This is a genomic window from Acetobacterium bakii, from assembly GCF_001263355.1.
Classification (GTDB): domain Bacteria; phylum Bacillota; class Clostridia; order Eubacteriales; family Eubacteriaceae; genus Acetobacterium; species Acetobacterium bakii.
Window position 1 is genome coordinate 113,291 of the sequence record NZ_LGYO01000008.1, and the last position, 57,671, is coordinate 170,961.

Below are 57,671 nucleotides of genomic sequence, written 5' to 3' on the forward strand. Positions count from 1 at the left end.
TAAGGCTTCAGTAACAACACCACTTTGGGTAGCCCAAATTTCCATGGCATCATGTTCAACCCAGCCAGCTTTTGGATAGATTTGCGTAAATTCTCTTTGTGCAACACTAACGATTTCGCTGTCATGGTTAAATAAAATCGCTCTTGAACTTGTGGTTCCTGCATCCAGTGATAAGATATACTTCTTCATAAGTATAACCCCCTATTTATTTTTTTATTTAATTATGTAAAACATAATAAAATCGTAGGAAAATGGTAATGAAAACAAAAAAGCACATACTAACAAATTTACATATTCACTTAATGTAAAAAGGTGTAGTACGGCTCTCCAAAACTCCTGCCAATATATGAAATTAGTGTTAATGATCTTATGAAAAAATGTAAATGTCTATGGCGTTATACTAACATAAATTAGAATAAATGTAAAGGATTAACAAGAAAAATTAATGATACTATTTTAACAAATAGGAATAAAAAATTCTCTTCATTAAGTATAAGGAAAAACCGAACAGTAATTTAATTAGAAAAATAGAGGTTGCATTAAGAAAACAAGTTGCTCAAATTTTTAATATACGATATAATAAAAACAGAAGTTTATTATTTAAAAATAGATTAATATAATAAGGTTAAGGAGAGAGGGATATTTATGGAAGAAATCAGTTTACAGGAAATACTTGAACTATTGAGTGAAAATTGGAAAATGATTATAATTGTCATCACGCTATTTATGGTACTGGCTACGGTCTTTACCATTTTTTTTATCAACAAGGAGTATAGCAGCAGCACCACACTTATTGTTGGAAAACCGGAGGGTTATACCAGTTCGGTTTCGGATACGGCTAATGAGCTGAGAATTAACCAGCAATTGGTTGGCACTTACAGTGAAATTGCAAAGAGTAAATCTGTTATGTCCGAAGTCAATTCAGGCTTGGGGTTGGATATGAGTGATAGTGCATTATCAAAGATGGTTTCAGTCTCAACCGTCAATGAAACAGAATTGATTCAAATCACGGTTACATCAAAAGATCCGGTTTTAGCGGCAACTATTGCCAATAAAACAGCGGCTGTCTTTATGACTAATATATCAGAATTAATGAAAATTAATAATTTACAGGTTGTTGACATTGCCGAGGTGAATAAAACCCCGGTTTCACCTAATGTGAAGTTGAATATTGCCATTGCTCTATTGCTTGGACTGGTCGTTAGTGTGTTTATAATTTTCATTCGGGAAACATTAAACACAACTATTAAAACCGTTGATGAACTTAAAAAACTTATAGAAGATATCCCTCTTGTGGCAATTATCCCGGAAACTTCTGAATTAGATACAAATGGAGGAAAATAATGCAAGATACAATTATCACGTTCCGGTTGCCGAAGTCCCCAATTTCTGAGGCTTTCCGAAATATGCGAACCAATATTACATTTTCGGATATTGATAATGAATTACAGGTGTTGGCCATTACGAGTACCAATAAAAGCAGTGGAAAAACCACCATCCTTTCCAATTACGCTGTGGCTCTAGCCCAAAGCGGAAAGCGTACACTGCTATTGGATTGCGATTTAAGACGACCCAAAATTCACAAGAAGTTTGAATTGAGCAATAATAAAGGTTTAACTAATATTTTGCTCAAAGAGATTGAAGTCATCAATGGGATTCAGGAAACTGAAGTACCAAACCTTTTTGTTATTTCATCAGGTCCTATTCCCCCTAATCCTTCGGAAATTTTGGCAAGTCGGCGGATGGGTGAACTGGTAGCAGAACTCAAAAACAATTTTGATTATATTCTTCTGGATGCCCCTCCGGTGGGGATGGTAACCGATGCTGCAGTTCTTAGTTCTGTTGCCGAAGGTTATATTCTTGTGGTGGCAATTGGAAACTGTGACCGTGATGGCGTCCGGTACTCCCTAGAAAGTCTCGCAAAAGTCAATGCCAATGTTATTGGCATCGTGGCAAACAAGGTGCCGATTAACAAACGAAGCGGATATTATGCCTATTATAGTGCCTATGAAGAGGATCGGGTACTCAACGAAAAAACGAAAAAAAAGCAGTTGAAGAAAGAACCTATTTGAGGCTATAAATGTAGTAAATTTCTTGACAATAATTTAAATAATGTAGTACAATCAGAGTATAAAAATTCAGCCTTAAGAAGGAGAAATAAAATGGGACATTCAAAAGTAAAGATTTTCGGTATTTTAGTTGCATTAATGATTTTCGCATCAGGTTCAGCGGTAATGGCAGCAACCCCCAATGAACAGGTAGTCAGTGCAATTGGAAATTCTGGACTTTCAGGAACTTATTCTGGTATTACCGGAAGTTTTTTAAGAGATACCGGCAAGGTTCTCACCCAAACCCAGGCCGATGCAATTATTATAAACATTAATAGTGCTGTTGCGACACGCAATGCTATTTCCGGTACACCAAGCGAAGCTCAGGCTTGGGAAATAGAAAAACAGTTTGAAGCTGCTTGCACCACCGCTGGATTTACAGTAAGCGATGTAAGTCGCTTATCGGATGGCGGCTTTGCTTTTACAGTTTCTGACCCGGTATCCGGAAAATCTTTTACTGCCCAGGCGAATGCTGTACGTGTTACCTGGACTGCATCAGGAGCAACCTCAACAAGCACAACCATGGTTGCAAAAACTGGCGTTGATAACAGCCTATTTGCAGTGACAGCTGTTTTAGCCTTAATAACACTTGGGGCAGGGATGTTTGTTTATCGAAAAAATGCAATTAATTAAATATACTTATTGAAATTATAAACAAGGGAATTAATTTATGAAAAATGAGAAGACGAACAGTTACAACGAGTCCTCTCCAAAGAAGAAAAAACGAAGAGTAGGGGCATTATGGATTGCTCCTATTTTTCTTTTATGTGCGACCTTAATTGTTTTTACTGTGGCTTGTCGTCCTTACATTGATTTTGCTTTTTCGATGGCTAGAATGTTTTTAGTGGATGAACGTATCGAATATAATGGTGAAACAATAACTACCGCACAGGGAGAATTTCCTTCTTTTGGTGAGGAGTTTGGAAAAATTACAATTGATAAAATTGGGGTAGTCTCACCCATTTTCCAGGGAGATGTTGAAGCAATACTGAGTAAAGGTGCTGGCCATTTTTATGGCTCCGCACTGCCGGGAGAAGGCTCCAACGTGGTGATCAGTGCCCATCGAAACACTCAGTTTACACGTTTAGGAGAGTTGGTGCCGGGAGATGTTGTTACCCTCGATACCACTGCCGGAAAATTTGTCTACGAAATGCAGGATTCCGTTATTTTTCCGGATTATGATGAACAATATATTTTATCAACACCCGGCGAGGTATTAACGCTTCTAACCTGTTATCCTTTTGATTTTATCGGGGCAGCTCCTGACCGATATATTGTCCGCTGTCAATTAATTAGCGGACCAGAAAATGCGTGGGGTGGGGTGTAAGATGATCGATATAAAAGATGTTTTTCGAATAATCATTTCGTTTTTTCTGGGGATTGTATTGATATTTTTCCAGGCTGTTTTGTTTTTGGATTTTATCCTTTTGAATCCAATTTCTTATTACGAGTATGTAAACATACCAGCATATTATGAAAAACTAAGGGATCAAATTGATTTTGGTTTAGAAGAAGTTGGCCGTTTTACCAATCTTCCTGGCGATGTGATTACTGCATCGGTTAAGGATGTGGAAATAAAAGACTTTACTCAAACAGCAGTATCGGAAATGATTGCCTTTCTGCGAGGCGATATTAATGATTACACATTGAGATATGATACTACAGCGATTAAAAATAATCTTGAAAGCTATACCCAAAATTATGCAGCTCAAAGAAATCAACCCTATACCCAGGAACTGGCGAAGCAGGTTGATGAAATTGCAAAAATGTCGGGAGAACGCATTGAAACGTATACGATGATCATTGATCCGGCATTGCTGAAACAAGTTGGTATGGATAAAAAGATTCAAAGCGTTTTTAGTAAAATGAGATTTATGGAAATGACGTTGGCTGGATTAATGCTTCTTTTAGTGTTCATTCTTTGGCTGATGAACAAACATCATCGGATGAGAACGCTCTGGTGGACAGGATCGTCATTGATGGTTAGCTCAATTGTTTTATTGATTCCGGGTATTACGATTGAACTTATGAATATCTCAGAACGCATTGGTCTAACAGACAACTATATTACATGGGTTTTAGAACGATCCATTGATTCAACAATTATCAAATGGAATTTAATGCAACTTATTTTTCTAGCATTTGGAGTGTTATTGATGATAAGTTATTTTATGTATCGGCGCAGAAAAATACTCTTGCAAAGAAACAGAGAAGCAATGAAAGAAGTATATTGAAAACAAAAATTCATCGTTAATATTTCGATAATGTTTTATCCAGGAAATGACTTCCGAATCACACGGAAGTCATTTCTTTTTTTATTTTAAAGCATGGGTTGGAATCTCAAGTGCTGGGATCAATATTAACCGACTGGGACAAAGATACTATTCATTTAATAAATATTATGATATAATAAAAAAAAATCTTTTAAAGAAGAGAATCAATTTAAAACTTCAGAATGGTAGATGAATGAAAAAAAAGTTTGCACACTTGCATGTACATAGTGAATATAGTTTGTTGGATGGCTTTGGTCGAATTAATAGTCTTGCAAAAGGGGCTGCAGAACAGGGAATGGATAGTTTAGCATTAACTGATCACGGTGTTCTTTTTGGTGCAATCGATTTTTATAAAGCCTGTCTTAAAGAAAAAATTCATCCTGTTATCGGCTGCGAAGTCTATATTTCACCTCGAGGTCTGGATCAAAAAGATGCTCAGCTTGATAAAAGCCGTGCTCATCTTATTTTGTTGGCAGAAAATAATATTGGGTATAAAAATCTTATGAAAATAGTATCCAAAGGCTTTATTGATGGATTCTATTATAAACCAAGGGTCGATCATGCTTATCTTAGGGAAAACAGCGAAGGTATTATCTGCCTGTCGGCATGTATTGCCGGAGAGATTCCCAAGCTGATTTTAAAAAATGATATGGAAGCGGCTGCTCTTTTATGTCAGGAATATCAGGAAATATTTGGTAAAGATAACTTCTATTTAGAGATTCAGGATCATCGCCTTCGGGAAGAGGCTTTGGTGAATGAACGCATGATTCAAATTTCTAAGAAATATAATATTCCTTTGGTGGCAACCAATGATGTTCATTATATAAAAAAAGAAGATTCTGAAAATCATGATATTCTATTATGTATACAAACAGCGGCAACCGTCCATGAAGAGAAGCGGATGCGTTTTCCGAACAATGAATTTTATCTTAAAAGCCCGGAAGAAATGTCAAAGCTGTTTGTGGATGTTCCCGAAGCTATTGAAAACACCAATCGAATTGCGAACCGGTGTCAGGTAACCTTTGATCTTGAAAAAAATCACATGCCTATATTTGAATTGCCGATGGGAGAAAACGCTAAAGATTATTTAAGAATGCTTTGTCTGCAGGGCATTGAAAAAAAATATCCGAAAGCATTGCCTGAGATAATGGCGCGACTGGAATATGAGCTGGAAGTCATCCACTCCATGGGATTTGATGATTATTTCCTGATTGTTTGGGATTTTATTAAATATGCCAAGGATCATCATATTATGGTGGGACCTGGCAGAGGTAGTGCCGCCGGAAGCATCGTAGCTTATGGTTTGGATATTACCACCGTGGATCCGTTAAAATATCAACTTATTTTTGAGCGGTTTCTCAATCCCGAGCGTGTCACAATGCCGGATATTGATGTCGATTTTTGCTATGAACGTCGTCAGGAAGTTATTGATTATGTGGTGAATAAATACGGTGATGATCGGGTTGCTCAGATTATTACGTTTGGAACCATGGCGGCTCGAGGGGCCATCCGGGATGTGGGTCGAGCCCTTGACATGCCCTATAATGCGGTGGATCGGGTGGCCAAAGAAATACCCATTCATCCGGGCGCAAATGTGACCATTGCCGGTGCCATGGAAGAAAACCCGGAACTGAAAAAAATGGCGGAAACTGATGATAATGTAGCACGGCTGTTAAAAACCGCTCAATCCATAGAAGGATTATCACGCCATGCTTCCACTCATGCGGCAGGGGTTGTTATTTCGGATCTACCGTTGGTGGAATACATCCCGCTTTATCGTAATAATGACATTATTACTACTCAATTTCCCATGGGCCTGCTAGAAGATCTTGGCCTTTTGAAAATGGATTTCCTGGGTTTACGAACCCTCACAGTCATTCGCGATGCATTGGAAAATATCGAGATTTCAAGCGGCAAAAATATCAATCTGGACGATCTGGAAATGAATGATGTCAACGTTTTTGAAATGTTGTCAAAAGGAGATACCCTGGGGGTGTTTCAACTAGAAAGTCGGGGGATGCAGCAATTTATCAAGGAGCTTCAGCCGGAGAATTTTGAGGATATTATTGCGGGAATTTCCTTATACCGTCCGGGACCAATGGAGCAAATTCCCCGATACATTGAAAATAAAAAAAATCCAACATCGATTCCCTACCACCATCCGATCTTAGAACCAATTCTTGATGTAACCTATGGCTGCATGGTTTATCAGGAACAGGTTATGCAAATATTTAGGGATGTAGCTGGATTTTCCATGGGACGAAGCGATTTAGTCCGTCGTGCCATGTCAAAGAAAAAAGGCGATGTGATGGCGGCTGAAGGATATGTATTTGTCCATGGGGAAGTGGATGAACATGGAAATATTCTGGTGGAGGGCGCGATTCGCCGGGGTGTTTCTGAAGCAGTGGCAGAAAAAATTTACGAAGAAATGAAGGATTTTGCAAAATACGCCTTTAATAAATCTCATGCTGCGGCCTACGCTGTTATTGCTTATCAAACAGCCTGGTTAAAATGTCATTATCCCACCGAATTTATGGCAGCCCTCATGTCCAGTATTATGGATGATGAAAAAAAGGTAGCGAAATACATAGAGGATTGTCGAAAAATCGGCATCCATGTGTTGCCGCCAAGTGTGAATGCCAGCTATGAAAAATTCAGTGTTTCCGGGACTTCGATTTGTTTTGGATTAGGTGCGGTCAAGGGGCTCGGAAAAAATGCTATTGCTGCAATCATTGATGCCAGAAAAAAACAGGGGAATTTCAAAAGTCTTCGGGATTTTTGTGAAGGCGTTGATCTGAAGTCTCTGAATAGACGAGGAATTGAAAGCCTTATTAAAGGTGGAGCCTTTGATTTTATCGGCACCAGCCGAGCACAAATGCTGGCTAATGCAGAAATGACAGTGGATCAGGTTCAACGGGAGAAAAAGGATCGCATCGCCGGACAGATGTCACTTCTTGATATGAGCGGCCTTGGAAATTCTCAGGCAATGACCATACTGAAAGAAGAGCATTTCCCCAAAAGAGAACCTTTTTCAAAGGAAGAACGCTTAGCTTTGGAAAAAGAGGTGTTGGGTCTTTATGTTACCGGACATCCCCTTGAAAAATTTGAAGAGCTTCTGAAAAATACGGTGACTCTTTTTTCAAATACCATGGACAGTTATCAAGATCTCAAAGATGCCGGCATCAAAGACGGGCAACAGGTAAGCATTGGCGGATTGATTTTAGAATTAAAAACCATGATGACCAAAAAAGGTCAGATGATGTGCTTTGTGACTCTTGAGGACTTATACGGCCGAATTGAAGTGGTAGTTTTTCCAAAAACCTATGATGACTATCGGCGGTATCTCAAGCAGGATCAACCAGTCATCATTAAAGGGCGAATCAATTATAATGAGGAATCCAATACCTCGGTGATTGCCTCGCAAATTTATCCGATCGGTCAGCCAACCGAGAAATCTCAAAGATTTCAGGTTGAAGAAGCCAAAGGAAAGTATAATAATGATGAAATAAAAAAAAACGAAAAGAAAATAATCCTGACATTTGCAGATTTAACCGAGAAGCCCTTGATAAAATTGGTGAAAACTGTTTTAATAAAATACCCGGGTAAAGTTCCGGTGGTATTGTTTTTTAAAAAAGAGAATAATCGCTTTGGTGCCAGTAAAGAATTATGGGTAACAATAAATGATGCACTTATCTTAGAATTAAGCCAAATATTAGGAAAACAAAACGTGGAGGTAACATAAAAATGCGTATTGGAGTATTAACCAGCGGAGGCGATGCACCGGGAATGAATGCGGCTATTCGCGCTGTTGTTCGAACGGCGATTTTCAATAAAATTGAAGTCTATGGAATTAATCGTGGGTATGCCGGTTTATTGGAAAAAGATATCTCACCACTTAATGTTTATTCAGTAGCTGATATTTTGCAGCGAGGCGGTACTATTCTCAGAACCTCACGCAGTGATTTTTTTGCAACCGAGGCAGGAGTCAAGCAGGGCGCCGCAGTGCTGGAAGAATATGGTATTGAGCACCTTATTATTATTGGCGGTGATGGGAGCCTAATGGGTGCTTTAGCTCTGCAGAAATTGGGGGTTAGTGTCATCGGAATTCCCGGAACCATTGATAACGATTTGGGTTGCAGTGATTATACCATAGGCTTTGATACCGCAGTGACTACGGCATTGGATGCCATAAGCAAGATCAGAGATACTACCTACTCCCATAATCGGATCAATGTGGTTCAGGTTATGGGTCGAAAATGCGGGGATATTGCTCTATTTTCAGGGTTGGCCGGCGGAGCTGAAGCCTTGATTCTGCCAGAGGTTGAAACAGACCTCGATGGGATTTGCCGGCGACTCCTGATTGGAAAAGACCGCGGGAAACTCCATAGTATTGTGATGTTGGCAGAAGGCTGTGGCAATTATCGCGATTATTGTGTAAAAATAGAAGAACTTACCCAGGTGACTACAAAGGGAACGAATTTGGGTTACATTCAAAGAGGCGGATCACCCTCGAACATGGACCGGAATTTGGCATGTTTTATGGGATATAATGCCATCCAAGCCATCGTTAAAAAAGAAACCGGAAGTGTGATGGTGCAACGATTAGGTGGATATTTAGGGATACCCCTTGAAGAAGCTATTCAAATGAAGAAAATATTCCGTCAGGACATTTACGATATCGCAATGGTCTTGTCCATTTAATTTAGAGATAAAATTTTAAATATAGAAAAGAGGTAGAAAATGAAAAAAACAAAGATTGTCTGCACACTGGGACCGGCAGCAGATACTAAGGAAATATTAAGAGAACTTATTCTCAATGGAATGAATGTTGCCCGGCTGAATTTTTCCCACGGAAGTCACGAAGAGCATGCGGCAAGAATTCAGCGTATAAAAGAAGTGCGTAAAGAATTGGGAATTCCGGTGGCTATTATGTTGGATACCAAAGGACCGGAAATTAGAACCGGAGAATTAGCCCAGGGTAAGGTTAACCTGGAGGCAGGAAAAAATGTTGTTCTGACAACGGAAACGATTTCTGGTGATGAAAATCGTTTTAGTATTTCTTATGATAAGCTTCCCGGTGAAGTTTCTGTGGGAAGTCGAATTCTCATTGATGACGGTCTCATTCAGCTGGAAGTTGAGGAGACTAAAGGAACTGAAATTAATTGTAAAATTTTAAACGGAGGAAGCCTTGGAAGCCGGAAAAGCATTAACCTTCCTGGTGTGAAGATTGAACTGCCTGCTTTAACAGAAAAAGATCGATCAGATATTATTTTTGGAATTAAGCAAAAGGTCGACTTTGTTGCCGCGTCTTTCGTCAGAAAACCTCAGGATGTGCTGGAAATAAGAAAAGTGTTGGAGCGCAATGGCGGTGACCGAATTCATATTATCTCAAAAATAGAAAACCGCGAAGGGGTTCAAAAAATTGATCGGATTCTTGCTGTATCCGATGGGATTATGGTTGCCCGCGGTGATTTGGGGGTAGAAATACCGGCTGAAGAAGTACCCCTGGTCCAAAAAAGCATAATCAGAAAATGCAATCTTATTGGGAAACCTGTTATAACCGCAACCCAGATGTTGGACTCGATGATGCGTAATCCCCGTCCAACCCGGGCCGAGGTTGGCGACGTTGCCAATGCGGTATTTGATGGTACCGATGCGGTGATGCTTTCCGGAGAAACAGCGGCAGGGTCTTATCCCATTGAATCCGTAAAAACCATGTGTAATATTGTTGTTAAAAGTGAAAATTCAGAGGAATATGAACGTCGAAAAAAACCAGAGCATGGAGAATTGACCATTACCAATGCGGTGAGTGAAGGTGCCTGCCAGATTGCGGACCAGCTGAATGCTAAAACGATTATTGCTGCCACATCATCAGGCCACACACCACGGATGATTTCTAAGTATCGTCCCGATTGCAGCATTATAGCCGTAACCGATAAGGTATCAACGGTTCGTCGGCTTGCCTTGGTTTGGGGTGTCCACTGTATCTATACTCCTGCGTTTGGGGATACCGATAGTATGATTTTAGATGCTGTTAAAAAAGCGGTTGAACAGAAATATGTTGAAAGCGGAGATATTGCCATTGTCTGTGCAGGTGTGCCACTGGGTGTTCAGGGAAATACCAATATTATTAAAGTGCATACCGTTGGTAATGCGATTATCTATGGTGTGGGGATTGGGAAGAGGCCGGTCACCAGTTATGCAAAAATTATCACAGCTGCCAATACCAATGAATTTAAGGATGGTGATATTCTAGTCGTTAAGTCACTGACAAATGATATCAGTCACATCCTTCATTTGGCAGCGGCTATTATTACCGAGGAAAGTGGTTTAAGTTCTGAAGGCGCCATTGCCGGACTTCATTATGATATCCCTGTCATTGTTGCTGTTGATAAGGCTCTTGAAATCATTGAACATGGCAAGTTGATCTCAGTGGATCCCAAGCGTGGGGTTGTGTATCAGGGGCGGGTGCAAATGGTTTAATCATCTTCAATGGATAAACCCGTTAACCAATGGATTAAGGTGAAAACTATGATACACAAAAGGAGCTGGTCATTAATGATCAGCTCCTTTTGTGCGGTATTATTCAATAGTATAGTTTACTTGATAAGTCTGTGAAAGGATGCTGTCATTTCCAGAGATGATATCAGCGGCATTTTTTTCAACTGAAAAATAAAGATTCGGTTTGAAAGGATGACACATCACCCGGGAATTAAGTTTCAATGGTGCCGTGATCTGTAATGGGTTTTCTCCATCTGAATTCATAATCCAGATGGATTGATATTGGGAATTAAAACTGGGAGAATATTTGGTAAAAATTATTTTTTCACCGTTGGGCGTAAAGCTTCCCGTTCCAAAATTACCTGTTGCGACTATTTTCGAGGTAGCAGTTTCAGCTGTCCAAATGCTTATATTCTGATTGTTCATCGCATTCTCGACAAAAATAATTTGATTGTTGATATCATTAACATCGAAATTGGTGACGTTCTCCGCTAAAAGATTGGGGATAAGTTCAAGAGTGCCAGTTTTTATTTCAGCGTAATAAAGGTTCGTTTTTTCTTCATTTGCCGGATCATAAGCGATGAATGCAACGGCATTATTCTCTTTCATAAAGTCCACTGAAAGAATATTGTAATTCCGGAAGGTAGAGTAAACTTGACGGTCGCCTTGATTGTCGGCAATAACAATATTGTTATTGTTGTTGATATAAACCACTTGATCGGATTCTCCAATTCCAAAATACTTGACAACATTTTCTTCGGGAAGCGAAATAATTCGAGTGCTGTCTTTATTGATATCTGCCCACAAGAGTTGGCTTCCAGATTTTCCCGATAGGGGATCATTCATTTTTTCAACATAGTAAATACCGGTGTCGGAAGTATCAAAAAGTGCTGTTAGGTCACGCTTTTCAGAACTTATAAAAGGAGACAGCTCTTGGGTATCGGTATTGTAGAAATCAATACTAAATGGGGCTTTAGAGTTCTTGTCATTCAGAACAATTAGAGAATTACCATTTGAAGTAATGTCCTGAACAATCCCGGGACAGAGGATGCGATAGGAATCAATCGTTATTTTAGGGGTGGATTGTGATTTTGATGGAACCCCTTCCTGAAGCACCACCGGTACATTCCTGGGAATAAACAAACTTTGGCAACCGCTGAGAAACAATGCAATCAGCATAACAAAGACGAGTGAAATGCATTTAGTCAATAACTTTTTCATCAGCTTCACCTCCGTAAATAAGAACAGAAAGAATGGGAATTGTTACAATAATATTGGTACCCTCGCCAACCTGACTGACAATTTCAATTTTTCCATCATGCTTTTCAACAATTTGTTTAACAATATAAAGACCCAGTCCTGAACCCCCTTCATCAGATCCCCGGGAGCGATCTTCTTCAACCCGGTAAAAAGCATTGAAAATACGCTTTTGCTCAATTTCAGAAATTCCCGGTCCGTAATCTCGAATGGAAACAACAATATGGTCATCTTCAATGGCTGAGATAACATCAATAATGTCACCGCTGTTGGAATATTTAATGGCATTATGAATGATATTAATAAAGACCTGTTGGAGGCGGTCATAATCACCGAGAACTTCAGGCAACTCATCAGAGCGGTAGTTAATCATTACATCGGACTGGCTGGCTTTAATTTGCATTTGTTCAACCACCTCAGAAAGCAGCAGAACAATATTCAGATTTGTTTTCTTAAAATCAAATTCGGCCTTATCAAATTTATTAACGCTGAGCAAATCATCCACCAGACGCAAAAGCCGGTGGCCTTCCCGGTTGATGGTGTTGAGTGAGCGGTTCACAATTTCAGGATCATCCACCTTTCTTCGTGTCAGCATATCCGTATAGCCAATAATGGTGGTTAAGGGAGTTCTTAATTCATGGGAGACACTGCTGATGAACTTCCGCTGCTCCTCTTGAATATGACGGGCAGAGGTCATATTTCGAATAATGATCATGTAGTTTTCTTCAAAACCCTTTTCTCTGATCGGACTGCCAATAAGCAGTAAGTTCCGGTCATTGCAGTCTATTTCTTCAGAAATGTGGGCTTTCCCGTTTTTCAGGCTATCAAAGATATCCCGCAGGAAGGATTGATATTCAAAGTCATAAATGGTTTTAGGATTGCTGACATTAAAGTATGTCTTGATATAACTGTTGGAGGTAATGATATTACCGTTTTTATCAATGGCCAAAAGACCATCATCAATGGAAGCCAATACCCCGGCTAAACGCTTGCGTTCAGATTCCAATTGAAGAATAACATTATTAATATTGGTGATCATCCCATTAAATGCCTGGGTCAATTCCCCAATTTCATCCATGTGTTTGTAGTGGATGGTAAGATTATAATTTCCATTATTTATTTCTCCAGATATTTTTGTTAAATCCTTGATGGGCTGAATAAAGTGTTTTGAGTAGGATACGGTCACTAAAATAACCATTGAAAGCCCAAGTAGTCCGCCAATGGAAAGTAAGATGCTGGCAATACGTAGAAAGATATCCATTTCGACCAAAGGATAAACAAATCCGATGTACCCTAGAATGCGATCATCGATATTTATTGGTGCCACATAATAAACGATACTGGCATCGTTTATGGATTTCAATGTAAAAATTGGCGCTGCCTGAGCCTGGGAAAGACTGAGCTCAGTGACAAGAGTGTTAGTGTCACTGAGCTCAACAGAATCTCCTAGAATCAAGCCGTTTGAATCAAAAATCAAAACTCGATTATCTTCTGTTTGGGAAATGCTTTTACTGAAAAAAAGGCCATCGGAAATCAATTGATTTTCCAGTGAGTCAGTATTTTCCGGGTTTTTCAGCTCCTGCTCCATATATAGGGTGGCATTCTGGGTCATTTCCAGCAGCTTGTCTTTTGATTGATTGATATAGTAGTAGGAGGTTCCTTGAAACATGCAAAATACAATAATCAAAAATGCAAAAGCAAAAAGAACGATGTTGTAAATGATCATTCGATTTCGATAGCTTAGTTGCATTAGAGTTTCCTCATTTTATATCCAATTCCGAAAACAGTTTGTATGTACTTGTTGCCAAGGGTATCAATTTTCCGTCGAATCCTTTGAACATGCATATCAACGGTTCGGGTGTCGCCATAATAATCATAACCCCAAATTTTTTCTAAAAGTACATCCCGTGGAAAAACCTGTTCCAAATTTGAGGCCAGAAGGAAAAGCAGTTCAAATTCTTTTGGGGTTAAGTGAATTTCCTGATCGTTGAGCATAACCATTCGTTCGTCTGAATAAATGCTCAGTTCCCCATTTTTAAGCAGTGTTTCCTGTTTTTTTGGTTCAATCGTAATGCTTGAACGTCTTAAATGGGCTTTAACGCGGGCTAATAGTTCCCGATTATCAAAAGGCTTTGTGATAAAATCATCGGCGCCCAGCTCTAAACCCAATACTTTGTCAATAATGTCGGTTTTGGCAGTGAGAAGGATAATCGGAACGCCTAATAAAGGGGCGAGCTCCCGACAGACATCATAGCCATTTTTCTTGGGCAGCATAATATCTAAAATAATCAGATCCGGCTGAGTGGCCATGGCCTTTTCCATGGCTTCCATGCCATCATAGGCTGTTTCAACTTGATAACCTTCAAATTCCAGTTCCAATTTTATTAAATCTACAATGGCCGCTTCATCATCAACCACAAGAATTTTTTCGTTCATTTTTAATACCTGCTTTCTAATTTTGATTGCATATTTGGATAATTATTATTTAAAACCAGAGATTGAGCTGTTCTTTGTTTTGAATGGCGCCTAAAACACGGTCATCCATATCCGGCATGGTTTTACGAAGTTCCTTAATCATGTTTTTTATATCCTCGCGTTTGGTAAAACCGTTGGCCGGACAAGTGCTTTGGATTACAGGAAGCTCTTTTATAATGGGGTTATTTAGGATATCCCGTTCCTTAACAAAAATTAAGGGGCGGATCACAGTGATATCCTTTCGATCAAGATAGGTCACCGGGGAAAAGGTATTAATCCGCCCTTCATAAAAGAGGCTGAGAAAAAAGGTTTCAATGGCATCATCAGCATGATGACCCAGTGCAATGGTCCGGCAGCCCCGCTCAATGGCCAGGTTATGGAGTGCACCACGCTTCATTCGGGCACACAGGGAACACGGGCTTTTTTCCTGTCGTTCTTCAAAAACAATGGGACCAATGGTTGTTTTTTTTATCGTGTAAGGGACATCAAGCTTTGCGCACAAATCCACTAATGGGCTGAAATCCATTCCCCCGAAGCCCATATCCAGGGTAATTCCTTCAAGTTCAAAAGGAACCGGGGAGAAGCTCTGGAAGCGTTTCATGGCAACTAAAAGTGCGGTGCTGTCTTTACCGCCGGAAAGACCAACGGCAATACAATCGCCGGGTTTTATCATGTCGTATTTTTCAATGCCCCGTCGCAGGGAGCCGAGAATTTTTTTCATAGTGATTTCTCCTGTGTCATCATTATCAGACACAATACTTGCCAAAAATACCCCAGAAGGATACAATATAAACTTGAGTAATGAGTCATCATTATTTTAACATTTAAATTGGAAGAATAAAAGGAGATTATCTTTATATGAAGGAAGCAATTATCAATTTATTAGCTTTTTTGCCAGATTGGCTTGAAATTATGATTATTTCAGCCATTCCCATTGTTGAATTACGAGGGGCGATTCCTTTGGCAATTCTGGGTTACCAGATGCCCTATTTTCAAGCATATCTGTTAGGTGTCATTGGAAGCCTTATTCCGGCTCCTTTCATTTTAATCTTTATTCCGGCGATCCTGAGATGGATGTCAGGTACCAGGGTCTTTGGAAAAATGGCGCGATGGATCATTGCCAAGGGCATGAAAAAATCAGAGAAACTGACCAAATACGAATTCTGGGGGCTCTTTCTCTTTGTCGCCATTCCCCTGCCGGGAACCGGAGTGTGGACCGGCTGTCTGGCCGCCTCCCTGATTGGTCTTGATTTCCGACGCAGTATGATTTCAGTGGCACTGGGTTCTGCGACTGCCGGGATTATTGTCACCGGTCTAGTGGCCGGAGGTATATTTCTGATTTAACCGGTTTGGTTTGAATTTAAATAGGATAAGGAGAAAATTATGGCGTTATCACAAGCGTTTTATATTAATAATCGAATAAAATTAGGCGAGACCCTGGATAACAATAGCATGGCCATTATTTATTCAGGAAGAGAAATCGCCATGTCGGCGGATGCGAATTATCCGTTTTTTACCAATAATAATTTCTACTATCTTACCGGAATTACCGAACCGGAAGTGGTCCTAGTGATGATAAAAAACAGTCAGGGAATAATTACGGAAAAATTGTTTATCGAAGAGGCTGACCTGGAAAAAGAAAAATGGGTGGGTAAAAAAATAAATATGGCAGAGGCAATGCTGCTTTCCGGGATTAATGAAATACACTATAGCAAAAAGATGTCTAAAGAAATAGGGCCTCTGGAAATGCTCGAAACGGTTTATTTTGATTTTAAAGTTCCCCAACACCAAAGCTTTAAAACCGACGATGAAGCATTGAAAGTATTTTTAAGAAAAAGTGAACTGAAGGATCTGGATCCCATTTTTTCAAAAATGAGAATCATTAAAACTTCGGAAGAGGTTGGAATGATCAAAAAAGCCAGTACTATTACAAAAAAAGCTTTTGAGGAAGTAGCACTGGCTTTAAAACCAGGGTTGTATGAATACGAGTTGGCAGCTTATTTTGAATACTTAGTAAAAAAGGAAGGTGCCGATGGACTGGCCTTTGAAACCATTGCAGCCACCGGAGAAAATGCAACCATCTTGCATTATGTATCCAACCAGTCAAAAACGAAATCGGGAGAACTGATTCTCTTTGATCTGGGGGCACGATTCAACGGTTATTGTGGCGATATCAGTCGGACATTGGCGGTGGATGGGGTAATGTCACCAACTCAGGAAAAAGCCTTCAACATTGTGGCAGTGGTTCAAAAAGAATTAATAAAAGCCTATAAGCCCGGAGCAGTGATGAAAGAACTTCAGGAATTAACCAAAACACTGTTTTTAGAGAAATGTTCGGAGTCAGGATTTTTGCCAAAAGATAATGATATCAGTGAGTTTTACTACCATGGGATTGGTCATCCATTAGGTTTGGATACCCATGATCTCAGACCCGAGGGAGATTTGGTGCTGTTACCGGGAATGGTGATGACGGTGGAACCCGGACTTTATATGAAAGCGCTTGGGTTTGGCATTCGCATTGAAGATGATGTGGTTATCACATCCGCAGGCTGTGATGTTTTATAAAATCAACTTAAGAAAAATTAGAGCCCTTGACAAACCCAGTAGTCAAGTGTATGATAAAAAAAAGTAATTGAATATTTACCTATCCAGAGTGGTGGAGGGACAGGCCCGATGAAACCCGGCAACCAGCGAAAGCATGGTGCCAATACCTGCGAATTTTTTTCGCAATGATGGGATTTAATGTAGATCATTAACCTCGTCGATCGACGAGGTTTTCTTTATTATCAGGTAAATAGACATTACAGAGATTACAGAAGGAGAAAAAATTATGAAAAAATTATTTACGTCGGAATCAGTAACCGAAGGGCATCCTGATAAAATTTGTGATCAGATTTCCGATGCCATCCTGGATGCTATTTTCTATCAGGATCCAATGGCACGGGTTGCCTGTGAAACCATGGTAACAACGGGTCTGGTTCTTATTGGTGGAGAAATTACCACGAATTGTTATGTTGATATTCCCAGGCTGGTCCGGGAAACCATTCGCGAAATAGGTTATGATCGCGCAAAGTACGGCTTTGATTGTGATACCTGTGCAGTTCTTACCGCCATTGACGAACAATCCTCTGATATTGCAATGGGTGTTAATGAAGCGCTGGAGTCAAAAGAAGGTCAGTTAAAAGAAATTGAGTTGGCGACCGGGGCAGGTGACCAGGGAATGATGTTTGGGTATGCCTGCAACGAAACCCCAGAGTTTATGCCGCTTCCCATATCATTGGCTCACAAGCTGGCAAAACGCCTGACGGACATTCGGAAAGAGGGTTTAGTTGATTATTTGCGGCCTGATGGGAAAACCCAGGTGACGGTTGAGTACAATAACGATATACCCACACGGATTGACACCGTGGTTATTTCGACCCAACACAGTGCAGCTGTAACAATGGAAACCATTCGCAAGGATATGATCGAAAAGGTTATTGAGGCTGTGATTGATCCGAAATTATTGGATGAGAATACAAAATACTTCATAAATCCTACGGGTCGTTTTGTTATTGGCGGCCCTCAGGGTGATGCCGGTCTTACCGGACGAAAAATCATTGTGGATACTTACGGTGGGTACAGCCGTCACGGCGGCGGCGCTTTTTCCGGAAAAGATCCAACAAAGGTGGATCGTTCCGGTGCTTATGCTGCACGACATGTTGCTAAAAATATTGTGGCCGCAGGATTGGCGGATAAATGCGAGGTTGAACTTGCATATGCCATTGGGGTTGCGAAACCTGTTTCGATCTATGTAGAAACCTTTGGCACCGGGAAAATCGCTGAGGATAAAATTGTCGAACTTATTGAAAAGAACTTTGATCTACGTCCCGCCGCAATTATAAAAAACCTGGGACTCCGGGCACCTATTTATAAACAAACCGCTGCATACGGTCATTTTGGACGCACGGACATTGATCTTCCCTGGGAACATCTTGATATGGTTGAAACGTTAAAGAGTCAAATTTAATATAACCAGAACCATTAAGAAGCAGCTGTGGGAATTCACTGACTGCTTCTTAATTTTTTATATAAAATGTAAAGAAAAAGCAACATATTTTTGATATTTTTACAATAAAATTTTGATTTACCGGATTTATTATGCTATAATACAATTGTTACAAAAATAATGTAGTAATTCATCCTAAATTTTATAAATTAAGGGGATAATAGAGGAAAAATGAAAAAGCAGAATATAATTTCAGGAATCGTTGCAGGAACGTTGGTTTTTTCTTTGGCGATGGTACCAGTAAGCGCCACAACTCTCTCTGAGCAATTAGCACAAAGCAATGCCCGCCAGACAGAGGCTAAGTATCAGGTTGACATGACCCAGAATACCATCAATGGAATTGAAACAGAAATTACCAAAGTTAACGATGAGGTTAACAGAATCAGTGGAGTCATTGATTCGATTAATGTAGAGGTTTCAGCTTTAGAAGCAAAGATTGCAAAAACCCAGGAAGAATTGGGTATAGCAGAGGCAAAACGACTTGAGCAGGAAGGGGCAATGAGTGATCGTGTCCGGACCATGTATATGTATGGCAACGGCAGCATCATGGAATTCTTATTCTCATCCACTGATTTCTCAGACTTTGCTACAAAGCTTGATATGTCCCGATACATTATTGAAGCAGACAAGGATTCCTTGAAAGCTTTGGAAGAAACAAAAAAAGTTATTGATGAGAAAAAACAAAGCATTGAATCCGATCGCATAAAAACGGTTGCTAAAATAGCAGAGCAGGAAAAAGCATTAAGTGATCAGGAAGCGGTTAAAGCTCAAAAAGATCAGCTGCTTGCCCAGAATCAAACAGTTCTCACCGAATATAAAGCAATAGAAGATGCTGAAAGTCAAACCTCAGCAAACATTGAAGCGCAGCTGCAGGCGTATTATGCAGAGCAGGCCGCCGCCGCAGAACAGGCTGCCGCTCAGCAAGCTGCAGCAGAGCAACAAGCTGTCAATAATGATACAAGCGGTGGCAGCACGGACAACACTAATAACAATGGTACAGCAGACACCGGCGGCAGTGATAATACGCCGGCACCAGCAACTCCAAGTAATTCAAGCGGTTATACATGGCCTTGTTACGGTGAGATTACCAGTCCATTTGGATGGCGGATTCATCCCATTTGGGGTGATAGCCGATTCCACTCAGGCGTTGATATTGGTGCTTCTTCCGGAACACCGGTTGCGGCAACTGGGAATGGAACAGTCATCTCTGCTGGTTGGAACGGCGGTTACGGAAATTGTGTAATCATCGACCTTGGCAATGGTGTTTCAGCCCTTTACGGTCACTTAAGCAGTATTAACGTATCCAGCGGACAAACTGTGGGTTCAGGTCAAACAGTTGGTGCCGTCGGAAGTACCGGGGATTCCACCGGAGCACATTTGCATTTTGAAATGCGTCTTTACGGTTCGCCAGTCAGTCCATACAATTATTTTTAAATAAAGATATTAAAGAGAAAAAGCTATATTCGCTGAGAATATAGCTTTTTCTCTTTTTAATGAGTGTTTGAAATAAAGTTACATTTGTTACAAATATTTAATTTATTTAATGAAATTATTAATAAAGTATGTTAAAATAAATTCAGTAGGTTACAGAATGTTAGAATAGCTGAAGATAGGGCTTAATAAGGTCCATAAGAAGCTTAATACATCCAAAAAACTTAAATTAAAATTAAAATAATAGTGATGTATCAGTAAAATGTAAAAAAGATGTAACAAAAACCGATTGATTAGGATGTTATAATCGTTTTTACCAAAACTGGTATGAGTCTCAGGAGTGAAGGTAGAGTATGATAGAATTTAAAAATGTAACCAAAGGTTACGAAAAGAATGCGAGTGATGCACTCAAGGATGTCAGTTTATTCATTGACAAGGGCGAATTTGTTTTCCTTGTCGGTCGAAGCGGTGCCGGAAAGTCCACTTTTATTAAGCTTCTTTTAAGAGAAATTGAAGCCACAAAAGGATCAATTTATATTAACAATTATAATGTGGCGAATCTTTCAAAAAAAGAAATCCCATATTTGCGGCGTAAAATGGGGATTGTTTTTCAGGATTTCCGACTTTTAGAAAATAAAAGCGTTTACGAAAATGTAGCATATGCTATGGAAATCATCGGAAAACCAGAGAAACAGATTCAGAAACGGGTGCCATTGGCATTGGATATGGTCGGCCTTTCCCATCGAATTAATCATTATCCTCATGAACTTTCCGGTGGCGAACAGCAGCGGGTGGTTATTGCCCGGGCGATTATCAATAATCCAACAATTCTCATATGTGATGAACCTACCGGAAACCTTGACCCGGAAACTTCTTATGAAATCATTTGTATTTTAGAAGAAATTAATCGCCGAGGAACAACGGTGGTGGTGGTAACCCATGATCGTGAAATTGTGGATAAGATGAAAAAAAGAGTGATTACTCTTGAAGATGGCATGCTGACGGTTGATGATGCGACAGGGAGGTATGGTTATGAAGTTTAGTTCGCTAAAGACCATGCCTCGTAATGTTGTCCGGGATACACTAAAAAGTATTGAACGAAATAATCTTATGAGTGCAGCATCCGTACTATCGGTTATTGCCGCCCTCATAATTTTAGGAATCTTTTTAATTCTCACCATCAACGTTGCAGAAGTTACAAAGGATGTTGAATCCAAGCTGGAACTGAAAGTTTTCCTGCAGTCGGATTACACCGAAGAGCAAAAGACAACCATCGAAGATTCACTCAATGAAAGCGCATTGATTGAATCGGTGAGTTTTGAAAGCTCCCAGGAAGCTCTGGATAAATTTACGGTGAGCCTGGAAGATTATGCCCCATTATTAAGCGGTTATAATTCAGAGAATAACCCCATGCCGGCATCTTTTATAATAAGGGTGACCGATCCTGATGATCTTGAGGCGATTCAAACTCTGGCGATGACATTTAAGGATGAAGGCGTCGAATATGTCCGCTACGGACAAGAGTATGTAGAAGCGCTGGTGACGTTTAATAAATTTACAAATACCTTAAGCATAGTGGTGCTGATTGTACTGTCAGTAATTTCTATTTTTATTATTTATAATACGATCAAATTAACTGTTTTTGCCAGACGTAAAGAAATTGGAATTATGAAATATGTTGGTGCAACCAACGGTTATATTCGGGCACCATTTATTTTGGAAGGAACACTATTAGGTCTTATCGGTGCCGTGGTGGCATTTCTTATTATTCGAATTGCCTACTATTATATACTAGGCCTTGTTGGAGGGAATTTATTTCTACCAGTGGATGCTTCTTTGGCATCCCCAAGTGTTGTTATGGGACAGTTGGCATTTTTCTTCCTGTTGTATGGGGGATTTATTGGGGCTGTTGGCAGTGTCTTTGCAATACGTAAATTTTTAGACGTATAATAAAGAAAACTGCCAGGTGTTTAAAGAAATAAAGGGAGAAATTAAAAATGTTTAAAAGAAAAATGGTATTAACACTACTGACGGGGGTCATTGTTTTAAGTGTTGTGATCGCACCAGTTCAGGCGGCATCACTTTCAGAGCAGCTTGCACAAAGCAATGCAAAGCAGGCGGCGGCCCAATATCAAGTTGATATGACCCAAAATACCATCGCTGGAATTGAAACCGAAATTGGAAAAGCAAATGAAGAAATGAACCGTATTAATGGGGTTATTACTGCCATTAACAGTGAAATTGCCGTTCTGGAAGCAAACATTGCCAAGACCCAACAGGAATTGGATGTGGCGGAAGCAAAGCGTCTTGAACAGGAAGCAGCAATGAACGAGCGTGTTCGAACGATGTATATGTATGGGAATGGCAGCATGCTGGAATTCTTATTTACCTCAACAGATTTTTCGGACTTTGTAACAAAGGTCGATATGTCCCGATATATTATTGAATCGGATAAAGAATCCTTAACTGCTCTGGAAGAAACGAAAAAAGTCATCGATGAAAAAAAGCAGAGCATTGAATCGGATCGTTTAACAACGGTTAGTAAAAAAGCGGAGCAGGAAACAGCCTTGTCACAGCAGCAACAGGTTAAGGCACAGAAGGATGAACTCCTGGCCCAGAACCAGGCTATTGTTGCCCAATACCAGGCGGTTATTGATGCTGAAACAGCAGATTCAGCCAATATTAAATCCCAGATTCAGGCATTAATGGCCCAACAGAATGCAGCAAGTGCGGCAGCTTCAGGTGGATCAAGTACCGGAGGGAGCACCTCCTTTGTCCCCTCTGGAACGTATACATGGCCTTGTGGTGGTGAAATTACAAGTGAATTTGGACCACGGACAGATCCGTATACGGGATACCATGAAGGCGTAGATATTGGCGCATCCACGGGCACACCAGTTTCAGCCATGGGAAATGGACAGGTATTGTCTGCCGGCTGGAACGGCGGCTATGGTAACTGCGTTATCCTTGACTTGGGTAATGGTCTTCAGGTTTATTACGGCCACCTCAGCTCAATTGCAGTATCCGCTGGCCAAACTGTTAATCAGGGCGATACACTTGGCGGAGTTGGTTCGACAGGTAATTCTACTGGACCGCATTTGCATTTCGGTGTATACTCAGGCGGAGGCTTTGTTGATCCTTTTGGTTATTTTTAAGAGTTTGAGCGTATAATAAGAACCTAAAGAACAGGAGAAAAGAATCGTGATTCTTTTCTCCTGTTTTATTTTACAAAAATAATAAAATTTAAAATATTGGAGAACTATGGAAGATAATAATAAAAAACGAAAGATTATGCTTATAATTGTATTGCTTTTGGCGACGAATATCATTACCTTTATTTTCACCAATGCCGGGGGGCTGATTCTTGGAAACAAGGCAATTATTAGTGTCGACAGTCAGGATACGGTTGATGGAATCAATAAGCTAGTCCAATTGAAAGAGCAAATTGGAGTAGAGTATTATAAAGATGTGGACGACGAAACCTTAATGGAAGGTGCCATTAAAGGGATGTTTGAAAGTCTTGATGATCCTTACAGCATTTATTTTACCAACGAAGAGTTCAAGACTTATATGGAATCTGCCACCGGTGTCTATGAAGGTGTCGGTATTGTGGTGTCAGAGGATGAAAATGGATATACCATTGTTATAGCACCTCAAAAGGGAACACCTGCTGAAGAAGCTGGGATAAAAACCGGGGATAAAATTATTAAAGTCAATGGCGAGGACGTGAGTACCATTGGATCTGAAGAAGTGGTAATGCGGGTTCGTGGACCAGCCGATACCACAGTGGATGTTACCATTGCCAGAGGTGAGGAGACCATTGATCTTACGCTCACCCGCAAATCCATTGAAGTTCAAACTGTGGATTCCCGGGTCATTGGCAATACCGGGTACATCCAAATCACTGAATTCACGAATAATACAGCCACTGATTTTGCCACACAGCTTAATGAATTATTGGCTCAAAATATTTCCGGGCTGGTTGTTGATTTAAGAGGAAATCCCGGCGGAGGCGTTGCCGAAGCGGTTGCCATCGCGGACCGATTATTGGGGAAAACAACCGTTGTGTATACAGTGGATAAACAAGGCCAACGCACTGATTACAACTCGGATGACAATGAAAGCCTGGCACTGCCCATGGCCATTTTAGTGGACGGCGGTTCGGCCAGTTCCTCGGAAATATTAGCAGGAGCTCTCCAGGATACCGGAGCAGCAACTCTGGTGGGAGTAAAGACTTTTGGCAAAGGAATTGTTCAGGAAGTTGTGGGATTAAAAGATGGTGGCGGATTTAAGGTCACGAATTCAGAATATTTCACACCGAACGGGAACAATATCCATGAAAAAGGACTTGAGCCAAACGTTGTGATTGAAGCTACTGACTTTATGAAGAATAACTTTTTCACAGATGAAGAGGATGTTCAGCTTCAAAAGGCATTGGAAACAATAAACAGCATGAAATAACTAAATCGTCCTGGGGATAATCGTAAATCGTGGTCTGCTGCATGCTCGTATAGGATATCAACCGTACGCCATGATGCAGATCGCTGATGTTACGATAGTCTTTAGGACTTGCTTTTTTACTTTAGCTACAGTTTAAAGCCATCTCCAGGGAGCATGAATTTCTTGAAAGAGGTTGGTCCATACTTTGAAAATACCTTAATGGCGTGCTTTTTAGAATAGATTTTGGTGATTTCTTAAGTTGTTGTTTAGAAACGTTCTATTCTATTGTCAAAAGAAATAACCTGTGTTAAAATAATAGAACTGATGTTTAATCGTGTTATGGAGGTGCATGTTGGAAAAACAAATGATAAAACCATTTAAGGTCGTGTCTGAATATGAACCCAAGGGTGATCAGGGACAAGCCATAAAAAAAATAAGCCAGGGAATAGAGGCTGGATTGAAGTTTCAAACGCTTTTAGGGGTGACGGGCTCAGGCAAGACTTATACCATGGCCAAGGTCATCGAAGCGATTCAAAAACCAACCCTGGTCATTGCTCATAATAAAACCCTGGCAGCCCAGCTTACCAACGAATTTCGGAGTTTTTTTCCGGACAATGCGGTGGAGTATTTTGTGAGTTATTATGATTATTATCAACCTGAGGCCTATGTGCCCCATTCAGATTTATTTATTGAAAAAGATTCATCCATCAATGATGAAATTGATAAGCTACGTCATTCAGCTACGGCCTCGTTATTTGAACGCAGGGACGTGATTGTTGTGGCCAGCGTTTCCTGCATTTACGGTCTTGGCAGCCCCATTGATTATGAAAATCTGGTCCTTTCGCTGCGTCCGGGAATGGAAAAAGATCGGGATGAGATTATAAAAAAATTAGTGGATATTCAATATACCCGAAATGATATTGCCTTTGAGAGAAATAATTTTCGGGTGCGAGGGGATATTCTGGAAATATTTCCAGCATCATCCTCGGAAAAAGCGGTACGCTTAGAATTCTTTGGTGATGAAATCGAACGCATCACCGAAATCAATACGCTTACCGGAGAAATATATGGAGAACTGAACCATGTTTCTATATTCCCAGCATCGCATTATACCACCACCCCGGAAAACATTGAGCGGGCGATTAGTGGCATCCAAAAAGAATTGAGACTCCGCTATGATGAATACACCAAAAATAACCAGTTGGTGGAAGCTCAAAGGATTCTCCAAAGAACAAATTATGACATCGAAATGCTCAGGGAAATGGGTTATTGCAACGGCATCGAAAATTATACCCGCTATATAAATGGACTCCCTCCGGGATCTCCACCCTATACCCTCATTGATTACTTTCCCAAAGATTTTTTGATGATTGTGGATGAGTCTCATGTTTCCATCCCGCAAATTGGCGGCATGTTCGCAGGAGACAAGGCGCGAAAAAAAAATTTAGTGGATTATGGTTTTCGAATGCCCTCGGCTTATGATAACCGGCCCCTGAACTTCCAGGAATTTGAAGGAAAAATCAATCAGATTGTGTTTACAACGGCAACTCCCCGGGCCTATGAAAATGAACATAGTCAGCAGACGGTTGAACAGATTATCCGTCCTACCGGTCTCATTGACCCGGAAATTACCATTCGTCCCATTACTGGGCAAATTGATGATCTTTTAGGCGAAATTCACCGAACCATTGATCAGAAGAATAGGGTTTTAATCACTACTTTAACAAAAAAGATGGCTGAAGATCTCACTGACTATCTTAAGGAAAATGGTGTTAAGGTTAATTATTTGCATTCGGATGTGGATACCATTGAGCGGATGAAAATTCTCAGAGATTTACGTCTGGGAATTTATGATGTTTTAGTGGGAATAAACCTTCTCCGGGAAGGTCTTGACCTGCCTGAGGTAGGATTGGTTGCTATTCTGGACGCTGATAAAGAAGGCTTTCTGCGGTCTGAAACTTCTTTAATTCAAACCATCGGCCGGGCGGCACGTAACCTTGAAGGTCATGTTATTATGTACGCTGATAAGATTACTCCTTCAATGGATCGGGCTATTGGGGAAACCAACCGTCGTCGTGCCATCCAGACCGCCTACAACGTCGAACATGATATTACCCCCACATCCGTTAAAAAAGGAATCCGGGATATTATCGAGGCTACCAAGGTCGCCGATGGTCAGGAAGACTATGTTGTCGAAGATCAAACCATGGATTTCGAAGCCCGCATTATGTCACTGGAAGTTGAGATGCTGGCAGCAGCCCAGGCGCTTGAATTTGAGCGCGCCGCAAAAATTCGTGATGAGATTCTGCATATAAAAAAATTAGAATTTAAAATGTAAAGCCTAAGGAGAATAATGAAATACATCGATATTAAGGGTGCCAAAGAGCACAATTTAAAAAATATAAGTCTCAAAATACCACGGGAGCAGCTGGTGGTATTAACCGGACTCAGCGGGTCCGGTAAATCATCCCTGGCTTTTGACACCATCTATGCCGAAGGACAGCGCCGTTATGTGGAATCTCTTTCGTCATATGCCCGACAGTTTTTGGGCCAGACACAAAAACCCAACGTGGAAAGTATTGACGGGTTGTCCCCGGCGATTTCCATTGATCAGAAAACAACCAATCGCAATCCCAGATCTACCGTGGGAACCGTAACAGAAATCTATGATTATCTGCGTCTGCTTTATGCCCGGATTGGGATTCCCCATTGCCCAAAGTGCGGGAAGCTGGTGCAATCCCAAACAGTGGATCAGATCGTCGATGTGGTATTGGCACTTCCGGAAAAAACCAAGTTTCAGATTTTATCTCCGGTGGTGAGAAGCGAAAAAGGTCAACATAAAAAGACCATTGATTTTATCAAAAAAGAAGGTTTTGTCCGGATCGTTGTGGATGGTGAACCCATGGAAGTTACCGATGACATCGAACTCGATAAAAATAAAAAGCACACCATTGATGTTGTTGTCGATCGGTTAGTCGCAAAGGCAGGGATTGGAAAGCGATTGACCGATTCACTGGAAACTGCCCTGAAGATTTCAGGAGGAATGGTCATTACTGAAATCATCGGTGGAGAACGACAGCTGTTCAGCGAAAAGTTATCCTGTCCCGACTGTGGCATTGCCATGGATGTATTGGAACCCCGAACATTTTCCTTTAATAACCCTTATGGAATGTGCCAGGAATGCCATGGGCTGGGTTTTCATCGTGAGATTGACCCGGATCTGCTGATTCCTGATAAAAGCGTATCCATAACCGATGGTGCCATTAAATTCTTCGGATTAAAAAATGATTCCAAATATTATGTAAATCTGGTTCGGGCATTGGCCCAAGAGTATCGGTTTTCAATGAATGAGCCCCTTGAAAATGCCCCCCCGGAGTTTTTGAATGCACTTCTCTACGGTAGTGACAAGGTTCTGGAGATCGCTTATGAGGGTAAATTCTCGGGAACTTATTCCTCTACCTTTGAAGGTTTGATTAAGAACATGGAACGTCGTTACATCGAAACGGTGTCAGAACGGATGCGCAGCCTGATCGAGCGGTATATGTCCGAAATTCCATGTCCGAAATGCAAAGGCAAACGACTGAATCCAACAAGTCTGGCAGTGACTGTTCATGATAAGAATATCATTGAATTAACCGATCTGTCAGTGACTAACCTGACGGCTTTTTTTGCAGGATTAAAGCTTACACCCCGGGAAAAAACCATCGGTGAGGCTATTTTTATTGAAATTAATGCACGGCTTAATTTTTTACATAATGTGGGTCTGGATTATCTCACCCTGTCACGAAATTCCGGAACCTTGTCTGGCGGGGAATCTCAGCGTATTCGCCTGGCAACTCAAATTGGTTCAGGGTTAGTTGGGGTTTTATATGTTCTCGATGAACCCAGCATCGGTCTGCATCAACGAGACAATCAAAAACTGCTGGGAACCCTCCGACGACTCACTGATTTGGGGAATACTTTAATTGTGGTCGAACATGACCAGGAAACCATGGAAGAAGCGGATCATATTGTTGACATTGGCCCTGGTCCGGGAGTCCATGGTGGGGAATTGGTTGCCCAGGGCACCATGGCCGAAATTATGGCAGTTCCAGAATCCATTACCGGTCAGTATCTCAGCGGAAAAAAGAAAATCCTCATTCCGAAAACCCGGCGGGCAGGAAATAATGGTTTTTTAAAAGTTAAAGGTGCCAGAGAAAATAATTTAAAAAACATCAATGTGGATTTTCCCATTGGAAAATTTACCTGTGTTACAGGTGTTTCCGGTTCTGGAAAAAGCACCCTAGTAAATGAAATTTTATATAAGGGAATTTCCCAAAAACTTTATCATAGTTATAAAAAACCTGGTAAATACAAAAGCATCGAAGGGGTTGAGGCAATTGATAAGGTTATTGACATCGATCAATCACCCATTGGCAGAACCCCAAGGTCAAATCCTGCTACTTACACCGGCGTTTTTGATTTGATCCGGGATATTTTTGCAAAAACTCCGGAAGCAAAAACCCGGGGTTATCAAAAGGGCCGATTCAGTTTTAATGTGAAGGGCGGGCGTTGTGAAAAATGCAGCGGGGATGGCATTCTGAAAATTGAAATGCATTTTCTCCCGGATGTGTATGTTCCCTGTGAGGTTTGTGAAGGGAAACGTTATAACCGAGAAACATTGGAAGTAAAATATAAAGGGAAAAATGTTGCGGATGTTTTAGAAATGACGGTTGAAGAAGCACTGGAATTTTTTGAAAATATTCCTAAAATCAAGGATAAGCTTCAAACCCTGTATGATGTGGGTTTGAGTTATGTAAAACTTGGTCAGCCTTCTACTCAATTATCCGGTGGCGAGGCCCAGCGGATCAAGCTGGCAACGGAATTAAGCAAACGTAATACCGGAAAAACCCTGTATATTTTGGATGAACCCACCACCGGTCTTCACATGGCCGATGTAGATCGCCTGATCACCGTCCTTCAGCGTTTGGCTGATAGCGGAAGCACTGTGGTAGTTATTGAACATCAGTTGGATATGATTAAGGTGGCTGATTACGTTATTGATTTGGGTCCGGAAGGTGGTGAAGGCGGGGGCAGCATTGTCGCCGTTGGAACGCCGGAAGAAATTGCGGAAATCCCGGAATCCTATACCGGGCAGTATTTAAAAAAGATATTAGCATAACATAATAAATTAAAGAAACACAAAGAATTAAATGATTCTTTTGGGTTTCTTTTTTATTTTCAGAAAACCCAGATTGAAATGAATATTTTAAAAATCTAATTGACAATGATTTTCAATTAAAGTATAATAAGACTAACAAATAGAACAGAAAATGCATTGAGAAATAAAAATACAGAGATGTAGATTGAATAATAGAGAAAAGAAGGTGCGAGTAATGTTCACTTTAAAAGATTTAAGACCTGGTCAAAAAGCTTGCGTTGATTCAATTATGGTAGAAGGCATCATGCGACGTAAACTCATGGACATGGGTGTTACACCCGGAGTTGAAATTGAAGTTAACAAAACAGCACCCTTTGGAGATCCAATCGAAGTGAAACTCAGAGGATATGCCTTGAGTCTCAGAAAAAAAGATGCGCAGAATATTATTATGATTTAATAAGTTTCAAACTAAACCACCTTTGTAAGGTGGTTTAGTTCTCTAAAAAATAAAAGTTCAGTTAAAGACTCCGGGAATGAGGAAACGTATGAAATACACAGTAGCATTGGTGGGAAACCCTAACTCAGGAAAAACTACTTTATTTAATAGCTTGACTGGCAGCAATCTATATGTTGGAAACTGGCCAGGTGTGACCGTTGAAAAAAAAGAGGGCGATGTAAAAAACACAACGGAAAATATTACCCTGGTTGATCTTCCGGGAATTTATTCATTGGCACCTTACTCGATGGATGAAATTGTTTCTCGAAATTATTTATTGGATGATTCTCCGGATCTCATCGTTAATATTATTGATGCCTCGAATATCGAGCGAAATCTTTATCTCAGTACCCAGCTGATGGAGCTGGATTGTCCCATCATTGGGGTGCTTAATATGATGGACGTGGTCGAAAAAAAAGGAATTTCACTAGATACCGAGTCTTTGGAAAAATCCTTTGGATTTCCCTTTATAAAAATATCCGCCCAAAGGGAAACCGGCATTGATGAATTGATTCAAATGATTACAAAAAATGTCAAGAAAAAAGAAAAACGACAGATGCCGAGAATTTTTCCTTTGGAAATCACTACGGTTCTGCAGGAATTTGATGCGTTGATCCAAAAACAGCATCCGGATGTGTTGTCTAATTATCCAATGGCATTTCGAAGCGTCAAACTGATTGAAAAAGACGAAGAGGTCCTTGGAAAAATCTCTAAAAGTACTGACTTATTGGAAGATATCAACCGAACCCGAAAAAAAATTGAAACTATATCTGGGCATGATGTGGACAGCGCCATCGCTGATTATCGGTATCGTTTTATTACCAAAAGTGTAAAAAATGCTACAAAAATAGTTCGGGAAAACACCGATCATTTTCAGGAAAAACTGGATAAGGTTTTAATGAATCGTTTTGCCGCCCTGCCGATCTTTTTTCTGTTTATGTTTATTATTTACTATGTTTCCATTACCCTGGTTGGGGAATTAACCGTTGGTGGCATTACATGGTTCATCAATGATATTCTTATTGTTAATGTTACAAGCGTATTAGGAAACTTAGGCGCTGAGCAATGGCTTATTGCGATGATTACCGACGGTGTAATCACCGGTGTTGGGGCGGTTTTAACCTTCGTCCCTCAGTTGGTAGTGCTTTTTATTTTTATCTCAATATTGGAAGATAGCGGCTATATGGCAAGGGTTGCTTTTATGATGGACCGTGTCTTCAGGCGGTTTGGACTTTCCGGAAAATCCTTTATCCCTATGGTTGTGGGCCTGGGCTGCTCGGTTCCGGGAATTATGGCAACTCGGACCCTGGAAAATGAACGGGAGCGCAAACTCACGGCAGTGTTAACCCCCTTTATTTCATGTGGTGCAAAAATGCCGATTTACGTGCTGATGGCTTCGGTATTTTTTCAGACAAATCAGACATTGCTTGTTTTTTCACTCTATATAACCAGTCTTGTGGTGGTTTTCGTTTCGGGATTCATCCTCTCAAAAACATGGTTTAAGGGCGCGGATTCCGGATATCTTTTAGAGATTCCACCGTTACGTGTGCCAAAACTAAAAAATACCTTTACCCAGGTGTGGCAGCGGATCAAAGAGTTTCTGGTCCGGGCAGGTACCATTATTTTTGCAGCGTCAGTCGTTTTGTGGTTTTTGCAAAGTTATACATTGGGTTTACAGCCAGTTGAATCTGCGGATCAAAGTATGCTGGCTTCCTTTGGAATGATCATTGCCCCAATTTTTGTACCGCTTGGTTTTGGAAACTGGGTCGCTTCGGTGGCTTTACTCACAGGGATTGCCGCCAAAGAAATGATTATCAGTACCATGAGTGTATTGTTATCCGGTACGGAGGGTGGTTTTACCATGGCATTAAGCCAGGTCTTCACACCAGTATCGGCTTACAGCTTTGTCATATTCGTGCTTTTGGCATCCCCCTGTATGGCTGCCATTGCCACAATGAAGAAAGAATTGGGAAACTGGAAGGATTTTATCTTTGCCCTGGCATATCAGCTTGGATTGGCTTATTTTGTAGCCCTGATTATCTATCAGGTGGGAAGCCGGATCTTTGGATAACCAAGCCTGAGCAAGTTATAATGGAAAGAAGGAATATGGATGATTACATGGATATTGGCAGGACTGATTATCGGTGCCGCCGCCTATATTATTTATAAAAAGATTAAGAAAATAAAATCAGGAGATTTTTCCTGTGAAGGTTGCAAGGGCAGCGGCAGTTGCTCCGGCTGTAGCAACGAGTGTAAAACCCAAGCGGAGCCCCCCAAAGAGCTTAAATAGGCAATCAAAGAAGCAACCAGCAAAATGCTGGCTGCTTCTTTGATTGTAGACACATAATAAAAGGAAGTTCTGGGGACAATGGTAACATTTTAGTTGTTGGCATCATGGCGATCAGTCCTTAGCCTGTCCGATCATGCAGCAGGTAACGATTTACCATTGTCCCCGGGACGGGTTTGTTTACAGTCTCAAGTGGTGGTAAAATAGTAACGTAAGTCCTGGGGACAATCGTAACATCAGTTGTCGGCATCATGGCGAACAGGCATCGCCTGTCCGATCATGCAGCCGACAACGATTTACCATTGTCCCCAGGACGGTTTTGATTCAATTTGTTGGTAAATAGGCAATAAAAAAAGCCCGGATAAAAATCCGGGCTTTTTTAAATACTTATGGAACTATGCAATAAAAACGTTAGTAGCTTGTAAGCCACGGTCAGTTTTTTCTGTGTCAAAAGTAACACGTTGTCCTTCTACAAGGTTTTTACGACCATCAGCGATAATTGCTGAGAAATGTACAAATACATCTTCGCCGCCATCAATTGAAATAAAACCAAAACCTTTTTCTTCGTTAAACCATTTAACTGTACCATTATTCATTTTGGTACCTCCTGTTTTCTAAAATTAATCTTGATGCAAAAACAAAAACACATATTTTTGTAAATCATTTAAACCGCAAATGACTTACAAAAATATGTGAAATCAATAAATACACTTTAATCTACTTCCAATATTACAGCAAAATGTGTTGTTTGTCAAATGTTTTAATAAAAAAGAAATTTTCATTAAGAAACATAACTTAAAAAGCATGAGTTTCTTTAAAGTGAAATTGCTTTGAAAAAATGACTCCCAGATTTCTACGGGAGCCATCACAAGTACAATGAAGAGAATCAAAGATGTAATCAAGATTTATATGATACAATATTTATTAAAGTCAATGGATTCATACTTGCGTTTTAAAAGTTCCTTTGCTTCAATGATCACTTCTTTTTCTGAAATAGGAAGTCGGATCTCTCGGATCTCGATGATTTTAAAAGGATTATTTTTTATGGTTTTCGTGAGGGTATAGCCGCCATAAATTTTTGGAACAATTTTAACTTCAAAATTGCCGATGGTAATAATGGTGTTTGGGCCGTCAATTGTTGTTTTTTCAAACATGTTAACACTTCCTTTCTTTATGAATAGTTAGTAATGGACAGTGGCCAGAATAAAGGTGACAAAAGGCGACCGGGTGGCGTGGAAGCAAGGCTTCTTTTCACGTCAATCTTCGTAAACACTTCTTTGGTCCAACCCAATTGCTTGGATATTGGTGGGGGCACAAGGAAACAATTGGTGTAGTACAATTCGTTTACATATCATCGAGTCTGAGGTGATGACGGGTCCACAGCGATCAAATATTGTTTAAATAAAAATTATATTTGTATTATACCAAAAGGAACAAAGGAATAAACATAAAGTTTCAAAAAAAATATAATCTTAAGGGTTCGAGTAATTGTTCTATGGAGAAAAAACATGTATGATAAAAATAAATTAAGAGATTTGCCCCAAAGTCCTGGGGTTTATTTGATGAAAAATCTTCAGGGCGTCATCATTTACGTCGGTAAAGCCATTAATCTGCGTAATCGGGTACGTCAATACTTTCATTCCGCGTCAAACCTTACCCCAAAGACTGTGGTTTTAGTTTCGCATATTGAGACAATCGAAACCATTGTTACAGATTCTGAGATGGAAGCCCTTATTCTTGAATGCCTCCTCATAAAAAATCATCGTCCCCAGTATAATATTCTTTTAAAAGATGATAAAAACTACCCATGGATAAAAGTAACATTAAATGAAGAATACCCTCGGATTATGATGACCCGTGAACATAAAAAGGATAAAAGTAAATATTTTGGTCCTTTTACCAGTGGTTTCGCTGTGAAAAATACCATTGAAGCTATTTTGAAAATATACCCACTAAGAACCTGTAATCGGCATGTGTCTTATGGGAAAAAAATAGGACGTCCTTGCTTGAATTATCATATTGGTCAATGTCAGGCACCCTGTCAGGGAAATGTTTCGACAGAAAAATATGCCAAGGAAATTGATGAGGTTTTGGATGTTCTCAATGGCCGGCATTCGGATTTAATTAAAAAACTCCGGGAAAAAATGCAACTAGCGGCCGTAAGTCAGGATTATGAGGAAGCCGCTAAACTCAGAGATCAAATTTCAGGGATTGAACACATTGTTGAAAAACAAAAAATTATTTCAACCTCAGAGCAGGATCAGGATTTTATTGCATTGGCTCAGGAAGGCGATCTTGGTTGCGTTCAGGTTTTTCATGTTCGGGAAGGCAAACTCTTGGGTCGGGACCATTTTTTCATGGAAGGAATTACCGAAGTCGAAATTCCGGAAATTATGGAAAATTTTGTTAAACAGTATTATGCGAGTTGCGGATATATTCCCAGTGAAATCCTTTTAGAAGAGACCATGACGGATGCAGAAACCATCAGTCGATGGCTCAGTCAAATAGGTGGTAAAAAAGTTGAGATTCTTACGCCCCAGCGCGGGCATAAATTTAAAATGCTGGAAATGGTTGGAGAAAATGCCGATCTTGCTTTAAAACAACGGCTTCTGGAAAGACGCCAAAAGGAAGAACAATCTAAAAGTCGACTCCATGTGCTGGGCGACCTATTAGCTTTGGATACAATACCCCGACGGATTGAGGCCTTCGATATTTCAAATATCAGCGGCACAAACAATGTCGGCGGCATGGTTGTTTTTACCGATGGAAAAGTAAATCGAAAAGCCTGCCGGCGTTTTAAAATTAAAAGTGTTGAAGGACAAAACGATTATGCAAGTATGCAGGAAATGGTTTTTAGGCGACTTGAGCGAGCTATGAAAAGCGATGAAAAAAATACTTTTTTGCCTTTGCCTGAAGTGATTATGGTGGATGGCGGCAGTGGCCATGTGTCAGCCATTGAAAGCATTGTTTCCCTTTATCCGGTAAATATCGCCGTTTGCGGATTGGTGAAAGATGATCGTCATCGACTCCGGGGGCTTTATTTCAAAGGGGAAGAATACCCTTTGAAAAAAGCCACACCCTTAGGAATATTTTTATATGAAATATCAGAAGAAGTCCATCGTTACACATTAGGCTATCATCAAATCCTCCGGAAAAAAGAAATGCTCGCATCCAGCCTGGAAGATATTCCCGGGGTTGGGAAAAAACGTCGGGAAGTGTTGATGAAACATTTTGGACGGCTTGAGAATATAAAAGATGCAAAAATAGAAGATCTTATGAAGCTGCCGGGGATGAGTGATAAAACGGCCAGGGCAATTTATGATCATTTTAATTAAGAATCACTGAAAAAACTTTTAAAAATCAAAACTTTGAGGTAGAATAATTTGAGCAAACTAATTAGTAATAAATCGATGAAAAGAGATAGCGGAAAAATGAATGGTAAGGTGAAGCTTGACGATTTTTGTAAGGACCTTAAACTGGAAAAAATATACTCTGATTCTGAAGAAATAGACTTAACCGATAGCGGAATTAACCGTCCCGGGATTCAATTGCATGGTTATTATAAACATTTTGATGCCAATCGCATCCAAGTTATTGGAAAGGTTGAAATTGCATACCTGTTGGATTTAGATCCTGAAGTAAGAAAACAAAAGATTGATGATTTTTTTGCCTGTGAATTTCCTTGTTTTATTGTGTGTTGGAATCTAGATGAGGTTGATCTCTTTCTGGATGCGGCAAAAAAACATGGACGCATTCTATTGAAAAGCAGTGAACATACTACCTCGCTCTTTTATCACCTGGTTGATTATATCGATCGGATTTCTGCACCTATGGTCAGTCTTCACGGGGTATTAGTTGAGGTGTTTGGGGTTGGGGTACTGATTACCGGTCCAAGTGGAATAGGCAAAAGCGAAACAGCTCTTGAAATTGTGAAGCGTGGGCATTGCCTTATTGCCGACGATGTGGTGGAAGTCACCCGAATAAGAGACAGTCACCTGATGGGAACTGCACCGTTGTTACTTCAGCATTTTATGGAAATAAGAGGTATCGGAATTATAGATGTGAAAACTCTTTATGGTGCCAGGGGTGTAAAACAAGTCGTTGAAATAGACATGGTCATTCGTCTGGAAAATTGGGATGAACGGTCTCCCTATGATCGCCTGGGTCTCGATGAAAAAAAATTGGATATTTTAGGAATTGAGATACCTGAGGTAATGATTCCCGTGTCGGGTGGGCGTAACCTTGCCTGTATCATTGAAACGGCAGCCATCAACAACCGCACCAAACAGTACGGTTATCATTCCGCCCAGGTATTTTGTGACAGAGTCGCCCATCAAAATGAACTTGAAGTGGAAAAAAGAAAGAAAAAATAGAAGAAAATAGAGGAGAACAATGCGAAATTACGTTTTAGATGGACACACCCACACACTGAATTGCGGCCATGCCTACAGCACCCTTTCAGAATTAATTAACGAGGCTGCCAAAAGAAATATGGAAATGATTTGTCTTACCGAACACGGTCCGGCGCTTCCGGGAGCACCGAGCCCACTGTTTTTTGCAAATTACCGAATTATCCCCGGCAAGGTAAATAATATTAAGATTTTAAAGGGAATTGAAAGTAATATTATGGACATAGATGGTAACACCGATATTCCCATGAATTATCTGGAATCCCTGGAGATTATCTCAGCCTCATTGCACACACCAACTTTTAAACCGAAAACAAAAAATGAAAACACCAGTGCAGTGTTAGGCGCCATAGCCAATCCTCACGTGGATTTTATCTGTCATCTTGGAAATCCTCAGTATGAACTTGATTACGAAGTCATTTTGCAGGATGCAAAAAAACATAACACTCTCATTGAAATTAATAATGGATCGTTCTTTATCAGACGGGGATCAAAGCCAAACTGCGAATGGATTGCCAATCGTTGTAAAGAATTGGATATGCCCATTATCATCGGAAGCGACACTCATTTTGCAACAGATATCGGCTATTTTCCTTATGTGGATAAGGTTCTTACCGCAGTTGATTTTCCAGATGCGCTCATTATTAATTTAGAGACAAAGCGTTTAACAGACTATCTTGAGGCGAAAGGTCGAACCCTTTTTAAAGATCCGAGACAATACGCAGAAGATTTATTTTCACAAAAAGATTAATCTGTGGTAAAATGGTCGGAAACGACTATGGTTAACTGCCAAACCAAGTTAAGAAGGGAACCTAAGCATGAACATTAAGATCATTACCGATTCTGCATGTGATATTTTAGAAGATGATCGAGATGCATATGATATTGAAATAATGCCCGTTTATGTCACCGGAGATACAAAAAATTATCGGGATGGGATTGACATTACTTCTGAACTTGTTTATAAAAATATGCGTAGCGGGGTACGATATAAAACCTCCCAAATTCCTTATGGAGATTTTTTTAAACGTTTTGAAGCATTAATCCTTGAGAAGCAACCATTTATTTACCTTTCTTTTTCAAGTGGTTTATCGGGAACATACCAGGCCGCAACCCTGGCGGCAAGGGATCTAAAAGAAACATATCCTGAAGCTGTCTTTGAGGTAGTTGATACAAAGGCCGTGTGCTACGGTTTGGGCCATATTGTTTATGCGGTTGCCAAGGCTGCAAAAAATGGTGGAACAATGGACGAACTGATTAAACAGAGCAGCTATTATATTAAACATGTGAAGCATGTTTTCACGGTAACCGATCTCCAGTACCTGTACCGGGGAGGTCGATTAAATAAGGGAACTGCCATCATTGGCAATATGCTGCATATAAATCCATTACTTGTGGTTGATGAAGCGGGAGAACTTAAGCAGATTGATAAAATCCGCGGAGAAAAGAAGCTTATCAAAAAGATGGTGGATTATCTAGAGGTTTATGGGAATCAGATGAATGCTCAAACCATTGGGATCAGTCATGCAGACAATCCCGATTTGGCAGCAAGTTTTGTTAAACTGGCTGGTAAGCGCTTTAATACTGATAATTTTAAAATTGTCCAGCTTGGTGCAACCGTTGGAACCCATACCGGTCCTGGTACGCTGGCAGTGTTTTTCTTCGATGAATGGAAAGAATGGCCTCGGATCTAAAAAAGGTCAGTGCAACAGAAAAATAAAAAAAATAAGGAGTAACATGTTAGATAAGTTAGATTTTTTAGCAGGAAAATATGCTGAATTAAATGAAAAAATAAGTGATCCAAAAATAATCGGGGATCAAAATCAGTGGAAAAAGCTGATGAAAGAGCAATCTCATATGCAACCCATCATTGAAAAATACAATGAGTATACAGCAGCACTCACGGGTATTGACGAGACAAAGGAAATGCTTGCGGATAAACAATTGGAAAGTGATTTCAAAGAAATGGCAGAAGCCGAACTTCACGAGCTCACTGAACAAAAAATTGCTCTTGAAGAGGAACTGCGAGTTCTTTTATTACCAAAGGATCCCAATGATGATAAAAATGTTATCGTCGAAGTTCGGGCCGGAGCCGGCGGCAGTGAAGCAGCTCTTTTTGCCGGGGATCTTTTCAGAATGTTTACCCGGTATGCCGAGCGTCAGGGTTGGAAAACCGAAATTATGAGTTCCAGTATCCCTGATATCGGTGGCATTAAGGAGATCATTTTCTTAATCGAAGGAACCGGTGCTTACAGTCGCCTGAAATATGAAAGTGGTGTTCATCGGGTTCAACGGATTCCAAGTACTGAATCCGGAGGGCGGATTCATACCTCAACCGCCACAGTCGCGGTGCTTCCGGAAGCCGAAGATGTTGAAGTGGATATCAGTGCCAATGATTTAAGAATCGATGTTTATCGTTCATCCGGTAACGGTGGACAAAGTGTTAATACCACAGACTCCGCAGTTCGAATTACCCATCTACCCACCGGAATGGTGGCAACCTGTCAGGATGAAAAATCCCAGTTAAAAAACAAGGATAAAGCTTTGAAAATATTAAAGGCTAGAATTCTTGAAATAGAAACCCAAAAACAACAAAGCGAAATTGCTGAAAATCGAAAAAGTCAGGTTGGAACAGGCGATCGTAGTGAACGGATACGAACCTATAATTTCCCACAAGGACGTATTTCAGATCATCGTATTGGCGTAACAGTCTACCAGCTTGAAGCTTTTTTAGATGGGGATATCGATGAGATGGTTAATGCATTGATTACCAGTGATCAGGCTGAAAAGTTAAAACAACAATCCTAAGAGTCAACAACCTTGAATTATGGCGCAAACAAATTCTTTTAGAATTTGAAGCCGCCTAATTTGAGGTTTTTTATTGGAAAAACTCGCTGTAATCATAAAAACAGAGTCTCGATATTATAAGAATCAATGGAATTACGGCATTGTTTGATGCTATAATAATCCAATATCCAAAGGAGGAATAATGAAGATATTAAAATTTTTGCTAACCGCAACACTAATAGTCGGCATTCTTGTTTTGGCTGCTTATGTTTATCCCCGATACATTGAACCGAACCTTTTGAAGGTTAATAGGGTGAAGCTTGAAAGCGATAAACCTGAAACACTGATTAAAATCGTCTTTTTTGGTGACACCCATTTTGGGGAATTCTATGACACCAGTCAGCTGGACCGAATCGTTGAAAAAGTAAACGCGGAAAATCCGGATATTGTTATTTTTACAGGAGACCTTATTGGAGCCTCAGGGGAATTTATCAGCAATCCTGATTGTATTTCACTGGGTCTGGCAGAAATCCATGCAACATATGGTAAATATGGGGTTTTTGGAAATCATGAATATGCTTTGTATCAAGAATATGATTATGAAGAAACCATGAAGGCCGGAGGATTTGAGGTTTTGGTAAATGATTGGGTAGATATTCCTGAAATAAATGTGAGGATTCTGGGTATTGATGATTATTATCAGGGATCACCTGATAAGGATTTAGGGTCTGAAGCCCGAATGGATGCTTTTAATATTCTCATAACGCATGAACCGGACTTTGTGGATCAAATGAATATTGATGGTGTACAATTGATTTTAGCGGGGCACACCCATGGAGGACAAATTTCGATTCCTTTTTTAACGGAAAAGATTCTTCCTTTTGGCGGAGAAAAATATATTAAGGGACTTTTTGAAATTGGAATGGATGGGAAAACAGATCTTTTTGTTACCAAGGGTATCGGAACGACTAAATTACCTTTTCGTTTTATGAATATTCCCGAGATTGTATCAATAGAGATTGGTAATTAAAGGTTCCCAGGAAGAAAAATGAGTAATTTTAGGAATATGAAGCTGGTTATTGCTAAGAAAAGGAAAAGAACTTACTGTAAATATTCCCTACATCATTGACAATCAATGCTTTTATAAGTAAAATTAGAACGAGTCTAAATTAACTGGAAAACGGATATTTCATTCTTGAAGGTCCGTAAGGAGGAGTAACAATGAAAAAAGTAGTGGTAGTTGATCAAGCGGCATGTGTAGCATGTTTAGGGTGTGAATTGGCATGTGCAAATGCATTTTATAAAGAGTTGAATCCAGAATTGTCTTGTATTCGCATAACTGAAGAAGATGATAGTTTTAAAACCCTTGTATGTATCCAATGTGGTAAATGTGCAGAAGCTTGTGAAGTCGGCGCAATTACACAAAACAAAAAAGGCGTCTATATGATTAGTAAAAAATTATGTGTGAACTGTGGCAAATGTATTGAAGCATGTCCATTTGGCGTTCTTGTGAAGTCCGAAGATAAAGATGTACCTTCAAAATGTATTGCATGTGGAATTTGTGTTGAAGCATGTCCACAAAATGTATTGGCAATAGTAGAAGCATAAAGAATACTTGATAAAAAAAGGTTCCCTAGGGAACCTTTTTTTTGTTGTAAAGCCAGATTAATCATTCAGTGGTGTGAATCAATGATTAAAAGTCTACCCGAGCAGCGATGTAGCTGACCATTTCACTGATAGGCACGCGATCCTGTTTCATGGTATCGCGGTCTCTAATGGTAACACACTTATCTTCCAGGGTATCGAAATCTACAGTAACACAAAAGGGCGTTCCGATTTCATCCTGACGGCGGTAACGCTTGCCAATGCTTCCAGTTTCATCATATTCAACCATAAACTTCTTGGCCAACTGCTGATAAATATCAGTGGCTTCAGAACTCAGCTTTTTAGACAGCGGCAAAACTGTAGCCTTGTAAGCGGCAAGAAAGGGATGGATTTTCATAACATGTCGTTCTTCGGTTTTATCACCATTTTCGATGACTTCTTTTTCCATGGCATTACATAAGAATGCCAAAAATACGCGATCAGCACCAAGCGATGGTTCGATGCAATAAGGAATATACTTTTCATTGGTGGCAGGGTCGATGTAATTCATATCCTTGGTTGAATGGTTTTGATGCTGAGTCAGGTCAAAGTCGGTTCGATCAGCAATTCCCCAGAGTTCACCCCAGCCAAATGGGAAACGGAATTCCACATCGGTGGTGGCATTACTGTAATGCGAAAGTTCTTCTTTTTCATGATCACGGAAACGAATATTATCATCCTTCATCCCCAAGTCAAATAGCCATTTTTTACAGAAAGCTTTCCAGTAATCAAACCACTCCAGGTCAGTACCGGGAGCACAGAAAAATTCAAGTTCCATCTGTTCGAATTCACGGGTTCTAAAAATAAAGTTTCCCGGCGTGATTTCATTTCTAAAGGATTTGCCAATCTGGGCAATACCAAAGGGTATTTTTTTACGGGTCGTTCGCTGAACATTTTTGAAGTTAACAAAAATCCCCTGGGCGGTTTCCGGCCGTAAAAAAATCTCGCTGGCGGTATCCTCGTTAACCCCCTGAAAAGTCTTGAACATCAGGTTGAATTGGCGGATATCGGTGTAGTTCATTTTTCCGCATTCAGGGCACACAATATTGTTTTCAAGAATAAAGGCCATCATTTGATCATTGGTCCAGGCATCAGTAATAACATCTTCGCCTTTTTCGAAATAATAGTCGGCAATGAGCTTATCCGCGCGAAAACGGGATTGACAGGATTTGCAATCCATTAGCGGATCATTGAATCCGCCAACATGGCCGGAAGCAACCCAAGTTTTTGGGTTCATCAGAATGGCTGCATCCAAACCGACATTATACGGTGATTCCTGGACGAATTTTTTCCACCAGGCTTTTTTTATATTGTTTTTCATCTCAACACCTAATGGGCCGTAATCCCAGCTGTTGGCAAGACCATCATAAATTTCAGAACCTGGGAAAATAATTCCCCTCATTTTTGCGAGGCTGACAATTTCAGCCATGGTAAATTGTGACATGCTTTTCCTCCTATGTACTTATGTACTTAAAAAAATTAAAAATAAATCCGCCCCTTGTAATATACAAGGGACGGATTGTTCCGCGGTTCCACCCAAGTTGCCTGTCAAAGACAAACCACCTTAATTTTTAACGAGTTTCACGTCAGACACGGTGCGATTAGACACTGTCTGCAGCTCCAAAAGCTCCATTCATTGGGTATTCGTACAGATCTCACACCATCATCTGCTCGCTTAAACCATTGACCTAATGACACTCTTTTTTCATTGCTTTTATTTATTTGTTTGTAAACTAAGTTAAAGATTATCAAAAACAAAGATGAATGTCAAGGTAAAATTACCTTTCCCAGAGATTGTAGCAAAAATTAATTTAATCAATAACTGGGTTTTTATAAATTAAGAGATTAATAAAAAAAAAAAAACAATTGATGTTGGATTAATGTTAAAATGTTTATGAACTGAATTGACAAAATTGAAATTATTGTTAACCAGGAGAATGAATGGATTAGGTAATTTTATAAGTCTAATCTTTAATAATACACTATGTTTTGGAGAAAAAATATGACATTTGAAATGCTAGCGGGTCTCTTCGGTGGATTAGGCCTTTTTATTTACGGAATGCACATGATGAGCGAAGGACTTAAAACCGTTGCCGGATCTAGAATGAAGAAGTTGCTGGAGGTTCTAACCAATAATAGAGTTAAAGCGGTTATGGTTGGAACAGTCGTCACCATGATTGTGCAAAGTTCAAGCACTACAACGGTTATGGTGGTAGGATTTGTCAATGCCGCGTTAATGACGCTTACCCAGGCAGCTGGGGTTATTCTGGGAGCAAATATTGGGACAACGGTAACCGCCCAGTTGATTGCCTTCAACATTACTGAGATGGCACCAATCTTCATTGGTGTTGGGACAATAATAGCGCTTTTTGGAAATAAGAAGAAAATCCGGGATGCCGGGGGCATTGTGCTTGGTTTCGGTATTTTATTTTTCGGTATTGCACTGATGGCCGCGGCTATGTCTCCGCTAAGAGAAAGTGAAGACTTTATTTACCTCCTTACCACTTATGGAAAAAACCCATTATTGGGGCTCCTCATCGGGACATTGATTACCGGGCTTGTTCAAAGCAGCAGCGCTTCCATTGGTTTGCTTCAGGCGTTGGCTATTTCGGGGGTGTTTTCCAGCATTGGCGGAACTGAAGCTATTCAAATTTGCGTCCCGATTTTAATCGGGACGAACATTGGAACCTGTGTTACTGCGTTGATTTCTTGTATTGGCACATCCACTGCGGCAAAAAAAGCAGCGTTTATTCATCTATTTGTGAATATTTTTGGAGCTGTATGGGTAATGTTATTATTATTGGGAATGGATGGATTATTGTCAGTCAATCCTATTTATGAATTCATTGTCAGCATTTCGGGAACGATCACCGCAGCGGGTGGCGAAGTCGTACCCAATGTGGCACGACAAATTGCCATGGCTCACACCTTCTTTAATATTGCGAATACTATTGTACTTTTTCCGATTATTGGATATTTTGTTGCTTTTCTGGACCGAACCTATCCCGAAAAAGAAGAAGAAAAATGTCTGCAACTCGATGATCGTCTCTTCAGTAATCCCTCGATTGCCCTTGGCCAGGTTGGTAAAGAGTTGCTAAGACTGAGTGAGATGTGTCTGAAAAACTTCATACTTGCGTGCCAATCAGTCATGGAGGGCGATGAAAAGTTGAGTGAGGATGTTCGAAAGCGGGAAGAGCGCATTGATGAATTTCAACAGGGAATTGTGGAATACGCTATTAAGCTTTCAAATCTTAATCTATCCGAAGCCGAAAATGATCGGATTGCGTTTATCCTTAAGGGCAGCCACGATTTGGAACGGATTGGGGATCACGCTATGAACATTGCCGAATTGGCAGAAGTGCGGGTTGCAAATAAAATTATCTTCAGTGAGATTGGCAATCAGGAAGTATTGGATCATATTAATTTCACTTCGAATACGCTGAGAGATATGGTGGAACTTATTAAAAATGAAGATGTGGCATTATGTTATAAGATTTTTGATGAGGAAGAAGAAATTGATGTGATGACTGAAAAATTAAAGGACGATCATATTCGGCGTCTTAATGATGGTGCATGTAATCCTTATGCAGGAATTATTTATCTGGATTTATTGACAAATATTGAGCGGGTCGGAGATCATGCGTCAAATATTGCCCAGGGTATTCTGGGTTTAAAACTGCATAAAGGGCTGATTAGTTCTGGAAAAAAAGATAAAGAAAAAAAGAATCTCATAACGACACAATTTTAAAAGGAGACTGAAAATGATGTATGATGTAATAATTGTAGGCAGTGGTCCAGCTGGTTTGAGTGCCGGTATTTATGCCGCACGCGGTGCTTTGAAAGTATTGATTATGGAAAAAGGCGGTATTGGCGGACAAATTGCCACCAGCTGGGAAATTGAAAATTATCCGGGAGCACCGGCCCACTCTACCGGTCCGGGTCTGACTGAACGAATGCGTGATCAATGTGTGGAATTTGGGGTGGAGTTTTCCATGCACACTTATTTATCGAATGAACAAACACCCCAGGGATTCACGGTTCAAACCGATGCCGGTGAATTGAAAACCCAAACAATGATTATGGCCACCGGAGCTGAGCCGAGAATGATTGGCTGTAAAGGTGAACGCGAACTCCGGGGCATGGGGGTATCCTATTGTGCAACCTGTGACGCGAATTTTTTCAAAGGCTTAAAGGTTGCAGTCATTGGCGGCGGCGACACCGCTCTTGAAGAAGCCTTGTACCTTACAAAATTTGCTGATGAAATTACTATTATACATCGACGGGACGAGCTGCGGGGTGCAAAGATTCTCCAAAAAAGAGTGATCGACAACCCTAAAATTAAATTCTTGCTCAGTTCGGTGATTGCAGAAATTAAAGGGAATGACATGGTGGAAAGTATTATTGTCAAAAATGTACGCACCGAAGAACTTTCTGAAGTGCCAATGGACGGGGTCTTCGTCTTTGTAGGGCAAAAGCCAAATACCGAAGCCTTTGTTGGGACGCTTCAGCGGGATGCACGAGATTATCTTATTACCGATGAGGAAATGCGGACTAATATTCCGGGAATATTTGCAGCCGGGGATGTCCGCAAGAAATCCTTGCGACAGGTTGTGACAGCCACCTCAGACGGTGCAATCGCAGCGGTTAATGTAATTAAATTCATTGAAGATTTAAAGTAGAACATGATATAATAGGACTGGTAAAAATTCAGTCCTGTTTTTATAAATAGGAAAATATAACAAAGTGGGGATGTGTGAGAATGAATATAAAGTTTGATTTGAACATTACACAAACGCAGAAGCTCATAATGACCCAGGAAATGCGACAGGCCATAGAAATTCTTCAGTTAACTTCTATGGAGCTAAACAATCTTATTGAAAATGAAATTATGGAAAATCCTGTATTGGAATTTAATGAGGTTTCGATTAAAACATTGGCTCCGGAAACCGGAGAAGCAGCAAAAGAAGATGTGAATAAAAAAGACGATATCAATTGGGATGATTATTTTAATAGTATGGAACCCTCGGAATACAGGGGCCAGACGCCAACCAATTATGATCCGGATGAAGAGTACGGTTTTGAAAAATTTTCCTATCAGGAAAAGACATTGAACGAATATCTCCATTTCCAATTTAATATGGTAGTTGAAAAATTAAGCAAGAGAGAAATATTCATCGGGGAATATCTCATTGACTGTATTGATGATAATGGGTATCTGATTGTTGATATGGACTATTTACAGGAAATTCTTGAATCCAACGAGGAAAATATTAATAAGATTATTGGAATTATCCAGGGTTTTGACCCCGTCGGGGTTGGTGCCAGAGATATTAAAGAATGTCTTTTGATTCAATTAAGATATTTGGGTTATGAAAACGATGATATATATATGGAGATCATTAATCAGCATTTAACTGATTTGGCAGACAATCAGTATAAACGGATTGCCCACGCCACAGGTCTTTCCCTTGAAGAAGTTTTCGAATTCAAAGAACTCATAAAAACTCTTGAACCCAAGCCAGGCAGGGAGTTCACTAACTTAGAAGGGGTTTCCTATGTTATTCCCGATGGTAGTATCGAAATTGTGGATGGGGAACTGATTGTAAAGATTAATGAAATTTCAGCACCAAGGCTTAAGATCAATTCCTTTTATAAGGGGATGTTGAAAAAAACGGATCAAAATGAGGATACCCGTAAGTACTTAGAAAAAAAGCTTGATGGCGCAGTTTTTCTGATTCGGAGTATTGAACAACGTCGGGATACTATTTTAAAGGTTATTCAGGCAATTGCAACTTGTCAAAAAAACTTTTTTTTTCAAGGGGTAGAAGATTTGCGGCCGCTGACTTTAAATAGCATTGCCGATATGATTGACGTTCATGAATCTACGGTGAGTCGCGCCATACGAGGGAAATATGTACAAACCCCAAAAGGAACTTTTGCCCTGAAGTTTTTTTTCAAACGTGGTTTCAACCACGGAGAAGAAGATCTCTCATCGGACGCCATCAAACAATTTATTCAGGAGATGGTCGAGGTTGAAGACAAAAGAAAGCCACTCAGTGATCAGAAAATTTCAGAAATACTCAAGGAAAAAAATCTCGAAGTGGCGAGGAGAACCATTGCAAAATATCGAGAAGCGTTGTCAATACAGCCATCTTCAAAGCGAAAAGAGTATCGGTAACAGTAAAAATAAAAATCTGGCGTATCTTTGTAATCTTTTGACCGTTTTATCTTGTATTTGAAGTTTAAATAAAGTATAATGATTTTGTCCCACTGGGACAAAAGTGAGTAAGCATATCCGAAAGAAGGGTTAATATAGTGACAAGTCAACTAAAAATTAGTAAGGAAGTTATTGAGCTCCAGCAGCTCGTTGCTCCAGAAGTGAATCATCTCATTGAAATGCGATATAATATACTGTCGACCATTAGTAGTGAGCAACCCATCGGCCGGAGAAACCTTGCCTTTGTTTTGGATTTAAGTGAACGTCAGGTTCGCAATGAAATCGATTTTTTCCAAGCACAAAATCTGGTGACTGTTGAACGCCAAGGCGTTGTGATCACTGAAACAGGGAAAGACATATTGATTAAGCTCAAAGGTTTACTTTATACATATAATGGTTTGGAGCAAATGGAAAAAGAAATTATGGATAAACTTCATTTGAAACGTGTCATTATTTCTCCGGGAGATATGGATATGAATTATGAGGTAATGAAGTTTATGGGGCGATCCGGCGCTAAATATGTTTTATCGGTTATGAAATATAAAGATACGCTGGCCCTCACCGGCGGGAGCTGTACGGCTGCAATTGCAGATGAAATGCGGGAAGCCTTTTATCCCGATGTATATGTCATCCCGGCCCGGGGTGGAATTGGAAAAAGTCACTCCACCCAGGCAAATAATGTGGTTGCGGAAATGGGACTCAAGCTGCATTCGAATTATGAGTTGCTCCACCTGCCGGATAATATTGACAAACGCTTATTGGAAGCATTAAAGGATTATCCGGAAATAAAACGGGTATTCGATAGAATGGATGATATCGATATTTTTATTTTTGGATTAGGGCGTGCAGATGTTCTGGCAGATTGGCGCAATATGAATACTGCAGAAAAAAGAAAAGTTTTAAATGAAGGCGCGGTGGGAGAATCATTCGGCCATTATTTTAATATTAAGGGTGAAGTTGTTTGTCCTTCGAGTACCATTGGTATCGGCATTGAGAATTTCAAAAAAATACCTCATGTAATTGCTATAGCCGGAGGAACGTCAAAGGCTGAAGCTATTATTGCGGTAAGCCGCGTCCGGGACAATATTGTCCTCATTACTGATGAAAGTGCGGCGAAAGAGATACTGAAAAAATTACAAACCATGTCAGATACAGAATGAATCGTATTCTGACTGAGTTATAGATTAAAAAAAGTTTACTAAATATTTTAAGGAGGCAGATAAAATGTCTGTAAAAGTAGCAATTAATGGTTTTGGTAGAATTGGTCGGTTAACTTTTAGATTAATGGCGGATAATCCTGCATTTGATGTTGTCGCTATCAATGATTTAACAGATGCTAAAACTCTAGCATACCTGTTAAAATACGATAGTGCTCAGGGAAAATTCAAAGAAAATACCATTGAAGTTAAAGATGATGCCATCGTGGTTGATGGAAAAGCAGTCAAGATTTTTGCCCAGAGAGATCCGGAAAACTTACCATGGGGTGAAATAGGCGTTGATGTTGTTATAGAATCCACCGGATTCTTTACTGACGAAGAGGGTGCTGGAAAACACATTAAAGCCGGCGCAAAAAAAGTTATTGTATCTGCACCAGCAAAAGGCAATGTAAAAATGATTGTTTACAACGTTAATGAAAATGTTCTTGATGGTTCTGAAACCGTGATTAGCGGGGCTTCCTGCACCACAAACTGTTTGGCTCCTGTGGCCAAGGTTATGGATGATAATTTTGGCTTAGTAAGCGGATTAATGACCACTGTTCATGCCTATACCAATGATCAGGCAACGCTTGATGGACCTCATAGAGATTTACGAAGAGGCCGTGCCGCTGCTCAGAATATTGTGCCTACTTCTACCGGTGCTGCCGCAGCTGTCGGTAAAGTATTGCCAGGCTTAAATGGAAAATTAGATGGCTTTGCATTACGTGTTCCTGTGATCACTGGTTCATTGGTTGATTTAACCTGTGTCCTTGAAAAGAAGGTAACCAAAGAAGAAATTAATGCTGCTTTAAAAGCTGCTGCCAATGAAACGTTAGGATACAATGAGGAACAAATTGTATCTACTGATATTATTGGAATGAGCTACGGATCATTATTCGATGCGACCTTAACAAAGGTTATGGATGTTGAAGGTGGAAAACAACAGGTTAAAATCATTGCCTGGTATGATAATGAAATGTCCTATACATCTCAACTTGTTCGTTTAGCAGCTTTTGTTGCAACACAAATATAAGTATAATTAAACCTATTTAGATAAAACCGGCAAAAAACTTTTCAGTTCCTCATAATTATGAGGAACTGAAATTATTTTCAAGCAAATTCGAAAGGATAATAGTATGAGCAAGAAAACCGTATCGGATATTGAATTAAAAGGAAAAAAAGTATTAATGCGAGCTGATTTCAACGTGCCATTGGATGAAAACGGCAACATTACTGATGACACGCGTATTGTAGCGGCCTTACCCACTATGACCTATATTTTAGATCAGGGTGCTGCACTGATTCTCATGTCTCACCTAGGACGTCCGAAAAACGAACCGGATCCGAAGTATTCATTGGAACCGATCGCAAAAAAACTTTCTGAAGTGTTGAAGAGACCGGTTATATTCAACGATGATGGAGCAGTCACCGGTCCGGTAACAGTTGCCGCCGCAGCTGCGTTAAAACCAGGAGATGTCTTGTTGCTGCAAAATACCCGTTTTCGTGGAGAAGAAAAGAAAAACGACCCCAAATTTTCAAATGAACTTGCTGAATTAGGGGATGTTTTTGTGAATGATGCTTTTGGCACAGCTCATCGTGCCCATGCGTCAACCGTGGGAGTAGCCCAAATTCTTCCCGGCGTATCAGGTTTTCTTATCCAAAAGGAACTTGACTTTATGGGAAAAGCTTTGGATGCTCCAGCCCGTCCCTTTGTTGCTATTTTAGGTGGGGCAAAGGTTTCTGATAAAATTGGGGTGATCAACAACCTTCTGGAAAAGGTTGATACCCTGATTATCGGAGGCGGGATGGCATATACATTCCTAAAAGCCGAGGGTTACGGCATTGGAAAATCCCTGTTGGAAGCAGATAAGATCGAATTGGCCAAAGAACTTATTGTCAAAGCTAAAACCAAAGGGGTAAAACTACTGTTGCCGGTTGATATTGTGGCAGCCGAGGCCTTTGCGGCCGACGCAGCTTATACAGTGGTGGGCATTGATGCCATTCCCGACGAGTCATTGGGACTTGATATCGGACCTGAAACTGCGGAAATTTTTGCCAAAGCGATTTTAAGCGCAAAAACGGTTATTTGGAATGGTCCAATGGGAGTGTTTGAAATGCCGGCGTTTGCCAAAGGAACTGAAGCAATTGCCAAAGCCATGTCAGAATCCGACGCCATTACGATTATTGGCGGAGGCGATTCAGCCGCAGCTGTTAAAATTTTAGGCTATGAAGATGGTATGAGTCATATCTCCACCGGCGGTGGAGCATCGTTGGAATTCCTGGAAGGAAAACTATTGCCTGGGATTGAAATTTTACAAAACAAATAGGGGGAAGAAAAATGCGTAAACCAATTATTGCCGGAAACTGGAAAATGAACAAGGATATTAATGAAACCGAAACACTGATCAATACATTATTGCCACTGGTGGCGGATGCCACCGCAGAAGTCGTTTTTTGTCCAACCTACCTGGGCCTTCAAAAGGCGGTTGAAATGACAAAAAATTCCAATGTGGGCATTGGAGCCCAAAATATGCATTTTGAAAAAAATGGCGCATTTACCGGTGAAATTTCCGGTGAAATGCTGGTAGCCATCGGCGTGAAATATGTTATCATTGGTCATTCTGAGCGACGTCAATATTTTAACGAAACTGACGAAGCAGTTAATAAAAAAACCATTAAAGCCCTTTCACTGGGTTTGATTCCCATTGTCTGCTGTGGTGAAACCCTTGAAGAACGTGAGACCGGACAGGCTGAAGCAAAAGTTGTTGCCCAAATGGAAGCTGGTTTAAAAAATATTGATGATGTATCAAAAGTTGTAGTTGCCTATGAACCCATTTGGGCGATTGGCACTGGAAAAACAGCATCAAAAGACCAGGCGGATGAAGCCTGTGGTTGGGTAAGAACAATCATTGGAAAAATGTATGGTGAAGATGCTGCTAACAACGTTCGTATCCAATACGGCGGCAGTGTCAATCCGGGAAATGTAAAAGAACTAATGGCCATGAAAAACATTGATGGTGCATTGGTTGGAGGAGTTTCAATTAAAGCAAGCTTCTCAGAAATTGTAAAATTTTAAACAGTAGTTTAGGAAATTGGTGGAAAGGAATAAATAACGATGAAAAATAAATTAATGGCTCTGATCATTCTTGATGGTTACGGCTACACTGAATGTAAGGAAGGCAATGCTGTTGCCGAGGCAAAAAGTCCTTTCCTCAATACTTTCTGTCAGAAGTATCCCCATACGCTTATAACAGCCAGTGGTCTTGGGGTAGGTCTACCCGAAGGACAAATGGGAAATTCTGAAGTTGGACATCTCAACCTGGGTGCCGGACGGATTGTCTACCAGGAGCTGACAAGAATTACTAAATCCATTGAGGACGGGGATTTTTTTGAAAATGAAGCTTTCCTCAACGGTATACAATCTGCCAAAGAAAAGGATGGTGCCCTTCATATTATGGGTTTATTGTCCGATGGTGGGGTCCACAGCCACGAGGATCATCTTTATGCGCTGATACAGCTTGCCAAGAACCAGGGGCTTGAAAGAGTCTATATTCACTGTTTTATGGATGGCCGAGACACCGCTCCGGATGGTGGAGCAGGTTATATTCATAAGCTGGAAGAAAAAATGAAGGAAATTGGGGTGGGGAAAATAGCTACCATTATTGGCCGCTATTATGCAATGGATCGGGATAACCGCTGGGATCGTGTGGAAGAAGCCTATAATGCCATGGTATTGGGGGAAGGCGAATACGCCGAGAGTCCCTTGGAAGCTATGAAGGCATCCTACGACATTGGCGTAACCGATGAATTCATACGTCCAACCATCTTGTACTCCAGTGATGAAAAACGCATTCAAAAGGATGATACCATTATTTTTTATAATTTCAGACCAGACCGTGCCAGAGAAATCACCAGAACCTTTGTTGATCCGGATTTTGCGGAATTCACAAGAAAACGGGGATTTTTACCGGTAACCTTTATTACCATGACCCAATATGACAAAACTTTTAATAATGTTGAAATTGCTTTCAAACCATTTACAGTGGTAAATACGCTGGGAGAATATTTAAGTACCCTGGGTATTCCTCAGCTGAGGATTGCAGAAACAGAGAAATATGCCCATGTAACTTATTTTTTCAATGGTGGATTAGAGAAACAGTATCCATTGGAAGATCGAATTTTAGTGCCATCGCCTCATGTCGCAACCTATGATTTGCAACCGGAAATGAGTGCTGCCCAAGTTGCAGAAAAAGCAGTGGAAGCCATTAACAGTGAAAAATATCAGGTAATGATTCTCAATTTTGCAAATGCCGATATGGTCGGTCATACCGGTATTCTTGATGCAGCGGAAAAAGCCATTGAAAGTGTGGATGCCTGCGCGGAGAAAGTCATTAATGCGATTTTAGCCAGAGGCGGCATGGTATTAGTAACCGCTGACCACGGAAATGCTGAAAAAATGATTGATTATGAAACACATCAGCCATTTACCGCACATACCACCAATAAAGTAAGATGTGTTATCGCCGGGGCCGGAAATATTGTATTGAAAAAAGATGGCAAGCTGGCTGACGTCGCGCCAACCATGTTATATTTGATGGAATTACCAATTCCGATTGAAATGACCGGGGAAATTTTAATTGAAAAAGCGTAATCTATTAAAACAGGATAATTGGTTACGTTTACATAAAAAAAGTCTCGCCTGAGACTTTTTTTATGATTGAAAATATTTTTTGGGTATGATATTATTATGTGCACGATTATATACGGAGGTGATACCGATGAAAACCGCTTTACTGGTTGTATTAATTATTTCCAGCCTTGTTCTTATCTCAACGATTCTATTATCGCCAGGTAAGGCAGCAGGAATGTCCGGAGCCATTGCAGGTGGAGCCGAAACATTGTTTGGAAAGAAAAAAGCTAAAGGTTTTGAAGGCGCTTTAGAAAAAGCAACGAAAATCTCAGCTGTTTTATTTATGTTGTCTGCATTTGTTTATTCAATTATTTAATTAAACCCGCATCTGTTCTTGGGTGATGCAAAAAACTTTACAGGGGGAATTTGGAAATGGAATTATTGTATATGGCTCCAGCAATTGGAGTTGTAGCGTTGGTTGTTGCGCTTATTTTTGCGAAGCGTGTAACATCAATGGACGCTGGTACAGACAGAATGAAAGAAATTGCAGGTTATATTCATGAGGGGTCAATGGCCTTTTTAAAACGTGAATATAAGATGATCGCAATTTTTATTGCAATTATGCTTGTGGTTTTAACGGTTACACCGGGTTTAGGAATAACAACTGCACTATGCTTCCTTGTGGGAGCTGTTTTTTCGATCATGGCCGGATTTTTCGGTATGCAGGTTGCCACTAAAGCCAATGTCAGAACCGCTAACGCGGCTCAAAAAAGTGGTATTAGCAAAGCCCTTCAGGTCGCCTTTTCTGGTGGCGCTGTTATGGGTATGTGTGTAGTCGGCTTAGGTTTACTGGGCGTAAGTACACTGTATTTAATTTTTCAGGACATCACCATTATTACCGGTTTTGGTTTAGGAGCTTCTTCCATCGCCCTTTTCGGTCGAGTTGGCGGTGGTATTTACACCAAAGCTGCGGATGTCGGAGCCGACCTTGTCGGTAAAGTTGAAGCCGGTATTCCTGAAGATGATCCGCGTAACCCAGCCGTAATCGCTGATAACGTTGGTGATAACGTCGGTGATGTTGCGGGTATGGGATCAGATTTATTTGAATCATACGTTGGTGCCATTATTTCTGCTATTACTTTGGGGATCATTGCTTTGGGACCTATTAATGGTGTCGTATTTCCTGTGCTTTTAGCCGGAGTCGGCGTTCTTGCGTCAATCATCGGTGCTTTCTTCGTTCGCGGAAAAGAAGGCGGAAAACCGCAACGAGCATTGGATGCCGGAACTTATGTAAGTGGGATCCTTGTTATTATTGCTTCATACTTTCTTTCCAATTGGTTCACCGGAGGATCAGCTGCATTCGTAGCCATCATTGCCGGTTTGGTAGTTGGCCTTATTATTGGTAAATTAACTGAATACTATACATCAGAACATTATAAACCTGTTTTACACATTGCCCAGCAATCTGAAACAGGTGCAGCAACCACGATTATCAGTGGATTAGCGGTTGGTATGAAGTCCACTGCATTTCCAATTTTAGCTATGGCAGTTGCGATTTTTGTTGCTTACTCCGCTGCCGGACTTTTCGGTATTGCGCTGGCTGCTGTAGGTATGCTTTCAACCTGTGGAATGACCATTGCCGTTGACGCTTATGGCCCAATTGCCGATAACGCCGGTGGAATTGCAGAAATGGCAAATATGCCCAAGGAAGTACGTGATATCACTGACAAGCTTGATGCTGTTGGTAATACAACCGCTGCCATTGGTAAAGGTTTTGCTATTGGTTCAGCGGCTTTAACCGCCCTGGCACTTTTCGCTGCCTATGCTGAAACGGTGGGATTAGAAACACTTGATGTGTTAAACCCAAATGTTATTATTGGGATGTTAATTGGCGGAATGTTACCATTCCTCTTTTCGGCATTAACCATGGAAGCCGTTGGCGCAGCAGCCAATGAAATGATTGAAGAAGTACGTCGCCAATTCAGAGACTTTCCTGGAATCATGGCGGGAACCCAAAAACCGGACTATGCAAAATGTGTTGATATTTCAACATCTGCTGCTCTTAAAAAGATGATAGTTCCCGGTCTTTTAGCCATTGCTTCGCCACTTGCAATGGGAATTATTCTCGGCGCAGAAGCTCTGGGTGGTTTATTGGTTGGTGCCCTGGTTACTGGCGTTCTCATGGCTATCTTCATGGCCAATGCTGGTGGAGCCTGGGATAATGCCAAAAAATATATTGAAGGCGGCGCTCATGGCGGAAAAGGCAGTGATGCTCATAAAGCTGCTGTTGTCGGAGATACCGTTGGCGATCCATTCAAGGATACTTCCGGACCTTCTATCAATATCTTAATTAAGCTTATGACCATTGTTTCTTTGGTATTCGCACCATTGTTCTTAACAATCGGTTAAATTCAGTAAAAAATCATGACTGCCCCAATACAGGGATTCCTGTGTTTGGGCAGTTTTTTTTATTGAGGGAAAGCATTATTTATATAATTCCGGAATTAAAGTCTTGAAAGAAAAGGACAATCAAATTATAATTAATAAAACAAGCAAGAAATCGGAGAAAAAATGAAACCAATCGTAGCTATTCCAATGGGTGATGCCGCCGGGATCGGCCCGGAAATAGTTGTAAAAGCACTGGCAGATAAAATGATCCAGGATATTTCAAGATGTATTGTGGTAGGAGACAAGAAGGTGCTGCAGCAGGCACTGGAATTTTGCGGTGTTGACTTGACTATCAATGTTGTAAAAGAACCCGAAGAAGGTGATTATAGTCCTGAAATTCTTAATTTAATAGATTTAAATAATATTGACATGGAAAAATTAAAAATGGGTGAGGTCCAGGCAATGACCGGCCAGGCTGCCTATGACTATATCAAAGCAGCTGTAAATTTGTGCACGGATAAAGAAGCAGATGTGATGGCAACTACTTCAATCAATAAAGAATCTCTTAAAGCCGCAAAGGTGCCCTTTATCGGCCATACGGAAATCATCGGACATTTAACTCGAACAAAAAATCCGCTGACAATGTTTCAGGTAAGAAATCTTCGGGTTTTTTTCCTTAGCCGCCATGTATCATTGAAACAGGCCTGTGATCTGGTGACCAGGGATCAATTAGTGAATTTTATTGAGGACTGTGTAAAGGCACTTGAAGTACTGGGGGTAAAAAATCCCAGGATCGCCGTTGCCGGTTTAAATCCACATTCCGGGGAACATGGTCTCTTTGGAAAGGAAGAGGTGGAGTCAATGATCCCGGCGATTGAGGAGGCTCGGGCAAAGGGAATTGATGTGATGGGACCGATTGGGGCTGACAGCGTTTTTCACTTTGCTTTGAAAGGCGATTACGAAGCGGTTTTATCTCTCTATCATGATCAGGGTCATATCGCCACGAAAATGGTGGATTTTGAGCGAACCATTTCAATCACCAGCGGATTGCCTTTTTTAAGAACTTCGGTGGATCATGGAACAGCTTTAGACATTGCCGGGAAAGGTATTGCCAGCCCAGTCAGTATGATTGAAGCCATTCGGTTGGCTGTTTTCTATGCCCCGAATTTCAAGAATAATAAATAATTTTTAAAATTTATAATGAATTTGCCTGAATCAATGTTCAAGAAATTTAGCCCAGTCTCGGTCGAGACTGGGTTTTTTTTCATTTTTGGGGTAAGTACTAAACAGCCTTAGATTTAAATAGGCAAGAGAATTAATAAAAAGATTCGGAAAAGATTAAAGTGATTGACGGATTAGGTATTGGGAATTATGATTTATAAAGAAGGAGTGATATTGGTGAAAAAAAGTGTATACAGTCTAATGTTATTTGATGAAATTGTTGAAAAAATTGATCAAATGGCCTATGTCAAAAATACAAACCGCTCCCAGCTGATTAATGATATTTTAGCTGAAAAAATTGGCCTGGTGACCCCAGAGCAAAAAATTCAAAAGATACTGGTACAATTAGATGAAAATTTTAGTGATACCCTATCCGTAAGCCAAATTAATAAAAACTCAAGCATCCAGTTTGGCAAGAGTTTAAAATATAAATATCGACCTAAAGTCCGTTATAGTTATGAATTTGCCAGTAATGACCAAGGGAAGCATGCAGTGTTAAAAATTAGCTCGCGGACAAAGTCAGAGGATTTAAATGACCATTTTGATGAATTTTTTAATCTTATCACAGATATTGAAAAAAAATACCAGAATTATCCCACCGATCTGAATGATAACAAAACCAATCATAAATTTATTAGAGAGTTCAAAGAGGAAGGTGAGTTATCCCGGGATACGAAAGTTATTGCGGATTATCTTACACGATATTTAAAGATGATTGACCAG

Annotated in this window: 48 protein-coding genes, 1 riboswitch and 1 other annotated feature (2 of these 50 running past the window's edge); of the genes, 40 read left to right on the top strand and 8 right to left on the bottom strand. The window is 40.3% G+C overall.

The window, feature by feature from the left end:
* Positions 1-189, bottom strand: the start of a protein-coding gene (glpK, locus tag AKG39_RS03945; protein WP_050739059.1) for a glycerol kinase GlpK. Its footprint begins 1,302 nt before the window's first position; only the first 189 of its 1,491 coding nucleotides appear in the window; its start codon is at positions 187-189; its stop codon lies off the left edge, out of view.
* 456 nt (positions 190-645) lie between these two features.
* Between glpK and AKG39_RS03950 the strand changes: the two genes are divergently transcribed.
* From AKG39_RS03950 to pyk, 8 genes are all read left to right on the top strand, one after another.
* Positions 646-1,344, top strand: coding sequence for a YveK family protein (locus tag AKG39_RS03950; protein ID WP_050739060.1), 699 nt, complete (start codon positions 646-648; stop codon positions 1,342-1,344).
* Positions 1,344-2,072, top strand: a complete 729-nt coding sequence (locus AKG39_RS03955) for a CpsD/CapB family tyrosine-protein kinase (RefSeq protein ID WP_050739061.1) — start codon at positions 1,344-1,346, stop codon at positions 2,070-2,072. The genes AKG39_RS03950 and AKG39_RS03955 overlap by 1 nt, the downstream gene beginning before the upstream one ends.
* A gap of 90 nt (positions 2,073-2,162) precedes the next feature.
* Complete coding sequence (locus tag AKG39_RS03960) at positions 2,163-2,741, top strand: hypothetical protein (RefSeq protein WP_050739062.1); 579 nt, start codon at positions 2,163-2,165, stop codon at positions 2,739-2,741.
* A gap of 37 nt (positions 2,742-2,778) precedes the next feature.
* Positions 2,779-3,435: a class D sortase gene (locus AKG39_RS03965; RefSeq protein WP_050739063.1), complete on the top strand. Its 657-nt coding sequence runs from the start codon at positions 2,779-2,781 to the stop codon at positions 3,433-3,435.
* Between the two features lies 1 nt (position 3,436).
* Entirely contained in the window at positions 3,437-4,342 is a 906-nt protein-coding gene (locus AKG39_RS03970; RefSeq protein ID WP_050739064.1) for a hypothetical protein, read from the top strand.
* Positions 4,343-4,574: 232 nt separating this feature from the next.
* A complete protein-coding gene (locus AKG39_RS03975; RefSeq protein ID WP_050739065.1) occupies positions 4,575-8,123 on the top strand; it encodes a DNA polymerase III subunit alpha in 3,549 nt (1,182 codons plus the stop codon).
* A 2-nt stretch (positions 8,124-8,125) separates the two neighbouring features.
* Positions 8,126-9,082, top strand: coding sequence for an ATP-dependent 6-phosphofructokinase (locus AKG39_RS03980; RefSeq protein WP_050739066.1), 957 nt, complete (start codon positions 8,126-8,128; stop codon positions 9,080-9,082).
* A 39-nt stretch (positions 9,083-9,121) separates the two neighbouring features.
* A complete protein-coding gene (gene pyk / locus AKG39_RS03985; RefSeq protein ID WP_050739067.1) occupies positions 9,122-10,864 on the top strand; it encodes a pyruvate kinase in 1,743 nt (580 codons plus the stop codon).
* Between the two features lie 99 nt (positions 10,865-10,963).
* Here pyk and AKG39_RS03990 read toward each other — a convergent pair whose 3' ends face one another.
* The 4 genes from AKG39_RS03990 to AKG39_RS04005 are packed head-to-tail and all read right to left on the bottom strand — an operon-like array spanning position 10,964 to position 15,335.
* The gene (locus tag AKG39_RS03990; RefSeq protein ID WP_050739068.1) at positions 10,964-12,103 is read right to left on the bottom strand and encodes a TolB-like translocation protein; all 1,140 of its coding nucleotides are present in this window, start codon (positions 12,101-12,103) and stop codon (positions 10,964-10,966) included.
* Positions 12,084-13,889, bottom strand: coding sequence for a HAMP domain-containing sensor histidine kinase (locus AKG39_RS03995; RefSeq protein ID WP_050739069.1), 1,806 nt, complete (start codon positions 13,887-13,889; stop codon positions 12,084-12,086). The genes AKG39_RS03990 and AKG39_RS03995 overlap by 20 nt, the downstream gene beginning before the upstream one ends.
* Positions 13,889-14,575 (bottom strand): response regulator transcription factor, encoded by a 687-nt coding sequence (locus AKG39_RS04000; protein WP_050739070.1) that lies wholly within the window; start codon positions 14,573-14,575, stop codon positions 13,889-13,891. Before AKG39_RS04000 ends, AKG39_RS03995 begins: the two co-directional genes overlap by 1 nt.
* A gap of 49 nt (positions 14,576-14,624) precedes the next feature.
* On the bottom strand, positions 14,625-15,335 hold the full coding sequence (locus AKG39_RS04005) for a tRNA 2-thiocytidine biosynthesis TtcA family protein (RefSeq protein WP_050739071.1): 711 nt from the start codon (positions 15,333-15,335) through the stop codon (positions 14,625-14,627).
* Positions 15,336-15,472: 137 nt separating this feature from the next.
* Here AKG39_RS04005 and AKG39_RS04010 point away from each other — a divergent pair, with 137 nt between their 5' ends.
* From AKG39_RS04010 to AKG39_RS04070, 13 genes are all read left to right on the top strand, one after another.
* Entirely contained in the window at positions 15,473-15,958 is a 486-nt protein-coding gene (locus tag AKG39_RS04010; protein ID WP_050739072.1) for a COG2426 family protein, read from the top strand.
* Positions 15,959-15,997: 39 nt separating this feature from the next.
* Complete coding sequence (locus tag AKG39_RS04015) at positions 15,998-17,179, top strand: aminopeptidase P N-terminal domain-containing protein (protein ID WP_050739073.1); 1,182 nt, start codon at positions 15,998-16,000, stop codon at positions 17,177-17,179.
* 76 nt (positions 17,180-17,255) lie between these two features.
* Positions 17,256-17,353, top strand: a riboswitch (SAM riboswitch).
* A 91-nt stretch (positions 17,354-17,444) separates the two neighbouring features.
* The gene (gene metK, locus AKG39_RS04020) at positions 17,445-18,623 is read left to right on the top strand and encodes a methionine adenosyltransferase (protein ID WP_479714960.1); all 1,179 of its coding nucleotides are present in this window, start codon (positions 17,445-17,447) and stop codon (positions 18,621-18,623) included.
* Positions 18,624-18,833: 210 nt separating this feature from the next.
* Positions 18,834-20,096: a murein hydrolase activator EnvC family protein gene (locus AKG39_RS04025; RefSeq protein WP_050739075.1), complete on the top strand. Its 1,263-nt coding sequence runs from the start codon at positions 18,834-18,836 to the stop codon at positions 20,094-20,096.
* 350 nt (positions 20,097-20,446) lie between these two features.
* Positions 20,447-21,136, top strand: a complete 690-nt coding sequence (gene ftsE, locus AKG39_RS04030) for a cell division ATP-binding protein FtsE (protein ID WP_050739076.1) — start codon at positions 20,447-20,449, stop codon at positions 21,134-21,136.
* On the top strand, positions 21,126-22,043 hold the full coding sequence (gene ftsX / locus AKG39_RS04035; protein ID WP_050739077.1) for a permease-like cell division protein FtsX: 918 nt from the start codon (positions 21,126-21,128) through the stop codon (positions 22,041-22,043). Before ftsE ends, ftsX begins: the two co-directional genes overlap by 11 nt.
* A 47-nt stretch (positions 22,044-22,090) precedes the next feature.
* Positions 22,091-23,248, top strand: coding sequence for a murein hydrolase activator EnvC family protein (locus AKG39_RS04040; protein WP_050739078.1), 1,158 nt, complete (start codon positions 22,091-22,093; stop codon positions 23,246-23,248).
* Between the two features lie 106 nt (positions 23,249-23,354).
* The gene (locus AKG39_RS04045) at positions 23,355-24,554 is read left to right on the top strand and encodes a S41 family peptidase (RefSeq protein ID WP_050739079.1); all 1,200 of its coding nucleotides are present in this window, start codon (positions 23,355-23,357) and stop codon (positions 24,552-24,554) included.
* A 343-nt stretch (positions 24,555-24,897) separates the two neighbouring features.
* On the top strand, positions 24,898-26,871 hold the full coding sequence (uvrB, locus tag AKG39_RS04050) for an excinuclease ABC subunit UvrB (protein ID WP_050739195.1): 1,974 nt from the start codon (positions 24,898-24,900) through the stop codon (positions 26,869-26,871).
* A gap of 15 nt (positions 26,872-26,886) precedes the next feature.
* A complete protein-coding gene (gene uvrA, locus AKG39_RS04055) occupies positions 26,887-29,694 on the top strand; it encodes an excinuclease ABC subunit UvrA (protein ID WP_050739080.1) in 2,808 nt (935 codons plus the stop codon).
* A 214-nt stretch (positions 29,695-29,908) separates the two neighbouring features.
* Positions 29,909-30,130, top strand: a complete 222-nt coding sequence (locus tag AKG39_RS04060) for a FeoA family protein (protein ID WP_050739081.1) — start codon at positions 29,909-29,911, stop codon at positions 30,128-30,130.
* Between the two features lie 88 nt (positions 30,131-30,218).
* Positions 30,219-32,240 (top strand): ferrous iron transport protein B, encoded by a 2,022-nt coding sequence (gene feoB, locus AKG39_RS04065; RefSeq protein WP_050739082.1) that lies wholly within the window; start codon positions 30,219-30,221, stop codon positions 32,238-32,240.
* A gap of 39 nt (positions 32,241-32,279) precedes the next feature.
* The gene (locus AKG39_RS04070) at positions 32,280-32,459 is read left to right on the top strand and encodes a FeoB-associated Cys-rich membrane protein (RefSeq protein WP_050739083.1); all 180 of its coding nucleotides are present in this window, start codon (positions 32,280-32,282) and stop codon (positions 32,457-32,459) included.
* Between the two features lie 392 nt (positions 32,460-32,851).
* Here the strand turns inward: AKG39_RS04070 and AKG39_RS04075 are convergent, their stop codons facing one another.
* Positions 32,852-33,052: a cold-shock protein gene (locus tag AKG39_RS04075; protein ID WP_050739084.1), complete on the bottom strand. Its 201-nt coding sequence runs from the start codon at positions 33,050-33,052 to the stop codon at positions 32,852-32,854.
* Positions 33,053-33,361: 309 nt separating this feature from the next.
* The gene (locus tag AKG39_RS04080) at positions 33,362-33,610 is read right to left on the bottom strand and encodes a hypothetical protein (protein WP_050739085.1); all 249 of its coding nucleotides are present in this window, start codon (positions 33,608-33,610) and stop codon (positions 33,362-33,364) included.
* A gap of 354 nt (positions 33,611-33,964) precedes the next feature.
* On the opposite strand from AKG39_RS04080, the gene uvrC reads away from it, so the two are divergent.
* From uvrC to AKG39_RS04115, 7 genes are all read left to right on the top strand, one after another.
* A complete protein-coding gene (gene uvrC / locus AKG39_RS04085; RefSeq protein ID WP_050739086.1) occupies positions 33,965-35,791 on the top strand; it encodes an excinuclease ABC subunit UvrC in 1,827 nt (608 codons plus the stop codon).
* 75 nt (positions 35,792-35,866) lie between these two features.
* Positions 35,867-36,829: an HPr(Ser) kinase/phosphatase gene (hprK, locus tag AKG39_RS04090; protein ID WP_242852550.1), complete on the top strand. Its 963-nt coding sequence runs from the start codon at positions 35,867-35,869 to the stop codon at positions 36,827-36,829.
* Positions 36,830-36,848: 19 nt separating this feature from the next.
* Positions 36,849-37,616 carry a phosphatase gene (locus AKG39_RS04095; RefSeq protein ID WP_050739088.1) on the top strand — a complete coding sequence of 256 codons (768 nt, stop codon included), beginning with the start codon at positions 36,849-36,851 and terminating at the stop codon, positions 37,614-37,616.
* Positions 37,617-37,683: 67 nt separating this feature from the next.
* Positions 37,684-38,559, top strand: coding sequence for a DegV family protein (locus AKG39_RS04100; protein WP_050739089.1), 876 nt, complete (start codon positions 37,684-37,686; stop codon positions 38,557-38,559).
* A 43-nt stretch (positions 38,560-38,602) separates the two neighbouring features.
* Positions 38,603-39,673: a peptide chain release factor 1 gene (gene prfA / locus AKG39_RS04105; RefSeq protein ID WP_050739090.1), complete on the top strand. Its 1,071-nt coding sequence runs from the start codon at positions 38,603-38,605 to the stop codon at positions 39,671-39,673.
* 181 nt (positions 39,674-39,854) lie between these two features.
* On the top strand, positions 39,855-40,682 hold the full coding sequence (locus AKG39_RS04110) for a metallophosphoesterase (RefSeq protein WP_050739091.1): 828 nt from the start codon (positions 39,855-39,857) through the stop codon (positions 40,680-40,682).
* A gap of 191 nt (positions 40,683-40,873) precedes the next feature.
* Positions 40,874-41,260: a 4Fe-4S binding protein gene (locus AKG39_RS04115; protein WP_050739092.1), complete on the top strand. Its 387-nt coding sequence runs from the start codon at positions 40,874-40,876 to the stop codon at positions 41,258-41,260.
* 85 nt (positions 41,261-41,345) lie between these two features.
* Here the strand turns inward: AKG39_RS04115 and AKG39_RS04120 are convergent, their stop codons facing one another.
* Positions 41,346-42,740 (bottom strand): glycine--tRNA ligase, encoded by a 1,395-nt coding sequence (locus AKG39_RS04120; RefSeq protein ID WP_050739093.1) that lies wholly within the window; start codon positions 42,738-42,740, stop codon positions 41,346-41,348.
* A gap of 63 nt (positions 42,741-42,803) precedes the next feature.
* Positions 42,804-43,014 (bottom strand) — a binding site (T-box leader).
* A 284-nt stretch (positions 43,015-43,298) separates the two neighbouring features.
* Here AKG39_RS04120 and AKG39_RS04125 point away from each other — a divergent pair.
* The 12 genes from AKG39_RS04125 to AKG39_RS04180 form a co-directional block, all read left to right on the top strand.
* Positions 43,299-45,044 (top strand): Na/Pi cotransporter family protein, encoded by a 1,746-nt coding sequence (locus AKG39_RS04125; RefSeq protein WP_242852551.1) that lies wholly within the window; start codon positions 43,299-43,301, stop codon positions 45,042-45,044.
* A 16-nt stretch (positions 45,045-45,060) separates the two neighbouring features.
* The gene (trxB, locus tag AKG39_RS04130) at positions 45,061-45,975 is read left to right on the top strand and encodes a thioredoxin-disulfide reductase (RefSeq protein ID WP_083439414.1); all 915 of its coding nucleotides are present in this window, start codon (positions 45,061-45,063) and stop codon (positions 45,973-45,975) included.
* Between the two features lie 80 nt (positions 45,976-46,055).
* Positions 46,056-47,474, top strand: coding sequence for an RNA polymerase factor sigma-54 (gene rpoN, locus AKG39_RS04135; RefSeq protein WP_050739096.1), 1,419 nt, complete (start codon positions 46,056-46,058; stop codon positions 47,472-47,474).
* Between the two features lie 137 nt (positions 47,475-47,611).
* A complete protein-coding gene (locus AKG39_RS04140) occupies positions 47,612-48,673 on the top strand; it encodes a sugar-binding transcriptional regulator (RefSeq protein WP_050739097.1) in 1,062 nt (353 codons plus the stop codon).
* Positions 48,674-48,737: 64 nt separating this feature from the next.
* Positions 48,738-49,742, top strand: coding sequence for a type I glyceraldehyde-3-phosphate dehydrogenase (gene gap / locus AKG39_RS04145; protein ID WP_050739098.1), 1,005 nt, complete (start codon positions 48,738-48,740; stop codon positions 49,740-49,742).
* A gap of 103 nt (positions 49,743-49,845) precedes the next feature.
* Entirely contained in the window at positions 49,846-51,036 is a 1,191-nt protein-coding gene (locus AKG39_RS04150; protein WP_050739099.1) for a phosphoglycerate kinase, read from the top strand.
* A gap of 11 nt (positions 51,037-51,047) precedes the next feature.
* Positions 51,048-51,785 (top strand): triose-phosphate isomerase, encoded by a 738-nt coding sequence (tpiA, locus tag AKG39_RS04155; protein ID WP_050739100.1) that lies wholly within the window; start codon positions 51,048-51,050, stop codon positions 51,783-51,785.
* Between the two features lie 39 nt (positions 51,786-51,824).
* Positions 51,825-53,360, top strand: a complete 1,536-nt coding sequence (gpmI, locus tag AKG39_RS04160) for a 2,3-bisphosphoglycerate-independent phosphoglycerate mutase (RefSeq protein WP_050739101.1) — start codon at positions 51,825-51,827, stop codon at positions 53,358-53,360.
* 127 nt (positions 53,361-53,487) lie between these two features.
* Complete coding sequence (gene secG, locus AKG39_RS04165; RefSeq protein WP_050739102.1) at positions 53,488-53,715, top strand: preprotein translocase subunit SecG; 228 nt, start codon at positions 53,488-53,490, stop codon at positions 53,713-53,715.
* 56 nt (positions 53,716-53,771) lie between these two features.
* Positions 53,772-55,748: a sodium-translocating pyrophosphatase gene (locus tag AKG39_RS04170; protein ID WP_050739103.1), complete on the top strand. Its 1,977-nt coding sequence runs from the start codon at positions 53,772-53,774 to the stop codon at positions 55,746-55,748.
* Between the two features lie 162 nt (positions 55,749-55,910).
* On the top strand, positions 55,911-56,912 hold the full coding sequence (pdxA, locus tag AKG39_RS04175; protein WP_050739104.1) for a 4-hydroxythreonine-4-phosphate dehydrogenase PdxA: 1,002 nt from the start codon (positions 55,911-55,913) through the stop codon (positions 56,910-56,912).
* A gap of 213 nt (positions 56,913-57,125) precedes the next feature.
* Positions 57,126-57,671, top strand: partial view of a hypothetical protein gene (locus tag AKG39_RS04180; protein ID WP_050739105.1) — the 5' portion only. The gene runs 105 nt beyond the window's last position; the window shows 546 of its 651 coding nt (coding positions 1-546); it begins with the start codon at positions 57,126-57,128; its stop codon lies off the right edge, out of view.

Excerpts from the sequence above, each read along its gene's own strand:
- AKG39_RS03950 (WP_050739060.1), top strand. The coding sequence starts at position 646 with ATGGAAGAAATCAGTTTACAGGAAATACTTGAACTATTGAGTGAAAAT.
- AKG39_RS03955 (WP_050739061.1), top strand. The coding sequence starts at position 1,344 with ATGCAAGATACAATTATCACGTTCCGGTTGCCGAAGTCCCCAATTTCT.
- AKG39_RS03960 (WP_050739062.1), top strand. The coding sequence starts at position 2,163 with ATGGGACATTCAAAAGTAAAGATTTTCGGTATTTTAGTTGCATTAATG.
- AKG39_RS03965 (WP_050739063.1), top strand. The coding sequence starts at position 2,779 with ATGAAAAATGAGAAGACGAACAGTTACAACGAGTCCTCTCCAAAGAAG.
- AKG39_RS03970 (WP_050739064.1), top strand. The coding sequence starts at position 3,437 with ATGATCGATATAAAAGATGTTTTTCGAATAATCATTTCGTTTTTTCTG.
- AKG39_RS03975 (WP_050739065.1), top strand. The coding sequence starts at position 4,575 with ATGAAAAAAAAGTTTGCACACTTGCATGTACATAGTGAATATAGTTTG.
- AKG39_RS03980 (WP_050739066.1), top strand. The coding sequence starts at position 8,126 with ATGCGTATTGGAGTATTAACCAGCGGAGGCGATGCACCGGGAATGAAT.
- pyk (WP_050739067.1), top strand. The coding sequence starts at position 9,122 with ATGAAAAAAACAAAGATTGTCTGCACACTGGGACCGGCAGCAGATACT.
- AKG39_RS03990 (WP_050739068.1), bottom strand. The coding sequence starts at position 12,103 with ATGAAAAAGTTATTGACTAAATGCATTTCACTCGTCTTTGTTATGCTG.
- AKG39_RS03995 (WP_050739069.1), bottom strand. The coding sequence starts at position 13,889 with ATGCAACTAAGCTATCGAAATCGAATGATCATTTACAACATCGTTCTT.
- AKG39_RS04000 (WP_050739070.1), bottom strand. The coding sequence starts at position 14,575 with ATGAACGAAAAAATTCTTGTGGTTGATGATGAAGCGGCCATTGTAGAT.
- AKG39_RS04005 (WP_050739071.1), bottom strand. The coding sequence starts at position 15,335 with ATGAAAAAAATTCTCGGCTCCCTGCGACGGGGCATTGAAAAATACGAC.
- AKG39_RS04010 (WP_050739072.1), top strand. The coding sequence starts at position 15,473 with ATGAAGGAAGCAATTATCAATTTATTAGCTTTTTTGCCAGATTGGCTT.
- AKG39_RS04015 (WP_050739073.1), top strand. The coding sequence starts at position 15,998 with ATGGCGTTATCACAAGCGTTTTATATTAATAATCGAATAAAATTAGGC.
- metK (WP_479714960.1), top strand. The coding sequence starts at position 17,445 with ATGAAAAAATTATTTACGTCGGAATCAGTAACCGAAGGGCATCCTGAT.
- AKG39_RS04025 (WP_050739075.1), top strand. The coding sequence starts at position 18,834 with ATGAAAAAGCAGAATATAATTTCAGGAATCGTTGCAGGAACGTTGGTT.
- ftsE (WP_050739076.1), top strand. The coding sequence starts at position 20,447 with ATGATAGAATTTAAAAATGTAACCAAAGGTTACGAAAAGAATGCGAGT.
- ftsX (WP_050739077.1), top strand. The coding sequence starts at position 21,126 with ATGAAGTTTAGTTCGCTAAAGACCATGCCTCGTAATGTTGTCCGGGAT.
- AKG39_RS04040 (WP_050739078.1), top strand. The coding sequence starts at position 22,091 with ATGTTTAAAAGAAAAATGGTATTAACACTACTGACGGGGGTCATTGTT.
- AKG39_RS04045 (WP_050739079.1), top strand. The coding sequence starts at position 23,355 with ATGGAAGATAATAATAAAAAACGAAAGATTATGCTTATAATTGTATTG.
- uvrB (WP_050739195.1), top strand. The coding sequence starts at position 24,898 with ATGATAAAACCATTTAAGGTCGTGTCTGAATATGAACCCAAGGGTGAT.
- uvrA (WP_050739080.1), top strand. The coding sequence starts at position 26,887 with ATGAAATACATCGATATTAAGGGTGCCAAAGAGCACAATTTAAAAAAT.
- AKG39_RS04060 (WP_050739081.1), top strand. The coding sequence starts at position 29,909 with ATGTTCACTTTAAAAGATTTAAGACCTGGTCAAAAAGCTTGCGTTGAT.
- feoB (WP_050739082.1), top strand. The coding sequence starts at position 30,219 with ATGAAATACACAGTAGCATTGGTGGGAAACCCTAACTCAGGAAAAACT.
- AKG39_RS04070 (WP_050739083.1), top strand. The coding sequence starts at position 32,280 with ATGATTACATGGATATTGGCAGGACTGATTATCGGTGCCGCCGCCTAT.
- AKG39_RS04075 (WP_050739084.1), bottom strand. The coding sequence starts at position 33,052 with ATGAATAATGGTACAGTTAAATGGTTTAACGAAGAAAAAGGTTTTGGT.
- AKG39_RS04080 (WP_050739085.1), bottom strand. The coding sequence starts at position 33,610 with ATGTTTGAAAAAACAACAATTGACGGCCCAAACACCATTATTACCATC.
- uvrC (WP_050739086.1), top strand. The coding sequence starts at position 33,965 with ATGTATGATAAAAATAAATTAAGAGATTTGCCCCAAAGTCCTGGGGTT.
- hprK (WP_242852550.1), top strand. The coding sequence starts at position 35,867 with ATGAAAAGAGATAGCGGAAAAATGAATGGTAAGGTGAAGCTTGACGAT.
- AKG39_RS04095 (WP_050739088.1), top strand. The coding sequence starts at position 36,849 with ATGCGAAATTACGTTTTAGATGGACACACCCACACACTGAATTGCGGC.
- AKG39_RS04100 (WP_050739089.1), top strand. The coding sequence starts at position 37,684 with ATGAACATTAAGATCATTACCGATTCTGCATGTGATATTTTAGAAGAT.
- prfA (WP_050739090.1), top strand. The coding sequence starts at position 38,603 with ATGTTAGATAAGTTAGATTTTTTAGCAGGAAAATATGCTGAATTAAAT.
- AKG39_RS04110 (WP_050739091.1), top strand. The coding sequence starts at position 39,855 with ATGAAGATATTAAAATTTTTGCTAACCGCAACACTAATAGTCGGCATT.
- AKG39_RS04115 (WP_050739092.1), top strand. The coding sequence starts at position 40,874 with ATGAAAAAAGTAGTGGTAGTTGATCAAGCGGCATGTGTAGCATGTTTA.
- AKG39_RS04120 (WP_050739093.1), bottom strand. The coding sequence starts at position 42,740 with ATGTCACAATTTACCATGGCTGAAATTGTCAGCCTCGCAAAAATGAGG.
- AKG39_RS04125 (WP_242852551.1), top strand. The coding sequence starts at position 43,299 with ATGACATTTGAAATGCTAGCGGGTCTCTTCGGTGGATTAGGCCTTTTT.
- trxB (WP_083439414.1), top strand. The coding sequence starts at position 45,061 with ATGTATGATGTAATAATTGTAGGCAGTGGTCCAGCTGGTTTGAGTGCC.
- rpoN (WP_050739096.1), top strand. The coding sequence starts at position 46,056 with ATGAATATAAAGTTTGATTTGAACATTACACAAACGCAGAAGCTCATA.
- gap (WP_050739098.1), top strand. The coding sequence starts at position 48,738 with ATGTCTGTAAAAGTAGCAATTAATGGTTTTGGTAGAATTGGTCGGTTA.
- AKG39_RS04150 (WP_050739099.1), top strand. The coding sequence starts at position 49,846 with ATGAGCAAGAAAACCGTATCGGATATTGAATTAAAAGGAAAAAAAGTA.
- tpiA (WP_050739100.1), top strand. The coding sequence starts at position 51,048 with ATGCGTAAACCAATTATTGCCGGAAACTGGAAAATGAACAAGGATATT.
- gpmI (WP_050739101.1), top strand. The coding sequence starts at position 51,825 with ATGAAAAATAAATTAATGGCTCTGATCATTCTTGATGGTTACGGCTAC.
- secG (WP_050739102.1), top strand. The coding sequence starts at position 53,488 with ATGAAAACCGCTTTACTGGTTGTATTAATTATTTCCAGCCTTGTTCTT.
- AKG39_RS04170 (WP_050739103.1), top strand. The coding sequence starts at position 53,772 with ATGGAATTATTGTATATGGCTCCAGCAATTGGAGTTGTAGCGTTGGTT.
- pdxA (WP_050739104.1), top strand. The coding sequence starts at position 55,911 with ATGAAACCAATCGTAGCTATTCCAATGGGTGATGCCGCCGGGATCGGC.